This is a genomic window from uncultured Brachyspira sp. (assembly GCF_944390845.1).
Classification (GTDB): Bacteria; Spirochaetota; Brachyspiria; order Brachyspirales; family Brachyspiraceae; genus Brachyspira; species Brachyspira pulli.
The window spans coordinates 1-57,671 of the sequence record NZ_CALXRM010000002.1; the positions used below are offsets into that span (position 1 = coordinate 1).

The 57,671-nt window shown below is 27.5% G+C and carries 44 protein-coding genes and 1 pseudogene (1 of these 45 running past the window's edge); 25 read left to right on the top strand and 20 right to left on the bottom strand.

The window, feature by feature from the left end:
* The first annotated feature begins 502 nt into the window (after positions 1 to 502).
* A complete protein-coding gene (locus Q0K52_RS00475) occupies positions 503 to 1,993 on the top strand; it encodes a sulfatase-like hydrolase/transferase (RefSeq protein ID WP_297295358.1) in 1,491 nt (496 codons plus the stop codon).
* A 770-nt stretch (positions 1,994 to 2,763) separates the two neighbouring features.
* Here the strand turns inward: Q0K52_RS00475 and Q0K52_RS00480 are convergent.
* Together Q0K52_RS00480 and Q0K52_RS00485 are read right to left on the bottom strand one after the other, a co-directional pair.
* Complete coding sequence (locus tag Q0K52_RS00480; protein ID WP_297295360.1) at positions 2,764 to 4,230, bottom strand: peptidylprolyl isomerase; 1,467 nt, start codon at positions 4,228 to 4,230, stop codon at positions 2,764 to 2,766.
* Positions 4,231 to 4,440: 210 nt separating this feature from the next.
* Positions 4,441 to 4,872, bottom strand: a complete 432-nt coding sequence (locus Q0K52_RS00485) for a PepSY-like domain-containing protein (protein ID WP_297295362.1) — start codon at positions 4,870 to 4,872, stop codon at positions 4,441 to 4,443.
* Between the two features lie 304 nt (positions 4,873 to 5,176).
* Between Q0K52_RS00485 and Q0K52_RS00490 the strand changes: the two genes are divergently transcribed.
* Positions 5,177 to 5,716, top strand: a complete 540-nt coding sequence (locus Q0K52_RS00490) for a GNAT family N-acetyltransferase (protein ID WP_297295364.1) — start codon at positions 5,177 to 5,179, stop codon at positions 5,714 to 5,716.
* A gap of 64 nt (positions 5,717 to 5,780) precedes the next feature.
* Here Q0K52_RS00490 and Q0K52_RS00495 read toward each other — a convergent pair whose 3' ends face one another.
* The 4 genes from Q0K52_RS00495 to Q0K52_RS00510 all read right to left on the bottom strand — a co-directional run bounded on the left by Q0K52_RS00495 (position 5,781) and on the right by Q0K52_RS00510 (position 13,948).
* Positions 5,781 to 7,586: a methyl-accepting chemotaxis protein gene (locus Q0K52_RS00495; RefSeq protein WP_297295366.1), complete on the bottom strand. Its 1,806-nt coding sequence runs from the start codon at positions 7,584 to 7,586 to the stop codon at positions 5,781 to 5,783.
* 197 nt (positions 7,587 to 7,783) lie between these two features.
* Positions 7,784 to 9,949, bottom strand: a complete 2,166-nt coding sequence (locus tag Q0K52_RS00500; protein WP_297295368.1) for a PTS transporter subunit IIABC — start codon at positions 9,947 to 9,949, stop codon at positions 7,784 to 7,786.
* A gap of 308 nt (positions 9,950 to 10,257) precedes the next feature.
* Complete coding sequence (locus Q0K52_RS00505) at positions 10,258 to 12,711, bottom strand: hypothetical protein (RefSeq protein ID WP_297295370.1); 2,454 nt, start codon at positions 12,709 to 12,711, stop codon at positions 10,258 to 10,260.
* 328 nt (positions 12,712 to 13,039) lie between these two features.
* A complete protein-coding gene (locus tag Q0K52_RS00510; RefSeq protein ID WP_297295372.1) occupies positions 13,040 to 13,948 on the bottom strand; it encodes a radical SAM protein in 909 nt (302 codons plus the stop codon).
* Between the two features lie 206 nt (positions 13,949 to 14,154).
* Here Q0K52_RS00510 and Q0K52_RS00515 point away from each other — a divergent pair, with 206 nt between their 5' ends.
* From Q0K52_RS00515 to Q0K52_RS00530, 4 genes are all read left to right on the top strand, one after another.
* Entirely contained in the window at positions 14,155 to 15,111 is a 957-nt protein-coding gene (locus Q0K52_RS00515) for a glycosyltransferase family 8 protein (RefSeq protein ID WP_297295374.1), read from the top strand.
* A gap of 144 nt (positions 15,112 to 15,255) precedes the next feature.
* On the top strand, positions 15,256 to 16,434 hold the full coding sequence (locus Q0K52_RS00520) for an RtcB family protein (RefSeq protein ID WP_297295376.1): 1,179 nt from the start codon (positions 15,256 to 15,258) through the stop codon (positions 16,432 to 16,434).
* A 261-nt stretch (positions 16,435 to 16,695) separates the two neighbouring features.
* Positions 16,696 to 17,991 carry an O-acetylhomoserine aminocarboxypropyltransferase/cysteine synthase family protein gene (locus Q0K52_RS00525; RefSeq protein WP_297295378.1) on the top strand — a complete coding sequence of 432 codons (1,296 nt, stop codon included), beginning with the start codon at positions 16,696 to 16,698 and terminating at the stop codon, positions 17,989 to 17,991.
* A gap of 49 nt (positions 17,992 to 18,040) precedes the next feature.
* The gene (locus Q0K52_RS00530) at positions 18,041 to 19,147 is read left to right on the top strand and encodes a homoserine O-acetyltransferase (RefSeq protein ID WP_297295380.1); all 1,107 of its coding nucleotides are present in this window, start codon (positions 18,041 to 18,043) and stop codon (positions 19,145 to 19,147) included.
* A gap of 679 nt (positions 19,148 to 19,826) precedes the next feature.
* Here Q0K52_RS00530 and Q0K52_RS00535 read toward each other — a convergent pair.
* Positions 19,827 to 22,505: a YidC/Oxa1 family membrane protein insertase gene (locus Q0K52_RS00535; RefSeq protein ID WP_297295382.1), complete on the bottom strand. Its 2,679-nt coding sequence runs from the start codon at positions 22,503 to 22,505 to the stop codon at positions 19,827 to 19,829.
* Positions 22,506 to 22,672: 167 nt separating this feature from the next.
* Here Q0K52_RS00535 and Q0K52_RS00540 point away from each other — a divergent pair, with 167 nt between their 5' ends.
* The gene (locus Q0K52_RS00540) at positions 22,673 to 23,347 is read left to right on the top strand and encodes a hypothetical protein (protein ID WP_297295384.1); all 675 of its coding nucleotides are present in this window, start codon (positions 22,673 to 22,675) and stop codon (positions 23,345 to 23,347) included.
* Positions 23,348 to 23,386: 39 nt separating this feature from the next.
* Positions 23,387 to 23,950 (top strand): 16S rRNA (guanine(966)-N(2))-methyltransferase RsmD, encoded by a 564-nt coding sequence (gene rsmD / locus Q0K52_RS00545; RefSeq protein ID WP_297295386.1) that lies wholly within the window; start codon positions 23,387 to 23,389, stop codon positions 23,948 to 23,950.
* A gap of 368 nt (positions 23,951 to 24,318) precedes the next feature.
* Here the strand turns inward: rsmD and Q0K52_RS00550 are convergent, their stop codons facing one another.
* Positions 24,319 to 25,320: an FAD:protein FMN transferase gene (locus tag Q0K52_RS00550; RefSeq protein ID WP_297295388.1), complete on the bottom strand. Its 1,002-nt coding sequence runs from the start codon at positions 25,318 to 25,320 to the stop codon at positions 24,319 to 24,321.
* Between the two features lie 279 nt (positions 25,321 to 25,599).
* Here Q0K52_RS00550 and Q0K52_RS00555 point away from each other — a divergent pair, with 279 nt between their 5' ends.
* On the top strand, positions 25,600 to 26,031 hold the full coding sequence (locus tag Q0K52_RS00555) for a PepSY-like domain-containing protein (protein ID WP_297295390.1): 432 nt from the start codon (positions 25,600 to 25,602) through the stop codon (positions 26,029 to 26,031).
* A 924-nt stretch (positions 26,032 to 26,955) separates the two neighbouring features.
* Here the strand turns inward: Q0K52_RS00555 and Q0K52_RS00560 are convergent.
* Together Q0K52_RS00560 and Q0K52_RS00565 are read right to left on the bottom strand one after the other, a co-directional pair.
* Positions 26,956 to 28,545, bottom strand: a complete 1,590-nt coding sequence (locus Q0K52_RS00560; RefSeq protein ID WP_297295392.1) for a peptide ABC transporter substrate-binding protein — start codon at positions 28,543 to 28,545, stop codon at positions 26,956 to 26,958.
* Positions 28,546 to 28,835: 290 nt separating this feature from the next.
* On the bottom strand, positions 28,836 to 30,461 hold the full coding sequence (locus Q0K52_RS00565) for a peptide ABC transporter substrate-binding protein (RefSeq protein ID WP_297295394.1): 1,626 nt from the start codon (positions 30,459 to 30,461) through the stop codon (positions 28,836 to 28,838).
* A gap of 363 nt (positions 30,462 to 30,824) precedes the next feature.
* On the opposite strand from Q0K52_RS00565, the gene Q0K52_RS00570 reads away from it, so the two are divergent.
* The 9 genes and pseudogenes from Q0K52_RS00570 (at position 30,825) to Q0K52_RS00610 (ending at position 40,939) form a co-directional block, all read left to right on the top strand.
* Complete coding sequence (locus tag Q0K52_RS00570; RefSeq protein WP_297295396.1) at positions 30,825 to 32,171, top strand: butyryl-CoA:acetate CoA-transferase; 1,347 nt, start codon at positions 30,825 to 30,827, stop codon at positions 32,169 to 32,171.
* Positions 32,172 to 32,232: 61 nt separating this feature from the next.
* A pseudogene (locus Q0K52_RS00575) lies at positions 32,233 to 33,360 on the top strand (acyl-CoA dehydrogenase); the annotation flags it as partial.
* A 54-nt stretch (positions 33,361 to 33,414) separates the two neighbouring features.
* On the top strand, positions 33,415 to 34,155 hold the full coding sequence (locus Q0K52_RS14740) for an FAD-binding protein (protein WP_367270947.1): 741 nt from the start codon (positions 33,415 to 33,417) through the stop codon (positions 34,153 to 34,155).
* 42 nt (positions 34,156 to 34,197) lie between these two features.
* Positions 34,198 to 35,412 (top strand): FprA family A-type flavoprotein, encoded by a 1,215-nt coding sequence (locus Q0K52_RS00585; RefSeq protein WP_297295397.1) that lies wholly within the window; start codon positions 34,198 to 34,200, stop codon positions 35,410 to 35,412.
* A gap of 165 nt (positions 35,413 to 35,577) precedes the next feature.
* Entirely contained in the window at positions 35,578 to 37,197 is a 1,620-nt protein-coding gene (locus Q0K52_RS00590) for a hypothetical protein (RefSeq protein WP_297295399.1), read from the top strand.
* 74 nt (positions 37,198 to 37,271) lie between these two features.
* Entirely contained in the window at positions 37,272 to 38,348 is a 1,077-nt protein-coding gene (gene prfA, locus Q0K52_RS00595) for a peptide chain release factor 1 (protein ID WP_297295402.1), read from the top strand.
* A gap of 11 nt (positions 38,349 to 38,359) precedes the next feature.
* Positions 38,360 to 39,043 carry a hypothetical protein gene (locus Q0K52_RS00600; protein WP_297295404.1) on the top strand — a complete coding sequence of 228 codons (684 nt, stop codon included), beginning with the start codon at positions 38,360 to 38,362 and terminating at the stop codon, positions 39,041 to 39,043.
* Between the two features lie 22 nt (positions 39,044 to 39,065).
* Positions 39,066 to 40,505 carry a spiro-SPASM protein gene (locus tag Q0K52_RS00605; RefSeq protein WP_297295406.1) on the top strand — a complete coding sequence of 480 codons (1,440 nt, stop codon included), beginning with the start codon at positions 39,066 to 39,068 and terminating at the stop codon, positions 40,503 to 40,505.
* A gap of 2 nt (positions 40,506 to 40,507) precedes the next feature.
* Complete coding sequence (locus tag Q0K52_RS00610) at positions 40,508 to 40,939, top strand: hypothetical protein (protein WP_297295408.1); 432 nt, start codon at positions 40,508 to 40,510, stop codon at positions 40,937 to 40,939.
* Positions 40,940 to 40,992: 53 nt separating this feature from the next.
* Here Q0K52_RS00610 and Q0K52_RS00615 read toward each other — a convergent pair whose 3' ends face one another.
* The 7 genes from Q0K52_RS00615 to Q0K52_RS00645 form a co-directional block, all read right to left on the bottom strand.
* Positions 40,993 to 41,979 (bottom strand): sugar phosphate nucleotidyltransferase, encoded by a 987-nt coding sequence (locus tag Q0K52_RS00615; RefSeq protein WP_297295410.1) that lies wholly within the window; start codon positions 41,977 to 41,979, stop codon positions 40,993 to 40,995.
* Between the two features lie 79 nt (positions 41,980 to 42,058).
* Positions 42,059 to 42,613, bottom strand: coding sequence for a DJ-1 family glyoxalase III (locus Q0K52_RS00620; protein WP_297295412.1), 555 nt, complete (start codon positions 42,611 to 42,613; stop codon positions 42,059 to 42,061).
* Positions 42,614 to 42,697: 84 nt separating this feature from the next.
* Positions 42,698 to 43,297, bottom strand: coding sequence for a tetratricopeptide repeat protein (locus tag Q0K52_RS00625; RefSeq protein WP_297295414.1), 600 nt, complete (start codon positions 43,295 to 43,297; stop codon positions 42,698 to 42,700).
* Between the two features lie 208 nt (positions 43,298 to 43,505).
* The gene (gene sec1 / locus Q0K52_RS00630; RefSeq protein WP_297295416.1) at positions 43,506 to 43,817 is read right to left on the bottom strand and encodes a thioredoxin-like selenoprotein Sec.1; all 312 of its coding nucleotides are present in this window, start codon (positions 43,815 to 43,817) and stop codon (positions 43,506 to 43,508) included.
* A 198-nt stretch (positions 43,818 to 44,015) separates the two neighbouring features.
* Entirely contained in the window at positions 44,016 to 44,336 is a 321-nt protein-coding gene (locus Q0K52_RS00635; RefSeq protein ID WP_340638815.1) for an MTH895/ArsE family thioredoxin-like protein, read from the bottom strand.
* Between the two features lie 39 nt (positions 44,337 to 44,375).
* Positions 44,376 to 45,386 (bottom strand): permease, encoded by a 1,011-nt coding sequence (locus Q0K52_RS00640; protein WP_297295501.1) that lies wholly within the window; start codon positions 45,384 to 45,386, stop codon positions 44,376 to 44,378.
* Positions 45,387 to 45,400: 14 nt separating this feature from the next.
* Positions 45,401 to 45,721, bottom strand: a complete 321-nt coding sequence (locus tag Q0K52_RS00645) for a helix-turn-helix transcriptional regulator (RefSeq protein WP_297295418.1) — start codon at positions 45,719 to 45,721, stop codon at positions 45,401 to 45,403.
* 162 nt (positions 45,722 to 45,883) lie between these two features.
* Between Q0K52_RS00645 and Q0K52_RS00650 the strand changes: the two genes are divergently transcribed.
* From Q0K52_RS00650 to Q0K52_RS00660, 3 genes are all read left to right on the top strand, one after another.
* Positions 45,884 to 46,909: an aldose epimerase family protein gene (locus tag Q0K52_RS00650; RefSeq protein ID WP_297295420.1), complete on the top strand. Its 1,026-nt coding sequence runs from the start codon at positions 45,884 to 45,886 to the stop codon at positions 46,907 to 46,909.
* 42 nt (positions 46,910 to 46,951) lie between these two features.
* Positions 46,952 to 47,587: a bifunctional 2-polyprenyl-6-hydroxyphenol methylase/3-demethylubiquinol 3-O-methyltransferase UbiG gene (locus Q0K52_RS00655; RefSeq protein ID WP_297295422.1), complete on the top strand. Its 636-nt coding sequence runs from the start codon at positions 46,952 to 46,954 to the stop codon at positions 47,585 to 47,587.
* Between the two features lie 195 nt (positions 47,588 to 47,782).
* The gene (locus Q0K52_RS00660; protein ID WP_297295424.1) at positions 47,783 to 48,388 is read left to right on the top strand and encodes a ferritin family protein; all 606 of its coding nucleotides are present in this window, start codon (positions 47,783 to 47,785) and stop codon (positions 48,386 to 48,388) included.
* Positions 48,389 to 48,475: 87 nt separating this feature from the next.
* On the opposite strand, the gene Q0K52_RS00665 is transcribed toward Q0K52_RS00660, so the two are convergent.
* The gene (locus Q0K52_RS00665; RefSeq protein WP_297295426.1) at positions 48,476 to 49,726 is read right to left on the bottom strand and encodes an NAD(P)-dependent alcohol dehydrogenase; all 1,251 of its coding nucleotides are present in this window, start codon (positions 49,724 to 49,726) and stop codon (positions 48,476 to 48,478) included.
* A 696-nt stretch (positions 49,727 to 50,422) separates the two neighbouring features.
* On the opposite strand from Q0K52_RS00665, the gene leuS reads away from it, so the two are divergent.
* Positions 50,423 to 52,984: a leucine--tRNA ligase gene (leuS, locus tag Q0K52_RS00670; RefSeq protein ID WP_297295428.1), complete on the top strand. Its 2,562-nt coding sequence runs from the start codon at positions 50,423 to 50,425 to the stop codon at positions 52,982 to 52,984.
* A gap of 85 nt (positions 52,985 to 53,069) precedes the next feature.
* Here the strand turns inward: leuS and Q0K52_RS00675 are convergent, their stop codons facing one another.
* Positions 53,070 to 53,711 (bottom strand): SGNH/GDSL hydrolase family protein, encoded by a 642-nt coding sequence (locus tag Q0K52_RS00675; protein ID WP_297295430.1) that lies wholly within the window; start codon positions 53,709 to 53,711, stop codon positions 53,070 to 53,072.
* A gap of 969 nt (positions 53,712 to 54,680) precedes the next feature.
* Positions 54,681 to 55,700, bottom strand: a complete 1,020-nt coding sequence (locus Q0K52_RS00680; RefSeq protein ID WP_297295432.1) for an ATP/GTP-binding protein — start codon at positions 55,698 to 55,700, stop codon at positions 54,681 to 54,683.
* Between the two features lie 152 nt (positions 55,701 to 55,852).
* Between Q0K52_RS00680 and hisA the strand changes: the two genes are divergently transcribed.
* The 3 genes from hisA to Q0K52_RS00695 all read left to right on the top strand — a co-directional run.
* Positions 55,853 to 56,566 carry a 1-(5-phosphoribosyl)-5-[(5-phosphoribosylamino)methylideneamino]imidazole-4-carboxamide isomerase gene (gene hisA, locus Q0K52_RS00685; RefSeq protein WP_297295434.1) on the top strand — a complete coding sequence of 238 codons (714 nt, stop codon included), beginning with the start codon at positions 55,853 to 55,855 and terminating at the stop codon, positions 56,564 to 56,566.
* A 15-nt stretch (positions 56,567 to 56,581) separates the two neighbouring features.
* Complete coding sequence (locus Q0K52_RS00690) at positions 56,582 to 57,529, top strand: FkbM family methyltransferase (protein ID WP_297295436.1); 948 nt, start codon at positions 56,582 to 56,584, stop codon at positions 57,527 to 57,529.
* A 97-nt stretch (positions 57,530 to 57,626) separates the two neighbouring features.
* Positions 57,627 to 57,671, top strand: partial view of a polymer-forming cytoskeletal protein gene (locus Q0K52_RS00695; protein ID WP_297295438.1) — the 5' end (the start) only. Its footprint extends 600 nt past the window's final position; the window shows 45 of its 645 coding nt (coding positions 1-45); its start codon is at positions 57,627 to 57,629; the stop codon falls past the right edge of the window.

The window sequence follows — 57,671 nt, forward strand, 5'->3', positions numbered from 1 at the left end:
CAAAAATATAACTTTACTTTTGACAAAGTATAGTTGTTTAGGTATATACTAAAAATTTTTAACTTTGTCAATTTTTTGTTGTTCTTTTTCCCGCCGCATACGCTCTGCGGACTTCGTCAAAGAACCAAAAAGTGCAAATATAAAATTAGTATTAAATCATACTAATTATGTTTTACATGTAAGATAAATTACTAAATTTAAGTCGAAATGCAGTCTTTCGCAAAGCGTATCCGAGCCTGTCGAGGATATAGGTTCTTTGTGCCACGCCAAAGGCACTCCATTCGGTCGCAAAAGAAGTGGGGTGTTGCGTAAGCACGCAGAGCGGTGGGCAAAGCCCCCAGATATAAAAACAAAAATATAAATTTAGTTTTGACAAAATATAGTTGTTTAGGTATATAATAAATACTATAAGTTGAAAAATAATTATTGATTAGAGACATCATTAAAAATAGGCATTAAAAAAAATTGTATATTAATCTTATTTAATAAGAGGTAAAATATTATGAAAAAGCAAGTAGTTTTTATTATGACAGATTCTACCAGAAAAGACATGCTTGGCTGTTATGGTAATGAAAAAATGATTACTCCTAATTTGGATAAATTAGCAGAAAATGGCATTAAATATGAGAATGCTTATACTTGTCAGCCAGTATGCGGACCAGCAAGAGCATCTATATTTACAGGTACTTCTCCTCATACAAACGGAATGGTTGCAAGCTGTGTTTCTATGAGAGAGGGCGTTAAAAATATAGGACAAATATTAACCTCTAATAATGTACATTGCGGATATATAGGTAAATGGCATCTTGACGGAGGAGACTATTTCGGATATGGTGTATGTCCTGACGGCTGGGATAAAAAGTACTGGTATGATATGAGGACATATCTTGAAGAATTAAGCGATGAAGATAGAGTAAAATCAAGAAAGTCGGAAACTTCTTATGATCCTGATATGAAAGAAGATTTTACTTATGCACATAAATGTTCAAATAGAGCTATTAATTTTTTAGATGAATATAAAAATGATGATTTTCTTTTAGTTGTTTCTTATGATGAACCTCATGGGCCTTGTTTATGTCCTAGTCCTTATAATACTATGTATGATGGTTTTAAATTTGATGATGATACTGCATTTAATGATGATTTAAGCAATAAGCCCTTTATGCAAAGATTATGGGCAGGAGATAATTTAAATAAAAAAGCTGATGAAATAAATAAACCATCAAAGCAATTATCTTTATTTTTAGGATGCAATTCTTTTGTTGATTATGAAATAGGAAGGGTACTTAATAAAGTAAATGATATAGCTCCTAATGCTATGATAATATTTACTTCAGATCATGGTGAAATGTTGGGTGCTCATAAATTAAATGGCAAAAATGCAAGTGCTTATAAAGAAGTTGCTAATATTCCTCTTATTATAAAATATAAAGAAAAAGGAAAAATAATATCGTATCCGGCTTCTCATATAGATTTAGCTCCTACTATATTGGATTATATGAATATAAAAATCCCTGTTGCTTTTGAAGGTAAAAGTATGATGAAGCAAATAGAGGATACTTCTGTAAGAATAAATGATGAAGTATTTGTTGAATTTACAAGGTATGAAATAGATCATGACGGATTCGGAGGACTTCAAATGATGAGGGCTATTGTTAATGACAGATATAAGCTTGTTATTAATTTGCTTGATACAGATGAATTCTATGATTTGGAAAAAGATCCTCATGAAATGATTAATCTTATAAATGATGAAAATTATAAAGATATTAGAAACAGCATGCATGATAAGCTTTTGGATAACATGAATAAAACTAGGGATTTATACAGAGGCTATCAATGGGCATCAAGGCCTTGGAGAAAAGATAGAATACCTTCTTGGAATAATGATGGATATACTAGACAGCGTGAAAATGAAGAGGGTGAAATTAGACAGCTTGATTATGAAACAGGTCTTACTATGATTGATTCTGTTAGAAAGAAGAAATTGTAATTTTAATATATACTGAAAATTTTTAAGTTTGTCGTTTTTTTATTCAACTTTTTCCCGCCGCAAAAAGTTGCAAAAAGTGCAAGGTATAAAATTAGTACTAAATCATACTAAAATTGTTTTACATGTAATATAAACTATTAATTTAAGCTAAAATATAGCCCTTTTGCTTCTTTGGGGCACCAAAAGAAGTGGGGTGCGGGGCAAAGCCCTGCAGATATTTAAAATTTAAAAAAATTATTTTTGACAAAATATAATTGTTTAGGTATATACTAAAAATTTTTAACTTTGTCAACTTATGCACTTTATATAAATGTTATCTACTTTTTTGTCGCACACGCTCTGCGGGCTTTGCCAAAGTAGCTATATCCTCAACAAGCTCGGATACGCTTTGCGAAAGTGCAAGGTATAAAATTGGTACTAAATCATACTAAAGTTGTCTTACATGTAATATAATTTATTAAATTAAAGCCCAATATAGCCTTTCGCCAAAGGCGGGCTGTGCCTGATTCTTTGTGGCAATACCACCCTAAAGGACTTCCTATGGTCGCAGGCACTTCCTTCGGTCGCAAAAGAAGTGGGGGTTGCGTAAGCACGCAGAGCTGCACTCTGTGTGCTTCACAGTAGGCAAAGCCCCATATATTAAAAAGAAAATATAATTTTAATTTTGACAAAATATAGTTGTTTAGGTATATATTAAAAAATAGAAAATAAAAAAAGAGGATAATTAAATATTATCCTCTTTTTTAATCTATATAATTATTAAATGAATTTTATCTTATTTCGTGTTTTCTTACTCTAGCTTTTTCTATATGAGAATTTTCCCATTCTATTTGTATATTGTTTATTCTTTGAGCTGATAATTCTCTTTTTACAGCATTTCTAGTAGCAGCATCTAATGTTGTTAAAGTAGCCATATTTGGTTTTTCTTCAGATATTAATTTTATAACAGCAACACCATTATCAAATTTTAAAACATCACTGGTAGTATTAGTTTGCATAGCAAATACATGATTATAGAAACTTTCTGTAGATGAATCTGGTATGAGAGTTCCATCAGCAGTATTTAATCTTCCTTGATTATAAGAGAATGGATTAGCTGGTTTATAGTATTTTATATTACCATTGCCGTTTAATCTTTGTAAATTATTGATATTAGCGACTGCAGCTTTTAATACTTCTGCTTGTTTTGTTTTTTCAGCTTCTAAAAGAGTGTTTATATTAGCATTTAAATATTCTCTTTTTAATGTATCCTGATCAACATCAGTATATTTTTCAGGCATTCTTATGTCATTAACTAATACAACATAGTAATATCCATTAGCATATATTGGCTTTAATAATTTTTCGCCTTTATTGTCACCGAATATTGTGTTAGCAAAATCTTCAGAAGGCATTTGCATTCTAGTGATATAGCCTAATTTATAATTATTTGTATTAATTCCTTTTTCTAAAGCATTTTTCTCAAATAAAGTTATATCATCTTTTAAAGTTTTATATAAATTATCAGCAACTCCGCCGCTTTCTAACATTATCCAAGATATATCAGCCTGAACAAAATTAGTTTTATTATCAGTGAAATATTTTTCCAAATCAGCAGAAGCTATTTCATTTGTCTGAACTATTGCAGCAGCATCTATATAAACCATTTCTATATTTTTTCTTGTAAGATTCTTTTTATACTCTCTTTGCATATCAAGAGAATTTATTTTTACAGTGCTGAATAATTCAGAAGATAATGTTTGAGATAAAATATTTTCTCTTAAATCTTTTTCTATTCTAAGTTTTTCAGCCTGAGTACTGTTTTTAATGAATGATTCATAAGCCATTTCATTATAAACACCATTAGTATCTATAAATTCGCTTTTCATAGCTTCAACTATAAAGTTATCGCTGACATTGATATTTTTTCTAGCTACTTCATTTAAAAGTATAGTAGAAACAGCACGTCTGAAAGCTAAATCTTCTATATATTTATACATTTCATTATTGATTTGTATTCCGAGACTCTGATAATATGATTCTATTTGTCTGAAAGCAGCTCCGTAAGGGCTTGTACTTGTATAATATATAGGAGTTCCATTAACAGAACCTATTGTAGGAGTTTTTTGACTTCCTCTAGTATCTACTACTAAGAAATAAATAATTAAAAGTATAGAAACAGCAGATACTCCTATCCATTGTAGTGTTTTTACTACAGGACTTTTCTTTTTTGGTACAATTTTCTTGCTAGATGACATTATTCATTATCCTTCAATTTTATATTATATTTTTATTTTATTCAAAAATTATATTATAATTTATTCATTATATAAGAAGAGTTTAAAAAATTCAAGTTTTTATGAAATTAAATTTAAATATATTATGGTATATAAAATTCATAAAAAATAGGCATTATCATAAAAAATGATAATGCCTAAGAAGCGTATATATATGTTATAATTTATTAATTAATCGTCCCAGTTTTGTCCCATTAACTGACCATTAGCTGATATATATAATTCCATCATATTGTTTAATTTTACTTTATAATTTCCCCATTCTTTTTCAACATCAATAACTCTGGCTTGTGGATAAGCACGTTTTATAGTGCCTGATATAGCTTGAGGTAAAGCACTGAAAGGAACACCATTATATTCACCGTCTATACTGTGCCAGTTGCCATTAGCTAAAAAGTCTATAGAAGCACCATTTGATAATTTAACTTCATATTTACCATCATCTCTTTCAACTTTCCATATTTTTACACCAGGATAAATTCTTTGTATGAATGCTCTTGATTTTTGTGGTAATGAAGAAGCTGGTACTACCCAATCAGCAAAAAGACTTGAAGTTGAAACTACTGTTAATGTTATTAATAAAGCAAATAATTTTTTAGTCATATTTAATCTCCTTTTATTTAATTAATTAGGCTCTGTAAATTATCTTTACAATTATAAGTATAGCAGAAAACAGTTTAATGTCAATATATTTTACATTATTTTTACTAAAATTTTACTAAATTTTGTATTTTTAATAGAAATAAAATTACATTTACAACATTATGTATAAATAGCGTGTTAAAAGTAAATATATTTTACTAAATTAGTGCTTTAGTATAATTACATTTACAATAAAATAATATTTTTTTACAATTATATAATTATGTACTTTTTATTAAAACAAATATATGAGGTTATATAGTTTATGAAAAAGATATTAGAAACTGAAAGACTTATATTAAGAGAATTTGATAAAAACTCTATAGAAGATTATAAAGGATTAAGTGCCATACTTCAAGATAAAGAAACAATGTATGCTTATGAACATGCTTTTTCCGATGAGGAAGTACAGGAATGGTTTGAAAGGCAGTTAAATAGGTATAAAAATTATGGTTTTGGCTTATGGGCTGTAATATTAAAAGAGAATAATGAGTTTATAGGACAATGCGGACTCACCATGCAAAATGTTGATAAGAAGATACATGATTCAAATGAACTTCTTGAGATAGGGTATTTATTTAATAAAAATTATTGGCATAATGGTTTTGCTGCTGAAGCTGCAATTGCATGTAAAAATTATGCCTTCAATACTTTAAATGCTGATAGAGTTTACTCTATTATAAGGGATAATAATATATCATCTCAAAATGTTGCAATAAGAAATGGAATGAAAATAGTAGACAGCATAGTAAAGCATTATTATAATATTGATATGCCTCATTATATATTTTGTGTAGAAAAATAGTAGAAAAAATAAAGGGGCTATTAATAATATTATATATAATAACCCCTAATTTTTTATGTTTTAATTAAAATTTGAAATTGTTAATCTGATCAACCATATCTTCTATTTTAGTTCTTACTTCTTTAGTAGAACTAGCATTAGATTCAGCCAATGTACTATTTTCTCCTGTTATAGAATTAAGCTGTCTTACTGAAATATTTATTTGGTTAATACTATCAGCTTCTATAACAGCACGTTCTGATATAGAAGTTAATTTAGTGAGCATATCCTGAGCTAAGTTTTCAATATCAGCAAGTATTTTAGAAGAATTTTCTACAGCTTTATTTCCTATATCTACTTTAACTAAAGCATCATTAATAGTATCAGTAATATTTTTAGCTGTTTCATCAACATTTTGAGCAAGAGAACGTATTTCTGAAGCTACTACGGCAAATCCTTTACCTTGATCTCCAGCACGTGCTGCTTCAACTGCCGCATTCAAAGCTAATATATTTGTTTGAAATGCTATTGATTGAATAAGTTTAGTCATTTCGGATATTTTCTTACTAGATTCTAATATCTCATTCATACTGCTTATAATTTCAGAAGAAGATTCTACACCTGACTTAGTAGCATCAGCAACTTTAGCACTCATATTTTTAGCATCTTCAGAATGAACATTTGTTTCATCAAGAGATGTTGATAATGATTCTATAAGACTTGATAATTCTTCTAAAGAGCTGGCCTGAGTATTTGTTCTGTCTGATAAATTAAGGCTTCCATCTGAAACACTATCTATTTCTTTATTAATAAAATTTAATGACTCTTGTAAGAAATGTATGGAATCACCTAAAGACTTTTGCATATCTTTAATTGAATTAACCAATACACCCGTTTGATCTGATTTATTTAATAATCTTTCATCAAAAATAGCATCAAAATGATGATTAGTCATATTTTTTATAACTTCTATAGCTCTATCTAAACTTTGAGATAAAGGATTAACATTCAATAAAACAAGTGCAAATTGAATGCCTAAAAAACCAAAAGCAACTATTATCATTATTATGGATAATGTAATTGTTCTCTTTGTAAGATTTTCTGTACTTCCATTTCCTACTAAAATCCAAGGAGTATTAGGTATACGGTAAACAGCTGTCCATTGTTTTTTATAAAATTTAACATCATAAACTTTATCACCAAGAGTTGGAGCATTCAATTCAGTATAAATATTTTTTTGCTCATTAAATAATAAATTTTGATCTGTATGTGTAATAAATCTTCCATCATCTAATGCTATAAAAAATTGACTATTCTTATCAGACGCTAAAGCCTTAGATATTTTATTAAAAGATATATCTAATCCAACTACTCCCTTTAGCTCATTATTTTGGAAAATAGATTTAGATATAGTTATAACAGAATTTTTAGTCTCAGCATCTATATACGGCATACTCAAATAAGGTGATGAAGGATTTTTTACAGCTTCTATATACCATTCTCTTGTAGTTTGGTCAAATCCTTCTATATTATCTCCGTATACTATAATTAACAGTCCTCCATATCTATATCCTACTGTACCGCTGAAGTGTATATTACCAATTTCATCTTTTGTTTTCTCTAATTCCTTAAAAGAATCAAGCATTTGACCATAATCTGTTTCATACTTACAATATGAAGATAAAACATCTATCTCTGAATAAAAGTAACTAAGCCAAGAAGAAACAGAAGATTCTTTTTTATACATATTAGATTCTATTTCTAATAAGAATTCTTTCTTATATCTAGGAATAAAGTATAACATTAAACCTATAACGACTACTACTATAAATACAGCAAAAGGAATTAAAAATTTTAACATTAAAACATATTTCTTTTTTTTATCTTTCATACAATAATTTCTCCAAATAAAACTTTAATAAATATTTATGAAAGTATAATTACTTATTTTTCAATGTCAAGTAATTTTTTTTTGATTTTTTTACAAAATATTTTGTATGATTTGTAAAGAATATAAATAATATAAAAAAAAGGAGACTTAAATTAATAAGTCCCCTTCCCATATATTAATTAAAAAATATCAATATATTAATTTTTAACGTCTATTAAACTATCTCCAACATTTACAGAAGAAGCATCAGTACAAGCAACATCTTTATAATCATCAGAATTTGTAACTATTACTGGAGTAACAACAGGATATCCAGCTTTCTTAATAGCATCAACATCAAATTCTAATAATAAGTCACCTTTTTTAACTTTTTGTCCTTCTTCTATATGTGAAGTAAAATGTTCGCCGTTTAATTTTACTGTATCCATACCAACATGTATAAGTAATTCAACACCTTTATCAGAAGTTAATCCTATAGCATGTTTTGTTGGGAAAGCAGTTTCTATTATACCATCATAAGGAGCATAAACTTTACCTTCAGCAGGATTAATAGCTATACCTTTACCCATAGCACCGCTTGAGAAAGCCTCATCTTCAACATTTTCTAATTTTACTATATTTCCTTTTATAGGAGCATATACTTTATCTACTAAAGAAAGAGAATCTGATTTTTTTACTTCCTCTTTAACTTCTTCTTTTTTTTCTTCTGTTTTTACTAGTTCAGCAGATGCATCTTCTGGTTCATTATCGCTTATAGGATCATGTAAATAATCCTCTAATCTTGATTTGATTACAGTAACTTTAGGTCCGTATATAACCTGTATACCATTACCTTTCTTAATTATACCAGCAGCACCGCTAGCTTTTAATGTAGCATCAACAACTTTAGATGGATCGAATACTGTAACACGAAGTCTTGTAGCACAGCAGTCAACATCGCTTATGTTTTTCTTTCCGCCAAGTCCTGAAGTTATTAATGGAGCTTCTTCATATTTGAATAAAGGATTAGCATCAACATTTTCTCCGCTTGCAGCAGCTTTTGCAGCAACAACGTCTGCTCTTCTATATAATTTTGGTTCTTCACTGTCTGGTTCTCTGCCAGGAGTTTTCCAGTCGAATTTCTGTATCAAAATTGAGAATAAGAAATAATAAATGAAGAAATAAGGTATACCAACTATTACTATCCATATCCAATTAGTTTTAGCATTTCCTTGTAATACACCGAATAATAACAAGTCTATTAAACCGCCTGAGAATGTCATACCTACTGTAACATGGAATATATGCATAAGCATGAAAGATACACCAGCAAGTACACAGTGAATAGCATAGAATATTGGAGCAACGAATATAAATGTAAACTCTATAGGCTCAGTAATACCTGTAATCATTGCAGTTAATGCTGCTGAGAAAAGCAAAGCACCTACCACTTGTTTTTTCTCTTTTCTTGAAGTTTTGTACATAGCTAAAGCAGCACCTGGAAGACCGAATATCATGAATGGGAATTTACCAGTCATAAATCTTGTAGCTTCAACACTGAATGATGTTGTATTAGGAGAACCTAATTGAGCAAAGAATATATTCTGAGCACCTTCTACTAATGTTCCGTCTATCATCATAGTACCGCCAAGAGAAGTTTGCCATAATGGAGTATAGAATACATGGTGCAAACCGAAAGGTATTAATGCCCTTTCTATAATACCATAGAATAAAGTACCAACATAACCAGAACCAGCTATTAAATCACCTAATTTATTCATAAGAAGCTGTATAGGCGGCCATACATAATACATTAATATACCAACAATTAAAAATACTATTGAAGATATTATAGGTATAAATCTTGTACCGCCGAAGAATGATAATACTTGAGGAAGCTCTATAGTATAATATCTGTTATGTAATGCAGCTACACCAAGTCCTACTATAATACCGCCGAATACACCCATTTGAAGTGATAATATACCTACAACATTTGCAGTAGAACCAGCTAATAATTTGTCAGCTCCGCCCATAACTGTTATCATTTTACCTATAGATGCATGCATTACGAAAAATGCTATAGCTCCTGATAAAGCAGCAACTTCTTTTTCTTTCTTAGCCATACCTATAGCAACACTCATAGCAAATATAATAGGCAAATTACCAAATATAATATTACCAGCCTCACTCAATACTGATAATATATCATAAGCAATAGTACCAGGACCCAAAATGCCCATTAAATTATATGTTTCAAGCATTGTAGTATTAGTGAAAGAACTACCAATACCTAAGAACAAACCAGCTACAGGAAGTACTGCTATAGGCAGCATGAATGATCTACCTACTCTCTGTAGCACACCAAAAATTTTATCCTTCATATAAAGAACTCCAGATTGTAAAGATATTTTTTTGATATTATAATTAATATTATGTATACTAATATCACATATATAACATCTAGCCTTATATTAAGTATAATAAATTTTTTACTAATTGTATATATTTTTTGATATTAATTTCCATATTGTAATCAATTCCAATATAAAGTTAGGTATAAATATAGTAAATTTATTAATAAAATAGATAATAATGAACATCTTTATCAAATTTAAAAATATATTTTTCATAAAAATAAAGCTGCCCGCTAAAAAAGCAGACAGCCTAATTATGAAAAATATGATTGAAATTAATCAAGCCAAGTTTGAGAAGAAGTAGTCAATTCTATAGTTATACCAGCTGAAGGATCAAACACAGTGCCATTATCACTGAATATATAACCATCTAATTTTGATAAACTATCAATAAAAGCAGTGGCAGTAGTGTCATCTCCTGATTTTTTAGCAAAAGTTAATGATGCCATTGTGCAGTTAAGTCCGACTTTAGCAAGGGCATTTTTAATATTATCAAGTCTAATATTATTATTAATATAAGTTATGCTTCCCTGTCCTGATACATTATAATCAGTTGCAGTAAAATTATTGCCGTAATAATAAGGTGAAGTTATATTCATAGCTGCATTATCATTAATATTTATACTTACGCTAGATACTCCGTCATACGGCTGACCTGAAATACCTTCTAATAATATTTTAATCATAGCCATGCCGTCAATAACAGCATAATCTTTAACCAATTTCACATATAAATCAATATCTTCTTCAGCTGATGAACTTGATGAATTATTACCTGTACTAACACTATATCTCACAGTTAAAGTAACTTTATAAACTTGAGATGAATCTTTTGCTATGTTCTGATCATTTATTATATTTTGAACTTGATAAGACCATATTTCCAATACTGCAGAATAATTAGGAGAATTAAAAAATTGATTTCCAACTAAATTCCAGCTGTCAGCTATTGAAGAATCAGCCTGTTTTAATTCAGATATTACTATATACCCTGAATCTGAAGCTCCGTTAATGAATTTTATTTTATAAGGAACTTGTACATCTGTACTTCCGTCTCCTAAATTAACAGTTAAAGGATTTGAAGAACTTGAACCTGCACCTTCTATAGATATATTTGAAGGCCAGCTTGATGCAGCTTTAACTGTTATTGTAAAACGAGCAGAGCCATTAGCTGTTAAAATAGTATATAACTCATCACTGAATGCATATCCTTCTGCTGCCTCTATGTATACACCTATAAAACCGTCATTATTTCCTGTAGGGAATGTACTCCAGCTTAAATAATCTATATTATAATCATCAATAATTATTTTATCTTTAGAAAGTTTTTTCAAAGCATCTTTGATTGTTTTTAAAGCTGTATCTGGAGTAGTATCTGATGATGCTGTAAGAGTAACAGCTGCAGAACCTACTTGTTTAGTAAATCCGCTTACTTCAATAGTATTAAGCCAAGTATTAAACTCATCTAATGTTATATCAGGTAAGTCATCTCCTTTTCTAATTTTAAGAGTAACTTTTACATCTGTTTTATCATTATATCCCTCAGCTCTTGCTGTGAAAGTTATTTCAAATTCAGCAGTTTGTCCTGCTGTTAAAATTTTATGTGCATTTAATATATCATCGCCTGATACTCCAATAGTTGCTGATCCATCTTTTTTGCTATAATGAGCAGAAACATAATCAATTTTTATTCCTGTTGAAGTTTTTTCTACTATTGATGTAGATTGAAAAGATATATTTTCTGCATCTGTAGAAATATTAAAATCAGCAGATTTATATTCACCTCTGTTGTCTGTAACTATTTCAGGTGTGCTGTTAATAGTTATAGTCAAGTCTCTTTTAGCAAAGCTTAAATTTCCATTAATAAAGTTTACTTTGAGAGTAATATTGTTAGGATAACTTAATACTTTATTTGCAGATACTGCATTAAAATTAATTGAGAAACTATTATCAGAACTAATATATACATCAGATATTTCTATATACTCTGTTTTTGATTTTGATATTTGCCCCTTTATAGCTTCTATAAAGTTAAGCAAATCAATAGTATCAGTTTTTCCGTTAGCATCTATAGTCAATTCAGTGGTATATTGATACTGATCTTTAGTTACATTTAAACCTGCAAAATCCATAGCAAAAGTATTTCCGCTTTTACCATTTACATTTATAGTTCCTAATTGATTTATAGATTTTTTATAATCTTCTTCTGTTACTTCAGGTGTAGGTATCCAATTCGCATTAGCTTCTACTTTTAATATAAAACCGTCTTTAAACTCTGCATCTGTTATAGGACTTCCTGTTTTTTTATCTTCAAAAGTTATTTTTGCTTCTAAAGCTTCGCTATTAGCAGGAGAATTATGTTCAGATCCGTCTGAAGATGTACTGTCAGCAGTTAAAAATTCTATCTCATATTTAAAAACTTCTGTAATTTCATCTATTTTTATTCTTAGATATCTATCAAGTCCTTCTAAAGTACCAGACTTAGCATTATTCATAGGCCTTACTGTTAAAACATTTCCTGATTGACTAAGAGTTCTAAAGTCCCATTCCTGTTCACCTGCTTTTACTATTCCTATAGATTTTAATTTATCTACAAATTCATTTGGTGTGGGATTTGCTCCGCCCCCTCCGTTGCCTCCATTTGATGGATTTGTAGGGCTGTTTCCGCAGCTTACAGCAAATAAAGTTATCAATGCTGTTATAAAAATTTTGTTAATAAACTTTTTCATAGTTTTACTCCTAAATATATTTTTATAAAAGTCAAAAGATATGACTTTGTTATCATAATAATTTTTTTGATGTAAAATGATGAGATATGATAAAGAAAATAATATTATTATATGATGCTTGATGCTTGATGCTTGATGCTTGATGCTTGATGCTTGATGCTTGATGCTTGATGCTTCATAATTTTCTCTTTAATACTCTAATTGTGTAAAAAATTATATATACAATTTTAGTTATGTCAATATAAAACTATATTAATTTTTTATTTTTAAATAAATTATTTAAAAATAAAAGCAATAAAATTAGTAGGCAGGTAAATATAAATAAAAATTAAAATAAGCTTGGTTCTTCTTCTAAAGATTTATTATTATATCTATTATAAACCGTATTTTCTGTATTGAGTTCTTCTTTGGTTTTGTAGGTTATATTATATTTTTCTTCTAATAGTTTTATTTTTGAATATAGCTTTTCCCTATACTCATCTTTAAGAATGCCGTCAGAACCATAAATATATAGATACTTTTTATAATGCTGTGGAAAATTCTTTCTAACAAAATTAAGATATATTTTTCTGCATTCACCTCTTAATTTCAAAGCATCAGCAGCACAATAATCTATGCCATACGATTTTGCAGTTTTAAAAATATCTTCAACACTATCTTCTGTAATAAAAGGCATAACAGGCATTGTATGAACTGCAACTATTGCTTTTGTCTTTTTAAACTCTCTAAGCATATCAAATCTCTTTTGAGGACTTATTACATTTGGTTCTATTAATGAAGATAATTTTTCATCTAATGTTGTTATAGTAGATGCTATTCTTACTGGTACTATGTTTGAAAGCTCATCTATCAAATCAAAATCTCTTAATATTAAATCGCTTTTTGTGGATATGCACATCGGAGTTTTGTATCTTATAAGAAGTTTTAAAACGTCTCTCATAAGTTTATAATCTTTTTCAGCTTCCTGATAATTGTCAGTAACGCTTCCAAGGTTGATCATATCTCTATTCCAATTCCTTGAAGATAGCTCTTTTTCTAATACTTCAGCAATATTTTTCTTTACAAATATCTCTCCGAAAAAATCTCTTGAATTAATATATTTATGAGAATATACAGCAAAACAATAATAGCATTTATGCAAACAGCCTCTATAAATATTTAAATCATAACAAAACCCGTATTCATTATCTATTTTATTTAAAGCCGATTTGCAGTTGATTTCTCTATATTTAAGCATTTATTTTTTATCTCTTTTGTTTAACTATTTATCAAAACATTGTATTTATATATAATACTGTATATTAATATTTTTATCAAGTAATTTACAGAAAATTAAATAACTATTTTATAAAAAATAAATATATTTCATTAATTTAAAACAGTTTGACAAAAAAAATTAATAAGTTATGATGATATAAAATCTGTATTTTGGACAATAACAAAATGAAAAAATTTAATATATGTCTTGCAGCAAATGATAGTTATACACCTTTTATGTCAGCATTAATAGTTTCTATACTAAAAAATTCAAAAGAAGATGAGACTTTTTATTTTCATGTTATCACTAATGATATTTCAGATGAAAATAAAAATATGATAGAGAAATTAAAAGAAATAAAAACATTTGATATTAAATATTATACTCCAAATGTAGAAAAATATAATAAATGGTTTGATAAAATCCTATATAAAAGACATTATGCTCCTTCTATTTTTTATCGTTTAGATATTCCAGATTTGATACAAAATGTTGATAAAATTTTATATTTAGACTGTGATATTATAGTAAATTCTAGTCTTTCCGAGCTATTTGATATGGATATATCGGAATATTTTGCTTTTGCTGTTGAAGACAGAGGAGATTTAAATTTTTTAAATAAATATAAAATAAAAATAGGTCTTGAAGATAAACATAAATATTTTAATTCAGGTGTACTGTTATTAAATAATAAATTATATTCTGAAAAAGGTCTTAATATAAAATGTGAATCATATTTTGATAAATACTGCAATATTATAGAATGTCCAGATCAAGATATATTAAATTATTTATTTAAAGATGACATCAAATTTATAGATAATAAATGGAATGACTTTACTTCTAAAAATGTAAATACTTCATCTATAATACATTATGTAGGAAAAATTAAACCTTGGAATAGAAATTGTCCTTCAAATGAATCAGTTGAATTGTTTTGGAATTATTTTTATTACACCCCATACTATCAGCAAAATCCTATGAAATATATGCAAATGATTATGGATCAAAAAATAAAAGGATTAGGTATTTATAGTAATGACTATTTAAATAATAAAATAGATAAATTAATAAATAAAATATCTTGGTTTATACCATTTAAAAGTATGAGGGAAGATTTTAGAAATTCATTTTTAGAATAAAAATATGAAAAAATAATTAAGCTAAACTTTAATAAATAATATTTTTATATAAAAATTTAATTTCAATTTTTTGACAAATTCTGACATTTCAGTTATTTATAATAAATGGTAGAATATAATTGAATACGATTAAAAGAGGTATTTATGATAGAGCTTAAAGGAAAATACAATAAAGACTGCAAAATTTTCACGGATAATATTGACGAAGAATCTTATTCTATATTGTACAAAATATTAAATGAAAAAGCCAGTGAAGATGTAAAGATAAGAATAATGCCTGATACTCATTTAGGAAAAGGAATAGTTGTAGGCTTTACAATGCCATTAACTGACAGAGTGAATCCTTTTCATATAGGTGTTGATATAGGCTGCGGAATGCTTACTTCAAAATTAAGCGATGAAATAAAAGATATACCATTGGAAAAAATTGATAAAACTATAAAGCAAAATATACCTATGGGGCAAAGTACTCATAAAAAAAGTTTTAATACTCTTTTTAATTTTAAAGAACTTAATGAACTTATAAGAAATTTTATAATTAATTATAATAAAAAATTTAATACTAAATTTGAAGTTTTTGAAATAGATAATGAATATATAGAAAATCTATGCAGAAAAGTTGATATAGATTTAGAGAAATTCCATAACTCTATAGGAACGCTTGGAGGTGGAAATCATTTTATAGAGATAGGTAAATCTTCAAATAATGATTATTATATCACTATACATTCAGGCTCTAGGAATTTCGGTAATCAAGTTTGCAGATATCATGCAAGAATAGCTAAAAATAATGAAGACTGTTATTTGCAGGATAAAGAAATGTTTGATTATTTAATTGATATGGTAATAGCACAGTACTATGCAAAAATAAACAGAGAAACAATGCTTCAAATTATAAAAGATTTACTAAATATAAAAATAGAAGATACATTTTCATCAGTGCATAATTTTATTGATTTTGAAGATTTTATTATAAGAAAAGGTGCCATAAGAAGTTATAAAAATGAAAAAATGATAATACCTTTTAACATGCGTGATGGTATATTAGTATGCGAAGGAAAAAGTAATGAAGACTGGAACTGTTCTGCACCTCATGGAGCTGGAAGGGTTTTATCAAGGGCACAGGCAAGAAATCAATTAGATATGAAGGAGTTTGTAGACTCTATGAAAGGAATTTATTCTAGCAGTGTATGCAAAAATACTTTAGATGAATCTCCTATGGCTTATAAAAATCCAAACAAAATAGAAGAATTAATAGAACCTACTGTAAAAGTTATAGATAGATTAAAGCCTGTATTGAATATAAAATCTACTTCAAAATAAAGTTTATAAAAACAAAAAATTACTATTGAAAATAATTTTATATAATATATAATACTTGAAAATATATTTTAGGAAATTATAAAGAATGAAATCAATCATCGTTATGAACAACAGAATGCTTTGTCTCATGCAAATGCGTATGTTAAATAATGATGGCTGTATATTATAATTTATTTTTTTATTTTGTACTTAAAAGCCGTCAAAATTTTTTGGCGGCTTTTTTATTTTTTAAATATTAACAATAAAAAGGAGAATGCAACTATGTCAAGAGAATTGAAGTTTGAAACATTAGCAGCACATGCAGGACAGGATTTTGAAGATACATTTGGAAGCAGGGGAGTTCCAATATACAGAACTACTTCATATCTATTTAAAAATTCAAAACATGCAGCAGACTTATTTGATTTAAAAGAAATGGGATATATTTATTCTAGAATGGGAGATCCTACAACTGAAGTATTAGAAAAAAGAATAACTGCTATGGAAGGAGGAAAGGCATCAGTTGCAGTTTCTTCAGGAACTAATGCAATATTCTATACTATAATTACTATATGTGAAGCAGGTGACGAAATAGTTTCTGCATTCAATGTTTATGGAGGAACTTATTCTCAATTTGGAGCAATACTTCCTAAATTTGGAATAAATACAAAATTTGTTGATGCTAAAGATCCTAATAATTTTGCAAAAGCGATTACAGATAAAACTAAATTAATATTCATTGAAACAATTTCAAATCCTTCATTGGATTTTACTGATATTGAAGCAGTTGCTAAAATAGCACATGATGCTGGAATACCATTGGTAATAGACGGCACTTTCACAACTCCATATCTTCTTCAAACTATTAAACATGGCGCTGATATAGTTATAAATTCACTTACTAAATGGATAGGCGGACATGGAAATGCTATAGGCGGAATAATAACAGATGCTGGTAATTTTAATTGGCAAAGCGATAAATTTCCTCTATTTTCAAAACCTGATGCAAATTATCATGGTCTTCGCTGGGCTTATGATTTACCTGATGAACTTAAAAATATAGCATTTACTTTAAGAGTAAGAACTGTACCTCTTAGAAATTTAGGAGCTTGTTTATCTGCAGACAATTCTTGGATATTCATTCAAGGCACTGAATCATTGGCTGTAAGAATGGACAGACATTCATCTAATGCTTTAAAAGTTGCTGAGTTCTTAGAAAAAGATGATAGAGTTGAATGGGTAAGATATCCGGGACTTAAAAATGACCCTTCATACAATATTGCAAGCAAATATTTAAAAGATAAATTCGGCGGAATGGTTGTATTCGGCATAAAAGGCGGATATGATGCTGCTGTTAAATTTATAGATAATATAAAATTATTCTCACACTTAGTTAATGTAGGCGATGTAAAAAGTTTAGTTGCTCACCCTGCTTCTACAACACATTCTCAATTATCAGAAGAAGAATTGAAAAAGGGAGGAATAAGCAAAAACTTTATAAGACTTTCTATAGGAATAGAACATATTGATGATATACTTTACTATTTAGATGAGGCATTAACTATAGCAAATAAATAATGAATAAATAATTAAGATAAAAAAATATTTTATTTAGGGAAATTATATTATGAAGAAGATTAAAAATAATAAAAAAGAAGAAGAACAAATCGAAGAACAGGAAAAAAGCGAAACTCAATTTTACACTTATGATAAATCATTCAAATTTGAAAATGGTGCTTCAATAGAGGAATTGACCATAGCATATACAACTGCTGGTAATTTGAATGTTCATAAGGATAATGCCATTTTAATATGTCATGCTTTTACAGGTGATGCTGATGTGCTTACTTGGTGGAGTAATTTTGTAGGGAAGAATAAAGCAATAGATACTAATAAATATTTTGTAATATGTTCTAATGTTTTAGGAGGATGCTCCGGAACTACAGGACCTTCATCAAAGAAGCCTAACAGCAATTTATATTATGGTACAGATTTTCCTACTTTCACTATTAAAGATATAGTAAAAGTACAAAAAATATTAGTTGATTATTTGGGAATAAAAAAATTATATTGTGTTGTAGGAGGTTCTATGGGAGGAATGCAGGCTTTACAATGGACTGCTACTTATCCTTCTATGATGGAAAAAGCTATAATAATAGCAAGCTCTATGTGTCACTCACCTATGCAAATAGCGTTTAATGAAATAGCAAGACAAGCTATAACTGAAGATAATGAATGGTACGGCGGAAAATATTACGGCATGTCATCTCCGGACAGAGGTCTTGCTTTGGCTAGAATGCTTGGACATATTACTTATATGAGTGAAGAATATATGAGAAAAAAATTCGGAAGAAAGAGAAAAGAATCTTTAAAATATTTTACTCCTTCTTTTGAAGTAGAAAATTATCTTCATTATAACGGAGAAAAATTTACTGCCAGATTTGATGCTAATAGTTTTTTATATCTTACTAAAGCTATGGATTTTTTTGATGTTAAAGATGATATTAAAAAAATAAAAAATAAGAAAAATATTTCTCTTAATAATGTATTGGTAATATCTTTTATATCTGATTGGCTCTATCCAAGTACTCAGTCTGTTGAGATAGTAGGTGCATATCAGCATTCTAATATTAATACTGAATTTTGTGAAATAGAATCCAATTACGGACATGATGCATTTTTGATAAAGAATGCAGAACAAACTAAATATATAAAAAAATTCTTGAATAATTAATTTATCTTTTGAAAATAGGCTGTGATATTTTATTTCAGCCTATTTTTATACCTAAAACAACTATATTTTGTCAATTTCTATATTTTTGTAAATCTATTATCAACTTTTTTGTTGCGACTTCGTCAAAGTTTTTATCCTTTGGATACACTACTCGAAAAACGCAATTGCTAGAACTTTATATTTTAAGAATATGTATTAAATATAGTGTAATACCATAGTTTTATGTCAAAAATGCAGTTGTTTTGGTTCTTTTATACCAATACCGAAAGGTACCTTGCCTACGGCACGCAGAGCGTCGGTAAAAGAACTGGGGTGTTACGAAGTACGCAGAGCGGTGGGCAAAGCCCCATATATTAAAAAGAAAATATAATTTTATTTTTGACAAAATATAGTTGTTTAGGTATATACTAAAAATTTTTAAGTTTGTCAACCGATGCACTTTATATAGAATTAGCAACTTTTTTGCCGCACACGCTCTGCGGACTTCGTCAAAGTTGCAAAAAACGCATATGCTACAGCTTAATATAAAAAATATCTACTAAATATAGTGTAATACCATAATTTTAGTTTACACCTTTCCGCAGGCAGGGCAAACACCACAAACAATAAAATTGAAAAAATATAGTTGTTTGGGTATATATTAATACTTTATTCATTTTTATTTATGTTTCTTATTTCATTATATTTCTTCATTAAAGCCTAGTGACAAATCTATTTCTTTACTGTAATTGTTTTCATAATTCCATTTATATAGTTTCCAATTATTAGTGTTTAATATATTATTTTTTACATGATAATAAGTATTAAAATCATAAGTATTTGAATTTTGTTTCTCAGGCTTCCAGCTTCTGATTCTTATTATATTAGCACCATTTGTTTTATAATCATTAGTTATTATTTTATTATTGAATCTGTTTTTTATTCCTTTTATATGCTTAGTTGCTAAATATGGCATGTCTGCTACCGTCATAAAGTTAGTATTTATAATTAATCTTCCTTTTGAATTAAAATCTTTATACATCAGTAAAGCATTATATAAGGCAATGAATTTCATATTAGGCTTATCAAAATATTTAGAATTTACTCTATAACCATGATCTGAAATTATTATTATTTTAGTATTATTATAAATATTATTTTGTTTTAAAAAATCTATTATTTTAGCAACTGATTTCATAGAAGCAGCATTAGCATAAAAATGTTTAACGCTGTTAGTATCTTTATATATTTTCAAATCATTTGTATCTATATAATTTGAATTAACTGTAGGTATTAAACTAGGCAAAAAATAATGAGGTTCATGGGTTGTATTATTATGAAGTATATTATAATTATTGCCTTTTTCTTCTATATTAATCAAATCTTTTATAGAATCCAATATAGCATAATTTTCTATGCTTGTATTCATAGTATTATTTTTATTTATAAACCATCTGCTTCCGCTGTATAATGTTTGTCTGAACCATACCGGAATCATTCTAAAAAATGAAAATCTAATCAATTTATCATTATCCAAATTATCTGTATAAATATTATTTTCATTTGTATATTTGTTTATACTATAATCATAAATATAATCTTTATTATAGGCTTTTATATTGGTAAAATTATTAAATATACTTAAATCACCTTCAAAAGACATGTTGGCATAAACTGGTTCAAATATGTATGATTTATAATTGTATCTCTCTAAAGTGAAAGGAAGCATTAATAGTGCTTTATTATGAACATTTGTAAGATTATATTTTTTATTCGTACTAATTTCATAAGGCAAATAATCATAACCTCCATAAAGAGAAGCTATTGTTATTGTATTATAGTTATAAGAAACTGTATTAGGATAAAGTACAAAACCATCAAATATATCTTTATAATTATCGAATCTATTAAATGCATCTAACCAATATGTTGATACGGCTCTGTCTAGTATTATTACAAATATATTATTTCCTTTCTTTGAAATATTGAATATTTTTTCATTATCAGAAATCTTTTTAGTAATTTTATTGTCATTATAATTTAATATTCCATAAGTATAAAAAATAGAAGATAAAATTAATACTAAAGATATTATAGAATAAATGTTTATTAAAATACTGCATTTATATTTTATTATCATTATAGAAATAAATACCAATGAAACAGATATAATTAAAATATTTATTATTATATCTTTAAAAGAAGGAATAAGAGAATTAACATTATCAAATATAAAATCAGAATTAATATTTGAATAATTTCCGCTTAAAACAAATGTATCAAGTACGAATAATATTGCTAAGAAAGAAAAAATTAAAGTTAAATAGTTTTTTATTTTACTGGAAAATAATGCATATAAAAAAATTGGATAAAATAAAAATATTCCAATACTTATAGAAAAATTATTAATAATCAAAATTAAATGATTTTTAAAATCGGATATGGAACTATTAATCAATGAACTTGGTATAAATAATCCTGATAATATTGCAATAATTAAACATGATGCTATAAGAAGTTTTTTTCTATTTTTTATAAAAACTTTATTTTGAATAAGTAATTTATCTATATAATCAAAATTTAATGTCGCTAGTACTGCTATGAATAAAGTTAAAATAATATCTATTTTTTTATTTGAAAAAAACAATAATATTACAAAAATTAATACCGCTGCTGTATTGTATAATAATTTATTTTTATCGAATAATTTATATATTTTGTATTCTATAACTATATTTTTAACTAATGAAAACAAACAATTCAAATTCCAATAAAACAATAATCCGGAAGGAGAATTATAGAGTAAAACCAAAAATATTATTGATGTAATATAAAGAGGCATACTTTCTTTAAAACTTAATTTTTTACTGTAAACAAATCCTGCAAGAATACTAAAAATTGTCATAGTAAAAGGCAGTAAATTAATACCATTAATCAAATTATCAGGCTTTGAAAAGTCTTTTATAAATAAAAAAGAACCTTGAGATAAATCATTCAAACTATATATAAAATTATAAGCTGCAATAAAAAAAGGTATTTGTATAAGCAACCCTAAAACACCTCTGAAAGCATAAATCATTTTATATCCGTTAATTCTTTGGCAGGTTCTTATAAGCAAATAACGCTGATCGCCTTTATATACGGATTTTATATTATCTATCATCTGCTTCATTTTGTTTTGAATATCACGTTCTTTGCTTTGCCATATTTCTGCTATATTGTAAAGAGGCAGTGATAATAAATTTACAGATAAACTTAATAAAAATATACTCATGCTGTATGAACAATTCAATATATTATTAAATAGAAAAAATAATATTTCTATAATGAATTCTATTGGGTAAATAATAATATTATATAATATATTCAATATGAGCATATATACATTTCCAAGGTATTATATAAGTGAAAAAATAAGTTTATATATAATAACATAAAATTTATTTAATAAAAGTTTATTTTATAATATTAATTATTTTTATAAAATACTTGTTTTTTTGTTAATATTAGTTAGTATATAAAAAATAGGTTTTAAGGTTTTAAAGTATGAAATTTATATTTTCAAGATTTTTAATAGGTACAATTGTAATAGTGATAGGTGCTTATATACTGCTTCAATATGTTTTTCATATTTATATTCCGGCATTGGCATACACCCCAGTATTTACAATAGTAGTAGCTCTTTTGATAATAGCTTGGGGTTCATCTATGATTTTCGGCAGAGGCTTTTACGCTTCAAAAATAATTTTAGGATTATTTGTAATAGGTACGGGAATATATGTTCTTGTAAGATACTGTTTCAATATTAATATGCCTTTTATATTATACACTCCTATATTTAGAATGATTATAGGAATGATTATTATTTTTCTTGGCGTATATATACTTCTAGGGGCACATTATGTAGGAGATAATATACCAAAGAATAAAAAATCAAAATATAATGTATATTTCAAAACAAGAACTATAGATTTATCAGATTTAGAAATAGATAGAAATAGATGTATAGATGTAAATACTGTATTTGCTGACACAGTGATTTTAATTAGCGATAAAGTACAGGTTCATATAAAGGCTTCAAGTGCTTTCGGAAGTATTTCGCTTCCAACAGGCGACAGTATAAGTTTTGGAGAAACTAATTTTGTAATGGGTACTTATGACAATATACTTTATTTGAACACAAATGCAGCATTTGCTCAAATTAGGATTTTATATAAATAAAAATATAAAAATCATTTATATAATATCAGGAAAGACAACATGTATATAATATCAGGAAATAAAAAAGGAAGAAAAATTATAACTCCTAAAAGAGATTTTAGACCTACTCAGGGTAAAGTCAGAGAGGCTTTTTTTAATATAGTTGATATAGAAAATAAAACTTTTTTGGATCTTTGTTCTGGAAGCGGTGTTATGGGATTTGAGGCTCTAAGCAGAAATGCCAAGCATGCCGCTTTGATAGAAATAGACAGAGAAGCTGTTAAAACTATATTTATAAATGCCAAAGAAATATTTGGAAATGATGAAAATCTTTATAAGATAAAAAGAGTTTCAGCTGATGATTATGTAAAAAAAACTAATGATAAATTTGATATAATATATCTAGATCCGCCTTATCATTCAAAAATATATTTTGATGTTATAAAAAATATAATAGAGAGAAGAATATTAAATGATAATGGACTTTTTGCTGCAGAGTTCGGTGCTGATTATTATAAAAAATTCTTGGAAGATGAAGCCTTTCAAAATATAGTTAAAGATGTAATGAACTATGAAGTAAAATGCTATGGAGAAAGCATATTAGTAATTTTTAAATATATTTAGTGTATACCTAAACAATTATATTTTGTCAACTACTAGCCGTAGCGGCAACCCGCACAGTATAGCTTATTCTTACAGAATGTCCTCTATAAGTGCGGCTAATTACTTATTATTGTGTAAAAATTAATAATTTATCTTATAGCAAGACATTTTTAGTATGATTTAGTAGTAATTTTGCACTTGCACTTTCGCGGAGCGTATCCGAGCCTGTCGAGGATATAAGGTTCTTTGACGAAGTCCGCAGAGCGTATGCGGCGGGAAAAAGTTGACTAAAAAAATGATAAACTTAAAAATTTTTAGTATATACTGTGTCAATTCTATATTATTTTATTGATAATGCATAAATAAAAATTGACACAATATATATTTAATTAAAAATTCTCATTAGTTACTATGAACAATTCCCCTTGAGGTGTTACTATATAGGCTTCTTTGTATTTAAAAGCCTCATTAGTAAAAAAGTTAGTACCCATCAAAAATGCTGTTGTTGATAAAGCATCTGCTTCTTCAGCATTGGTATGAACTATAGTGGCTGATATACTGTTGTATGTAGGATATCCAATTGAAGCATCTATTATATGATGATAATTGGTTCCGTCCTGTGTAAAATATCTCTCATAATCACCGCTCGTAACTATAGTATAATTTGTAGATTCCAATAATCCCAAATAACCGTCAGCATCATTTCTCGGATTTCTTATTGCTACCACCCAAGCTTTTCCTTTATTATTAACTCCATTGGCATAAGTATCTCCGCCGTAATCTATTAAATAATTTTTTATATTGTTTTTTTCAAATATTGTTTTTAACTTCTCTATAATATAGCCTTTACCATAAGAGCCAAAATCAAAAGTTAATGGCTTTGATAACTGCAATATTTTTTTATTATCTTCATTTGTTATTATAGATGCCGCTGAATAATCTATATTATTTAAAGCATTATCTATTTCAGATTGTTTTGGTACCGTTTGATTTTCTTTAACACCAAATCCCCAAAGCTCTATTAAAGGTCTTACGCTTATATCAAATGAGGGATTTAATTTTGAATATCTCAAACCTGTAGACATTATATGTGCCATTTCATCAGATATTGGTATTTCTTTTTTTCCTGATAAACTCTCTTTATTAATCTTTGCTATTTCAGATGATTCATTATATGGATTTAGTATATAATCTATTCTGTTTATTTCATTAGTAATGCTGTCTACTAATTTTTCCATTCCTTTTGCTGAAGTTTGAGCTGTTATATTAAGTATAGTATCGCTTATAATAACTGTTGCTCTTACATATTTTTCCTTGCTTCTATAAAATGAAACTGCTAATATCAATGCCACTGCTATTATAGGTATAGCAAAATAAATCTTTTTTTTCATGATTATAATTCCTAATTTTTTTAATAAAACATTAATAAAAAATGATTGTAAAAATATATATAATATTCAATAAAAATCAATAATATTAAATAAATAGAATTAATAAATTATACAATGTTGTATATGTAGTAATAAATTAAACGTTAATTAAAGATTTTGTAAAAAAATCGTAAAATAAAAGTAAAATATATTGACATTAATTAGTTTTCTGCTATACTTATAATTGTAAAGATAATTTACAAGGTACCTGCTTATAAAATAATAATAAGGAGATTAACTATGATAAAAAGATTATTTGTTTTATTAATATCATTAACTATTTTTTCAGCATCAAGCTTATTTGCAGATTGGGTAGTTCCAGCTTCTTCACTTCCGCAGAAAGCTAGATCATTTATACAGCAAGTATATCCTGGTGTTCAAATATGGAAAGTAGAAAGAGATGACGGAAAATTTGAAGTTAGTTTATCAAATGGTTCTAAAATAGATTTTATGCCTAATGGAGAATGGGTAAACATAGACGGAGAATATAATCCTGTACCTATGAATGTATTACCTCCAGCAGTTGCAAACACAATAAAAAAGACTTATCCTCAAGCTATGGTTGTAGATGTAGAAAAAGAGTGGGGCAATTTCAAAATAAAACTTAATAATATGATGGAATTATACGTATCATCTAATGGACAGTTAATGGGACAGCAATTTGATGATTAATTGGGTTTGATAGGTTTATGAAAACATATGGTTTATGAAAATGTAGTAAGAGATGCTGTATTTATTATATAGCATCTCTTCTTTTTATTATAGTATTAATAAAATTTATTTTGTTAAATTATTTTTATTTTTTTATTTATTGCTCATCAAAGTGTTCATTATCATTTATATAAATGAAACTCTGTTTATATCTTATTCATTAATTATATTTATATCAATTCATAAAGTATTAACTAAATATAATATTTTTATATTAAAGATTGATATATACCTAAACAACTATATTTTGTCAAAATAAATTTATATTTTATTTTGTATATATAGGCTTTGCCCACAGCTCTGCGTACCTGCGAAAAGGTGTGAACTAAAATTATGGTATTACACTATATTTGATAGATATTTTTTTAATATTAAGCTGTAGCATATGCGTTTTTTGCTACTTTGACGCTGTCCGCCTGTGGCGTGTGGCGGGAAAAAGAACAACAAAAAATTGACAAACTCAAAAATTTTCAGTATATACCAAAAATTTTATAGTTTGTCAAAAAATACAATTTTAAATTTAGGTTATTTGTGGGGACTAGCCCACCGCTCTGCGTACTTCGTAACACCCCCAGTTCTTTTGCGACTGAAAGGAGTGCCTGTGGTATTGACACAAAGAACCTATATCCTCGATAAACTCGGATACGCTTCGCGAAAGACTGCATTTTTGACACAAATCTTGTTTTTACTTCACATTTCAAACAAAACTTAATAATATTTTATACTATTAATAAACAAAAATTACATTTACAAAAAAGTAAAAATTGACAAAATATAGTTGTTTAGGTATATACTAAAAATTGATTTTTATACAAAAAAGGAGATCAGATTTTTCCAATCTCCTTTGATTTTTAATCAATAAATCTTTTTATAATAAATAAAAAATTATTTTTCTAAATAAGAATAATGGAATCTGTATTTTCCAAGAGGATCTAATTTATAATCTTTAAGTTTTTTAGATACCATTAAAACATTAGATCTGTAATGTATAGGTATTATAGGCATATCATACATAAGTATAGATTCAGCATTATGAAGAACAGTCATTCTATCTTTAGGATTAACTATATGTTTAGAAGATTCAATAAGTTTATCATATTCAGGATTATTGTATCCCGGATTGCTAGGAGCATAACTTAAATATAATTCTAACATAGTCATAGGGTCATTATAATCACCAGTCCAACCGCTTAAAACCATTTGATAACTTAAATCTCTAAAGCTTTGAAGTATAACAGACCATTCTCTAGGCACAATAACGGCATCAACTCCGATATTTTTCCACATTTGCTGTATAGCTTCAACCATTACGACATTACCGTCATTTGCAACTAATACCTCTATAACAGGATAATTTTCTCCGTTAGGGTATCCTGCTTCAGCCATAAGTTTTTTAGCTTCTTCAATATTCTTTTGATAATCATCGCTTTGTACGCTTATATAATCTCCTCCATTGGCTCTGAACTCTCCTTCATAATCGCTTATTAGAGGAGGAACAAAAGCTCCGGCAGGTATTTGACCGGATCTGTTTACTGATTCTACTATGTAATTTCTGTCGATGGCAAGAGCTAATGCCCTTCTTACTCTTGAATCTTTAAATGCTTCATTAGTTAAGTTCATCTCAAAATATACAGTACCATAAGCCGGATTCATTACTATTAAATCTTCTTTTTTTAAGTTATCTATTTCTTGAGCCGGTACTAAATTAGAAAAATGTACTTGTCCGTTTCTTAAAGCAGCTAATGCAGTATTCTTATCTGATATCATAGAAACAGTTATTTGTTTAGCTACTAATTGATCTTTGTCATAATAGTTGGTATTAATTTCCATTACTATTTTATCATCTCTGATTCTCTCAACCATTTTATAAGGACCATTTCCTATATAAGTTTCTGGTTTTTCTACCCAAGTATCACCATATTTTTCTATAATATCTTTTCTTACCGGTACAAACATATCAGCAAGTTCTAAAAAATATGCAGTAGGATTTTCTAAAGTTATTTCTAATGTGTAATCATCTATTTTTTTTATTCCTAATTCTTCTACCGGCATTTCACCATGAAAAATTTTTAAAGCATTTTTTATAGGTGCCATAAGTGCAGCATAAGGAGCAGCAGTATTAGGATCAACAAATCTTCTGTAACTATATACAAAATCATCAGCAGTTACTGGCTGTCCGTCAGACCATTTTGCATTAGTTCTTAAATAAAATAAATAAGAGAGTCCATCTTCACTCATGCTATAATTTTCAGCAATTCCTCCTGTAAGTTTTCCGTCTTTATCTTTTTTCATAAGTCCTTCAAAAAAATGTCTTATATAAACAGTTCCTGCACTTGCAGTATTAAGATGAGGATCTATAGTTGCTACTTCTCCTCCAAGCGATACAACTATTTCATCTTTTGATACTTCTTTTTTTGATGAACAAGATAATATTAAAGCTGATAATAAAATGGCTGTATATATAATCCTTTTCATTATAAATAATCTCCTTTTTTGATGTGTTATATATTTTAGTATAAAATAGTAAAAATACAATATGTTAACTTTTGTGTATGTTTATAATAAAATGTTATTTTTAATGAATTATATTTATATAGCAAGTAATATATGGTTTATATTTTAATAAAGTTAAGTATTTTTTATGTTTTTGAAGTTATTGAAAATATTAAGACTTTTATAATAATAGGGCAGAGTAAAAAATTAGATATATTAATTTGATTGATAGTTTATAAATATATTCTATCAATCAAATTAAATAGCTAAAATTATTTTGCGGTAGTATTAGTAACTATATCAACAGAGCAGTAATTAAATCTATGTCTTCCAAGCGGATTTAAAACTAAGCCTTTAAGATTTGGATTAACTATTAATGAATCAGTTTTATAATATAAAGGTATTATAGGCATTTCATCTAATAATATAGATTCAGCTTTTATCATATTTTGCATTCTTAAATTATTATCATGTGATTTTTTTGCTTCTAATATTAAATTGTCATATTGAGCATTTGAAAATCCTGAGTGATTAACACCCCCGTAACTTACCATAATATCAAGCATTGTCATAGGATCATAATAATCGCCAGTCCAGCCCATTCTAGCTATTTGATATTTTTTTCTTGTTAGAGCTAATAATGTAGCAAGGAATTCTTCTTCTTCCAATTTAATATCTATATTTAATGCCTCTTTCCACATTTGCTGTATAGTTTTTCCAACTTCATAGAATATACCTGGGGATACTTTCAATGTTAATACAGGATAATTTTGTCCGTTACTGTATCCTGCTTCAGCCATTAATGCTTTAGCTTTTTCTATATTTGCTTGATAATTATTTAATTCTATAAAGTTGCTTGATTCATCTCTAAAAGAATGTTTTATTCCTTTTACAGCAGGCGGTACAAAAGCTCCGGCAGAAGTTTGAGCACCTCTTACTATATTGTTTACTATATATCTTCTATCTATAGCTAGTGATAATGCTTGTCTTACTCTTTTATCGTTTAATCCTTCATTTGTTATATTTAATTCAAGATAAATAGTACCTATAGCATCATTGGGTTTTATATAACCTTTTCTAGTAAGATATTCTAATTCATTAGCAGGAGGTTCCAATGCTGAAAAATGAACTTTATTTTGGAATATTTGATCTATTATATTTGCTACATTATTATCAGATACGAAAGTTATTCTTTTAGCTACTATTTCTTCTTTATTATAGTAATTGGGATTTTCTTCATATACTATTTTTTCTCCAGGTACTCTTTCTTTTAATACATATTGACCATTACAAATATATGTTTTAGGGCTTAAAGTCCATTCATCTCCATATTCTTTAATAATATCTTCTCTTAAAGGTACAAATATACCTGTTGAAGCTACAAAATCTAAAAAGAATAGGGAAGGATTTTCAAGTTCTACTTTTAATGTATAATCATCTATAACCTTTACGCCTAGATTTGTTATATCCATAGTGCCAAGTCTTATATTTGTTGCATTTTTAATAATTTCCATCATATAAGCAAAAGAAGCATCTGTTTGCGGATTTACAGCTCTTCTCCAGCTATATTGAAAATCATAAGCAGTTACCGGCTTTCCGTCAGACCATTTGGCATTAGTTCTTAAATGGAATGTATAAGTTAATCCATCTTCGGATATGTCCCATTTTTCAGCTATACCCGGTATAATGTCATTATTTTTATCTGTTTTAGTTAATCCTTCAAAAGCATGTAATATATATGTACTCACCACCCCTATATCATTTAGTGTTGGATCTATAGTTGTAGGGTCGCTTCCCATATTAACTACTATATCTTCAGATGGTGCTATTTCTTCTTTTTTTGATGAACAAGATATGATTATAATTAAGATTGAGATGTATAATATTATTTTTTTCATATTTTATAAATCTCCAAAATTAAAGTTTTTTAAGTAAAAAGTCCGTTTGCAGTAATTATTATATTTTATATTGATATAAAGTCAATACAAAAGTTTTAATTCATGTTTTATTATGGTTTTATTTTGCTTTTTAAATTTTAATGTACATGTTTAATATTATTTTTTTTTCACAATAAGATTAAGTAAAATATTTGAAACATGAATACTCGGTGAACCAAAAAAAATGAAATTTATGGTTATAAAAACACAAAAAAAATTATTGTAAGTAAAAATTCATTGACAATCGAATTTAAATTTACTATACTAGAGTTTATTAAAAAAAGAAAATTTTATTCAAAAATATGAAACCGGGAGGTTTTTTTCATGGATTATAAAAAGATTTATCAAGAAAAATTGACTACAGCAGAAGAAGCTGTTAAAGTTGTAAAATCTGGAGATTGGGTTGATTATGGTTGGGTAGTAGCTACACCTATAGAATTAGATAAAGCATTAGCTAAAAGACTCCCAGAATTAACAGACATCAATTTCAGAGGCGGTATATTATTCTGGGAACCAGAAATATTTAAGATTCCAGATGCTGCTAATCATATGACTTGGAACTCATGGCATATGTCTGGCTTAGAAAGAAAGGCTGTAGATAAAGGTTTTTGTTTCTATGATCCTATTCGTTATTCAGAAATGCCTAGATATTATAGAGATTTGCCTCGCGGAATAGATGTGGCAATGTTCCAAGTATCAGAAATGGACGAAAATGGATATTTTAACTTTGGACCTAATGCTTCACATATGCAGGCTATGATAGAAAGATGTAAATGCGTTATTGTAGAAGTTAATAAAAATATGCCTAGATGTTTAGGTTCAAGTGCTTTAGGCGGAGAAGCAGTTCATATTAATCAAGTTGATATGATAGTAGAAGGACAGAATCCTCCTATAAAAGAAATGCCATCAGGCGGTGCTACAGAAGTAGATAAAACAGTAGCTAAACTCATAGTAGAAGAAATTCCTAATGGTGCTTGTTTGCAATTAGGTATAGGTGGTATGCCTAATGCAGTAGGTTCTTTAATAGCAGAATCAGATTTAAAAGATTTGGGTGTACATACAGAAATGTATGTTGATGCATTTGTAGATATATCTTTATCTGGAAAAATAACAGGTTCTAAAAAGAATATAGACAGAGGCAGACAAACCTATGCATTTGGTGCTGGTACTAAGAAATTATATGATTATTTACATAATAATCCTGAATGTTTATCAGCTCCTGTAGATTATACTAATGATATAAGAGTAATATCTTCTATAGATAATTTCATGTCAATAAACAATGCAGTAGAAATAGATTTATTCGGACAAGTAAGTGCAGAATCAACTGGATTTAAACATATAAGCGGTGCTGGCGGACAATTAGACTTCGTATTAGGAGCTTATTTATCTAAAGGCGGTAAGAGCTTTATCTGTTTATCTTCTACAGTAATGGGTAAAGACGGACAATTAAAATCAAGAATAGTTCCTAGCTTTGCTAATGGTACTGTTGTAACAGATACAAGAGCTAATACTCATTATGTTGTAACAGAGTATGGTAAAGTTAATTTGAAAGGTTTATCTACTTGGCAAAGAGCAGAGGCTTTAATATCAATAGCTCATCCAGATTTAAGAGACGGATTAGTAAAAGAAGCTGAAAAAGCTAAAATTTGGAGAAAGAGCAATAAATAATTGAATTTTGAGATTTATTCCAATTTCGTATACAAAAATAATAATGTTAAAGGAGAAGCAAATGTTTAAAACAACTGAACAACACGAAGCGTTCCGTGCTAAAGTCAGAGCTTGGGCAGAAGAGGTTGTAAAACCTATAGCAGTAGAGCTTGACTTAGATAACAAATTCCCTGATGCAGCTGTAGCTGAAATGGGCGAGAAAAAATTAAATATCATGGGTTTACCTTATGATAAGAAATATGGCGGTGCAGGACTTGATGTATTAAGTTATGCAATAGCAGTAGAAGAACTTTCAAGAGTAGATGGCGGTGTAGGTGTAATTTTATCAGCACATACTTCTTTAGGTTCTTATCCAATCGATGCTTTTGGTACTGAAGAACAAAAGAAAAAATATTTGGTTCCTCTTGCTAAAGGTGAAAAAATAGGTGCTTTCGGTTTAACTGAACCTGAAGCTGGTTCTGATGCTGGCGGTACAGAAACTACTGCTGTATTAAATGGTGATCATTATATATTAAATGGTGAAAAAATATTTATTACTAATGCTCCTAAAGCAGACACTTATGTAGTATTTGCTGTTACTACTCCTGGTATTGGTACTAGAGGTATTAGTGCTTTCATCGTAGAAAAAGGCTGGGAAGGCTTTGAATTTGGCGAACACTATAATAAATTAGGTATTCGTTCATCTACTACAGCTCAATTAATTTTCAATGATGTTAAAGTTCCTAAAGAAAACTTACTTGGTAAAGAAGGTCAAGGATTCAAAATTGCTATGCAAACTCTTGACGGCGGACGTATAGGTATTGCTGCTCAAGCTTTAGGTATAGCTCAAGGTGCTTACGAAGCTGCTTTAGAATATGCTAAAGAAAGAATACAGTTTGGCCGTCCTATTGCTCAGCAACAAGCTGTAGCTTTCAAACTTTCTGATATGGCTACTAAATTACGTGCTGCTAGACTTTTAGTTTACAGTGCTGCTGAATTAAAACAAGCTCATGAACCTTATGGTATGGAAGCTGCTATGGCTAAACAATATGCTTCTGATATAGGTTTAGAAGTAGTTAATGATGCACTTCAAATCCATGGCGGTAACGGTTATATTAAAGGTGCTTACATGGTTGAAAGAGCTTACCGTGATGCTAAGATTTGTACTATTTATGAAGGTACTAACGAAATTCAAAGAGTTGTTATTTCTGCTGCTATACTTGGTAAAATGCCAAAAGCTCCTGCTGGTGCTGTTGCTGGTCCTATGGCTAAAAAAGGACCTATCACTGGTGAAAGAAGAAATATCATCTTTAAAGATGGTTCAGCAGAAGACAAAGTTAATGCTTTAGTAGCTGCTCTTAAAAAAGACGGTATTGATTTCTCAGTTGGTATCGATATAAATACTCCTATACTTGAGGCTGAAAGAGTAGTAAGTGCTGGTAAAGGTATTGGTGCTAAAGAAAACATGAAACTTGTTGAAGATTTAGCTAAAGCTGCTGGTGCTGCTATAGGATGTTCACGCCCTGTTGCCGAAGAATTAAGATATCTTCCTATAAATAGATATGTTGGTATGTCTGGTCAAAAATTCAATGGTAACTTATATATAGCTTGCGGTATTTCTGGTGCTAACCAACACTTAAAAGGTATTAAAAATGCTGCTATTATAGTTGCTATCAATACTAGAGGTAATGCTAAAATCTTCAAAAATGCTGACTATGGTATTGTTGGTGATGTTAAAGAAATTTTACCTTTATTAGCTAAAGCTTTAGATACAGGTGCTAAAAAACCTGCAGAAGTTCCATTCAAAAAAATGAAGAGAATAGCTCCTAAGAAAACTGTACAAATACAAAAATGCTATGTATGTACTGGTTGTGGTTATGAATATAATCCTGCATTAGGTGATCCTGAATCTGAAATCGCTCCAGGTACTGAGTTTAAATCTCTACCAGAAGAATGGGTATGTCCAGAATGTAGTGAAGAAAAAGCTAACTTCATAGAAGCTTAATCACTAAAAATGAAATCTATGCAATAATTAAGGAGGAAAATAATGCATTGTGTTAGAAAAGTTACTGAAGATTTATATTGGGTTGGAGCGAATGAACATCGCTTAGCTTTATTTGAAAATGTACACCCTTTAACTAGAGGTGTTTCTTATAACTCTTATGTTCTTGTAGAAGAAAAAGAAACTGTTCTTTTTGATACAGTAGACTGGGCTGTTTGCAGACAATTCTTAGATAACTTAGAATATGTTTTAAATGGCAGAAAACTTGACTATATGATTATTAACCATATGGAACCAGATCATGCTGCTTCTATAGAAGAAGTTTTAATACGTCACCCAGAAACTAAAGTTATATCTACAGAAAAAGCATTTATGTTTATGGATCAATTTGGTTTCGCTATTCCTGAAGATAAAAAAGATGTTGTAAAAGAAGGCGATACAAGAAAATTCGGAAAACATGAAATTGCTTTCGTTGGTGCTCAAATGGTACACTGGCCTGAAGCTATGGTTAGCTTTGATACTTATAATGGTGTATTATTCTCTGCTGACGCTTTCGGTTCTTTCATAGCTTTAGATGGTAGATTATTCAATGATGAAGTTAACTTCGACAGAGATTGGTTAGATGAGGCTAGAAGATATTATACTAATATCGTTGGTAAATATGGCCCTCATGTACAAAACTTACTTAAAAAAGCTGGCGGAATTATTGATAAAATTAAAATGTTCTGTCCTTTACATGGACCTATTTGGAGAAACAATTTAGGCTATATACTTGACAAATACAACAAATGGAGCACTTATGAACCTGAAGAAAAAGGTGTATTAATCGTATATGCTTCTATGTACGGCAACACTGAAGATATGGTTGGTGTTTTAGCTTGCAAATTAGCTGAAAAAGGAATAACTAATATCACTATGTGCGATGTTTCTAGCACTGATGTTTCTTATTTGATCGCTCATACTTTCAAACTAAGCCACATTGTATTAGCTTCTGTTACTTATAACCTAAATATTTATCCACCTATGCATAACTATTTAGATGATATGAGAGCTCTTAATGTTCAAAAACGTAAATTTGCTCTTATCGAAAATGGTTCTTGGGCTCCTAAATCTGGTGCTTTGATGCAGGAATTCATAGAAAATAACTTGAAACAATGTGAAATTTTAGATACTCAAATTTCTGTTTCTTCTTCTATGAAAGAAGCTAACGTTGGTGAAATGGATGCTTTAGTTGATGCTATAGTTGAATCTATGAAATAATAAATATATTATTCATATAAGTAAGGCCGGTTCAGGTTTTTATGCTTGAATCGGCTTTTTTTGTATAAATGATTTTTAAATTTTTACGAAAATACTAATAATATAAATAAGAAAAAGTTAATATTATGTAATAATAGATAATTAAATTTAAGGAAATAATTTTGTATGGTAAGTATTAAAAGACAAAGACAGATTAAATTATTTTTGATATTATCTATTATATTAACTGTGATAATAGTAATATTTGCTATATTTGGTTATTTTCCTTATGGCTTGCATAAAAAAGATATGTCTGATGTGAAAATACCAAAAGACAGTATTGCTTATGTTAGTGTTAAAAGTCTTGAAAAAAGTGTTTTAAAATTATCTGATTCCATATATGCATATAGAATATCTCATGATGAATCTATGTATGATTTTTCTATATTGCTTAGAAGTGTTGAAGCTTTTTCTCATAAATTACAAACAAATGATAATTTTTTTGTGAAATTTGCTTCAAAGCCTATATTAAAAAGAAATGCAGCTTTGCTTTTATGGGGATATAATGGAAGTTTAGAAAATTCAGAGCTTTTTTATCTTTTTGATATTGGAAAATTAAATGCTTTTCTATTAAAATCATTTTTTAATTCTGAAAGTTTAACTATAGATAATAAATCTTATAATATAAAAAAAGTAAATTATGGCGGAAAAAAAATATATACTTTAGATAATGGAAGTCCATATTTATTTTTTAGCTTTCATAAAGGTGTTTTGATAGCAACAAAGCATTATAATAATATAAAAAAATTAATAGATTTCTTTAACTCTAAACCAGATAATTTGGAAGATATAGCATTGCTTAATAATGTAAAAAACAGCTATGATTCTGATGTGTCTTTTTATATAAACAAACAGTTATATGATTATAATAATTGCGAAGGTTCTCTTTTATTTACTCCTTTAAAATATTTTAATAATGTTTATTCAATGTATGGTAATATTAAATTGAATGATGACAATGGACTTGCTGATATTTATGTTGATTATGAATACGGCGGTTCTGACAGATATTCACTTTATGGATTAGACGGTAATATAGATATACAGAATTATTTATCTAAAGAAAGAACTATTATGTATTTGGGAGTTAAATCTTATTTAGCCGGGCTTTATCCTATAGTATATAATGATTTAAGATATAAACATGATAATAAATTATCTTCTGAAATATATAATTTATTCACAAAAATGAATGATATTTATTCTTTTGGAAGTATTATAAATGATTTATATGGAGAAATGGCTATAGCTTATATAGAAGCAAAAAGATCAGAGATTATTTATCCTGTTGTTATATTTAATATAGAAAATGATAATTCTTTACTTCCAAAATTGGAAATAGCTTTATTAGAAAAATATCCTGATCTCAATAAAGGCGAAAGAAGTTATAATAATAATTTTATATATTCTTATGATTTGAATAATGGACATTCACTTTATTATACTTTTATAGGTACTATATATTTTGCTAGTGAAGATGAGAAGGCTATTGAGACTGTAATAGATAATAGTTATGATCAGGAAAATTTAGCATCTTATATAAAAAGTCAAATTTCTAAAGATATGGATGCTGATTATATATTTACTATACAGCTTTCAAAATCACAGAATATATTGAGAGATTTTGATATACCTCTTAGAACTTGGAGTTATCCTAACAGTATAATAGTAGGTTCTACTATTACTTCTAATTATACTCATATTAATATAGATTTTAAAGCTAATTTTAATAGTGTAACTAAATAGTCATTTTTATAATAGTTGATAAATATTATTATTTGTATATAATTGCATATTATTTTTGGAGAGAAATTTATTTTATGTCAATAATTGATAAACTGTCACTTGTAGAAAATACTTATGAAGATATAGTAAAAAAGCTTAATGATGCTAATATAAAAGATAATAGAGTAATTCAAGATTTGATGAAAAAGAAATCTGAAATAGAAGATATTGTTGAAGGATACAGAAAGTTAAAAGTTGTATTAAAACAGATAGATGAATCAAATGAAATGATTAATAATGCCGATACGGATAAAGAACTTAAAGAAATGGCATTGATGGAAATAGATGAGCTTAATCAGAAAAAAGAAGATATAATAAATGATCTTAGACTTCTATTACTTCCAAAAGATAAAAATGACGGAAAAAATATTATAGTTGAGATTAGAGTAGGTACTGGAGGAGATGAATCTGCTTTATTTGTAGGCGATTTATTTAGAATGTATTCAAGATTTATAGAAAGAGCCAATTTAAAAATGGAAATAATAGATATAAGTCCTACAGAGCTTGGCGGGTATAAAGAAGTAATATTTTCTGTGTCTGGAAAAAATGCGTATAGAACATTAAAATTTGAAAGTGGAACACATAGGGTTCAAAGAATACCTGCTACCGAATCAGGCGGAAGAATTCATACATCTGCTTCTACAGTTGCAGTTATGCCGGAAGCTATGGAAAGTGAAGTTATTATTAAAGATGAAGATATAAGAGTTGATATATTCCGTTCAAGCGGTCCTGGAGGTCAATCTGTTAATACTACTGATAGTGCTGTAAGGATTACACATTTACCTACAGGTTTAGTGGTTCAATGTCAAGATGAAAAAAGTCAGCATAAAAATAAGGCTAAGGCTTTAAAAGTATTGCGTGCTAGGATATATGAAAAAGAGGAAGCTGAAAGAAAGGCTAAAGAAGCTAAAGAAAGAAGGGATCAAATAGGTTCAGGTGATAGAAGTGAAAGGATAAGAACTTATAATTTCCCTCAGAACAGAGTCACTGATCATAGAATAAATGTTACGCTTTATAAACTTGACAGATTTATGGACGGAGAGATAACTGAAATAACTGATGCTCTATTTAAAAAAGAACAGGAAGATATGTTGGCTTCTTACTCTGACTAATAGGATTATTTATGAAAGATGTAAATAATATTTTAGGCGAAGAAAAAATTATTCATAATATATATAAATCTGATCCTGCAATAGAATATATAAAAAGTTTTGATAATGTTTTATATTGTGATTATTCTTATGAGAGCGGTGCCGATTGTCTTATGGGATTATTTGCATATCATGAAGATAATAAATATCTTTTCGGAGAATTTGGAGTATTTAAAGAAAATAGAGATGAATCAAGACTTGTTGTAAGCGATTATCCTGAGCATATAACAGCAGACAATTATAAACTTACAAATGATAAATTTCTTGATTTGCTTAATTTGCATAATATTTCTATGGAGCAGTTTCATTCTCTTATTGGAGAAAATAAAATAAAAACTATAAAATCTAATCCTTTCAAAAAAATTGCTTTAAATGAATATATAGAAATTTTTCCTCATAGATATATAAATAACAGAATTAAAATGTATGGAAAAAATAAATATGAGAGAATTAATGTTGAAAATATACTTGAAGGTTTAATATATAGATGTCCTTATTGCGGAGCAAGCAGTTTTTTAAAAATATTAGATAATGATATAAATAATTTAGAAGCAGTATATAATATTGATGATGATAATATAGAAAATAATTTATATGTATGCGGAGTTTGTAATCTTATAATAAGGACTCCTGATAGCATTATGGATTTTATTTAATTAATTAAAAAGAGGTAGTATAATGAGTTTTTTAGTATTGGTTGATAAATCTTTTAGCAATGAATTTTCTAAAGAGTTTGATGGTATTTTTAATGAAAAAATTAATCTTTTAAAAGATGCTTTAACTTGTGATGTTAAATATATAGAAAATAATGATCTTGAAAATATAGATAATTATTTGAATAATATTTTTAATGAAAGTGAAAATTATGATAATATCATTTACATACCATCTAATATGCCTTTATTCAATATAGATGAAACTGTAAAACTTACAAAAATTCATGAAGAAAATATTGCCTATTTTAGTTATGGTGAAAATTATCCTCTTGGAATTGTACCTATAATAATAAGAAGAACTGCTTTTGAGAAATTATTTAATATTATAAAAACAAAAAATATAAAACCTTCTGAAAATGCTATAAATAATATTGTTTTTGTTGATCCTAACTTCTTTGAAATAGAAATACTTATATCTAATCATGATATGAGATATTACAGACTTTCATTTTTTGCAGACAGTAAAAGAAACAATATTCTTATTAAAAAACTTATAAATAATAAAAGTTATGATGAAATTGTTAATTTGATAGAAAAAGATCCTAGCATAAGAAGAACATTGCCTTCATATATAGAAATAGATATCACTAATAGACAAAATTCAGTAAATAAATATTTATTAAAAAGCGAGGCATTTAAAGCAGAACTTTCTAAAGAAGAAAAAAATATTACTTTGGAAGAGTTTAAAACTATTTATGATAAATTATATGATTTTTGTAATGATTTTCATATGTCTATAGGAAGTCATTATGAACCATTATTTAATAAAGATATTTTTGAAATATTAGATTATGCTACATCAAACAAAAGTGTTAATATATATTTAGAAACAAATGCATCGCTTCTTGACAGCGAGAAAGCTAAAAGACTAATTGGTTTACAGGCTGAAAGAAATAATTTGCATGTGATTATTCATTTAGATACTGTAGATGAAAATGTTTATAATAAAATATATGAGGGTTCTGATATAAAAAATATAATTTCTAATATAGATTATTATTTGTTGAGAGAACCTAAAAATACTTATTTACAGATAGTAAAACAGAAGGATAATTTTGATTATTTAGCTTCATACTATAAATATTTTGATAAATACAAAATAGAAATTATAATGCAGAAATATTATACTTATAGAGGAATTGTAGATGATAATAGAGTAGGGGATATGGCCCCTCTTATAAATGTAGGCTGCTGGCATTTAGCTAGAGATTTATTTATAGATTCTTACGGCGATGTGTATATTTGCAGATTTGATATAAATAAAGAAAAGAAGATAGATTCAATATATAATTCTAGTTTAGAAAATATATGGAGTATATTAGATAAATATTATAATGATAATGTATCTAAGAATATAGATTTTTGTAAGAATTGTGATGAATGGTATTTATATAATTTTTAATTATGGAAAATGTAGTAGTAAAATATTTGGAATTTGTTGTAGCTTGTTATATTGTTAAATTTTTAGCTACAAGATTTATATTAGAATTTCAATTTATAAAGAAATTTAATTATACAAGAGAAATTCTTCCGGGTGTGCGTAATTGGAATAATAGACTTAAAATGATTTATTATTTTGAATTATTCTCTTTTATTCAAAGTTTATTAGTAGCATTATATTTTATGACATTTTCGTATTTTATACCTTTGGGAAGTCATATAAAATTGATAATAAGTTTCTTATTTTATGCTTTTTTAGTGATAGCTGATAAGGTGAGATTTTCTGTTATACTTACAAATTATCCGTATTCACTTTTAATAATGGATACAGCTATATTTTTAGCAGTAAGTCTTTTGCAGTTTATAGTGATGGCATTTATGAATGCTACATTATAAATAAAAAAGTGAAATTATATAAAGATATATAATCTCACTTTTTATAATAATTTTTAATTTTGTTCTATTGTTATAGAAGCACCTATATCCATAGAATGCGTTTTTCCTTTATAGCTGGCTTTTTCTGATATTATAGAGTTATCCATAAATGCATTTGTTATGCTTGTTTCTTCAAATATTATGCAGTTTTTTAATATAGAATTTTCTATTTTTGAATTTCTTCCAATATGTACATAAGGTCCGATAACAGAACTTTCTATTTTTACATCTTTATCTATAAATACAGGAGGTATTATAGCTGTGTCTTTTATTCCTTTGCTCAATATTTCATGTTTTATTATAGTTCTGTTAGTTTCTATCATAGTAGATTTTTCACCGCAGTCGTACCAGCCATCTAATTTGAATGTTTTAAATACTATTCCGTTTTCTATCATATGTTCCAATGCATCTGTAAGCTGATATTCATTTTTGGTTTTTATATCATTGTCAATAATGTATTTTATAGAATCAAATAATTCTTTTGAATTGACAATATTATACATACCAGTAAGAGCTAAATTACTTATAGGTTCTTGTGGTTTTTCTACTAATTTTGTTATGACACCATTTTCATTTAAAATGGCAACTCCAAATCTGCTTGGATTATCTACTTCGCATACACCAAGAGCATTTTCATTCTTACTTACTATATGAGATAAATTCAATTTAAATATAGTATCTCCAAGAATAATAAATATTTTATCATCATCTTTTATATATTCTTTTGTAAGATAAATGGCATGAGCTAATCCCTTAAACTCTTTTTGTTCTACAAATGTTAATTTGATATCTTTATATTTATTTTGTAAATATTCAATCATTTGGTCTTTTAAATAACCAACAATAAATATAACTTCTTCTAAATCTTGTATAGAAGAAATTTCTGTCATTATGAAATCTATAATTGTAGAACCTGCTATAGGAAGTATTGGTTTAGGTTTTGTAATTGTATGTGGTCTTAATCTTGTGCCTTCTCCGGCAGCTGGTATAATAACTTTCAATTTTTTATCCTTAAAAAAATCTTTTATATATATTATATAATATATATAAAAGATTTGTAAAATCAATATTATTTGTAATTTATTTTATAAAAGGTATTAATAATGAATTAGATAATTCTTCATTAGAACAATTTAAATATTTTACTAACTCTAAAGCAAAAAATACTGTAGTAGCAGGACCTTTAGAAGTGATTACATTGTCATTGCAAACAACTATATCTTTTTCTACATATTCTCCGCCTTTAACAGAACTTTCACAGCTAGGATAACAAGTATATTTTCCTGTTATAACTCCAGCTTCACCTAATACTATAGGAGAGGCACAAATTGCTGATACTAATTTTTTATCTTCAAACATAGTTCTTATTTTATCTATTATTCTGATATCTGATTTCAAATTATTCATTCCGCCATATCCGCCTGGTAGTGCTATTGCATCAAAATCATAGTTCATAATTTTTTCTAAAGTAGCATCTGCTTTTATTGTGATATTATGTGCACCTTTTACTTCCAAATTGTCAGTTAAAGAAGCAGTAACAACTTCAATATTTGCTCTTCTTAAAACATCGATAATTGTTACAGCCTCAATTTCTTCAACACCTTCAGCTAATGGTACTAAAACTTTTTTTGACATATATTTGTCTCCTTTTATTTAATATATATATAATATTTCATATTTACACATATTGCAAGTTAATGTTTATATGTTATATATTTATTATTGATTATTTGTATTATTATTTAATTCTTCTATAGCTTTTTCGTAACCTAAATCAGCAGATTTTTTTAAACATTTATTGGCTTTTAGTAAATATTTATTTTTTATTTCTTCATTTTCTTCTTTGCTATGATTGTAAAGGAAGGTATATAATTTGTATAAATCATAATAAGCTATATAGTCTTCTGAATTGAACTCTAATGTTTTCTTTAAGTATTTTATTGCTTTTTTGTATTTTTTATTTTTTCTATATGCTACTGACATTAAATAGTAAGCATCAGAATAAGCTTCATTTTTTGAAATAGATTTTTCTAAATCTTCAATAGCTTTATCATAATTTTTCTGCTGAATATAAACTTCTGCTCTATAGTAATATGCATCGCTGTCATGCGGATATATTTCAATTGATTTATTATAAGTTTCTATTGCTTTGTCAAAATTTTGCATTTCATAATATACTCTTGCTAAATTATGATATGCATCTAAATTATCATTGTCTATTTCTATTACTTTAAGTAAATCGTTAATAGCTTCTTCATATTTTAAGTTTTGTATATTGTTTAAAGCACTGTAAAAATATTTATTTTCTTCACTAATCATATAATATCCTAATTTTATATATTAGGATATTATATATTAAAAATATTTTTTATCAAAATTATTTTTTATTTGTATATATGTACATTATTATGAATAAAATTTGTTCAATTTTCTTCTATAATATAGTAGATAAAAGGAATATATATAATAAAATCACTTATATAATTATAACTATAGAATAAGCAGTGCTTTATACCAATTTTCACTTTTATAAATTTTCTTTTAAAATATTTACTATTGTTTCTGTATTAAGAACTTTTCCGTATGATATCAGTTTATCGTTTACTATAAATGCAGGTAAAGTCATTACACCATAATATGACATAAGTGCCTTGTTGTCAGTGTATTTTATAGATGAATCTGAATCTAATTCCAATATTGCTTTTCTTAAATTATCAAGCATATTTAGAGAATTATCATCATCTCCTCCTAAAAGAATTATTTGTTCTGTTTCTCTTTCCTCATCACCGTAAGGATCAGGAGAACAGCCTCAGCCAAATTCGATAATATCTTTGCTCATAATATTAATACTTCCTTAATTTACTTGTTCATACATAATATAGGTATATCGAAAAAAAAGCAAATTTATATTGAAATTAATATGAGATTTATTAGTATATATATGATATATAAAAATACAGCTCTCTTATAATATATAAAAGAACTGTATTTATAAAGAGGATAACCCCAATAGAAAAATTTATTATGAAGTGAATTATTATTTTATATTTTCTTTTAATAGATTAATGATTTCTTCTTTAGTAAGAACTTTTCCATAAGATAATACTTTCTCATCTAATACGAAACCAGGTGTAGACATAACTCCATAAGAAGCTATTTGAGCCATATCCTGAACATGTCCTACTGTTAGATCAAGTCCCATTTCTTTTACAGCTTCCAAAGTATTTTCTTCTAATTTTTTGCAGTTAGCACAGCCTGTTCCTAATATTTTTATTCTAGCATTGTTTGAATTTCCTTCAACTGAAGGTGCTGCTTTAGGTGCTCAGCCGCAGCTTGATTGTTTCTTTTTGAAAAACATAATTTTCTCCTTAAAATTTTATATATTATTAATATTATATCATACAAATAGAAAATAAAAATTATTAAATAAATAACCAATAATTATTATTCCTAAAGTTACTATACATACAAAGAAAATAAGAAGCGGTAATTTTACAACTTTTTTAAGCATAATCATAGATGGAAGCGATAATGCAGTAACTGACATCATAAATGCTAAAATAGTACCTATTCCTGCTCCTTTATAAAATAAACTTTCAGCTATAGGAAGTGTTCCGAATATATCGGCATACATTGGAATACCAACTAAAGAAGCTAAAGGCACAGAGTACCAATTATTTTTACCTAGTATAGTGTCTATCCATTCGGCCGGTATAACATTATGTATAAATGCTCCTATTCCTACGCCTATAAATATATAAAGATAAACCTTTTTAATAGTTTGAAGCACTTGATTTTTTGAATATATCAATCTTTCTTTTTTTGTCATTTTAGCTATTTCTATATCAGCATTAGATTGAATATTTTTAACAAAGTCTTCCAAATATTTTTCCATTTTTAATTTGCCTATTACAGTACCGCCTACAACAGCCAGTATTAAACCTACAACAACATAGGCTATAGCTATTTTCATTCCAAACACGCTTGATAAAAGTATTAAAGAAGCCAAATCAACAAGAGGTGAAGATATTAAAAAAGAGAAAGTCATTGATATTGGTATTCCAGCCGATGTAAAACCTATAAAAAGAGGTATTGAAGAACATGAACAAAAAGGCGTAACAGTTCCGAAAAGTGCCGCTAATATATTTGCTGATATTCCATTAAATCTGCTTAATATTTTTTTAGTTCTCTCTGGAGGAAAGTAACTTTGAATATATGATATACAGAATATAAGTACTGATAGAAGTACAAATATTTTTATAACATCATAAATAAAAAATTGTATTACTCCTTTCATAGTGTCTGATAATGAAAAATTACTTAATATATTTCCTATTAATGTATTAAGCCATTTCATTGATATAATTTGATCTTGTATAAAAATAAATATTGATTTTATCATTTTTATTTATCCTTAAATAATTATTCTTCTTGGCATTTTCTTCTGCTTTCAGCATTTTTATCTGATACTATAGTTGTATAGTAATTTAATAATTTTTCAGCATTCTTTATTCCGTCAGGATTAAAACTATAGTATGTCCATTTACCTTCTTTTCTTCCTATTACTATATTGGAATCACAAAGTATTTTCATATGATGAGATAATGTAGATTGTACTATTTGCAATTCTTCTAAAAGTTTGCATGCACATATCTCCCCATCTTTAATCATTTCAAGTATTTTTAATCTATTTTCATCGCATAATGCTTTAAAAACAATTGCATCATTTTTGTAATCCTGCATTTAAGCTCCTAATTTTTTATAAATCGAAATATATCGATGTTTAGTATAATAGATATATCGATAATTGTCAATGTGTTTTTTATGATTTTTATTATTTTATTGAAATAAAGCCGTATAATGATATAATTGATGCAATTAATTAAACGGGGGATTTTATTAAAAATGCAAGTTAAAAATTTTGGACATGGTTATCTTTTATATGAATTAAGAAATAAAAATGATATGGTATTAAAGCTTACAGATATTGGGGCATCAATAGCTGGAGTATTTTTTAAAGATAAAAACGGAAAAGAAATTCAAGTATCATTTGGAAGTGATGATTATTCATTTTATTTAGAGCCTCATGATTATATAGGTGCTTCTGTTGGAAGAGTTGCAAACAGAACAATAAATGCTGAGTTTACATTAGATGGAAAAACTTATAAATTGCCTAAAAATGACGGAGGAAAACATCATTTGCATGGAGGAGTTGAAGGAATATCTTTTAAAAAATTTGATTCTAAAGTTTTAGATGATCATTCTGTATTATTTTCTTATAGCTCAAATGACGGAGATGAGGGATATCCTGGAAATGCTGATATAGATATAACATATACTTTAACAGATGATAATGAAATAGTAATGGAATATTTTGTAGCTGTTAATGCTCCTACACCTATAAACCTAACAAATCATGCTTATTGGAATCTTGATGGGGAAGGTGTCATATATGATCATGATTTATTTATAGATTCTTCATTCTATTTGCCTGTAACAGAAGAATGTGTTTCTACTGGAGAAATTTTGAAAACAGAGAATACTCCTTTTGATTTTACTAAAACAAAAAAAATAGGTTCTGATATTGAAAAAGCAAATGGATATGATAATTGCTTTATTTTCAATGAAAAAAATATATTGTCAAATATTTGTGAGGAAGATAATTTAAATAAATTAAGAGCTTCTTGTCATAGTGATAAAACAGGTATAACTTTAGAACTATATACTACAAAACCTGCTATGCATTTTTATTCAGGAAATATGTTAAATGATAGAAAGGTTAGAAATACAGTTTTGAATAAGCATAATGCTTTTTGTTTTGAAACAGAATTTTTACCTGGTGCTATGAATTTTCCTCATTTTCCAAGTATAATATTTGATGCTGATAAAGATTATAATGAAAAAACAATATATAAATTGTCATTAAAATAATGATAAAGATAAAAAGAAAAAATATTTTCGGAAATGGTGTTTATGAACGATAAAAAATCAATAATAATAGAGCATTATATAGAAAGAGTTAAAGATTTTAATATACCAGAATATAAGGTTTTAGACTGGGAATCTCAAGAGGCTCAGGAGATGAGGTTTAAAACCTTATTAGAACATTTTGATATAAGAAAATCTGTTTTACTTGATGTGGGATCTGGTCTTGGTCACTTAGCTGAATATATAGATAAAAGAAATATAGATGTGTATTATATTGGAATAGATATAATGCCGGAAATGATTGAAAGGGCAAAGCAAAAAGCTTTTAAAAATATTAATCCTCAGTTTATGACTTTAGATTTCTTTAAAAATTCTGATATAGAAGATGATTTTGATTATATATATTCTTCCGGAATATTTAATCTTAATCTTGGAAACAATGATGAATTTTTAAAAAACGCTATTAAAGATTTTTTAATTGCAGCAAGAAAAGGTGTATGTTTTAATTTGCTTGATATTTCTTGCAAAGAAAAATATGGCGATAAATATTATTATTATCAAAAAGACGAGGTATTGAAAATTGTGAATGATATAATAAATCAGTTAAATATAAAATGCAGCATTCGTATATCTGATGAATATTTGAGTAATGATTTTTCTGTATTTATAGATATATTATGATTTATTAATTATTTTTGATAAATAAAAATATTTTACAATTATGAGTTTTTGTAGTGTTAAATTACAATAAATCGTAAATTTTGTAATTTAATACTACTATATTATGTGTTTTTATCATGTTATTGTATAATAATTTTACTTTTCTTCGTTTTTTTTAGTTATAATTTATAACTAGATAATTATGGAGGAAATTACATGGTTAAAAAAATATTAATTATTGCACTTTTTTCAATATTTGCTTCGTTTTTAAATGCTCAAACAGTTCAAAATACTTTGGAAGCTGTGTCTTTTGCTTATAGTAATGAAATTAATTCTTCTTTTGGCTATGCTCAATATTCTATGTTTTCAAAGAATCCTAGTGTATCTGCTTTATTTAAAGTAATTTCTGATTCTAAATCTATACATGCAAATATGTTATATAATACAGCTTTTCAATTAAAAATAACTGATAAGATTTTGAAATCAAAAGTTCAGGAACCTTCAAAAAGTTCTGATTTAGATAATTTGAAAAATGCAGTTTCAATAAGTTCTTATGAATATGGTAAAATGTATCCGGCTTTATTAAAAGTTGTTAATAGAGAAAAGCAAAAAGAAATGGCAAGTGTAATGAGCCAAATAGCAAAAATGGAAAAGTCTAATTATTCTTTACTTAATAAAGCTATGAACAATTTAAAAAATGATAAACCATTAACAGAAAAATATTATTTATGTGAGAATTGCGGTTATGTTGTTGCTGGTAAAGCACCAAGTAAATGTTCTATATGCGGAAAAAGTCAAAATGCATTTAATGAATATAAATAATTAAATAAATAAAAATTAAGTGTAAAAAATAAAGGCCCGCAATTTATTTGTGAGTCTTTATTTTTATTAATATACAATTATAACAAATTATTTATTTATAGTACGCATATCTATTACATATCTGAATTTTACTTTTCCGTCTATAACTTTTCTGTAAGCATCAGATATAGTCTGAGCATCTGCTTTTATTATTTCTACAGTAGGATAAATATTATTTTCTATAGAATAGTTAAGCATTTCCTGAGTTTCTTTTATGCCTCCTATCAATGAGCCGAATAATTTTTTACTGCCATGCTGACCTATCATAGCTATAAGAGTAGGCATTTTTGAAGTACGTGGAAGACCTAATAAACACATAGTACCTCCTCTTTTAAGCATACGCATATACATATTAACATCATAATAAGCTGGAATTGTACTTATTATATAATTAAGAGTATTGTTAACATTTTTTAAATCTTCTGCATTATTAACATTAACATATTTTACTGCTCCCATATTTAAAGCGTCCTGTCTTTTATCTTCTGTTATATCAAATACTGTTACTTCTGCACCTAATTTAACAGCATATTTTACAGCCATAGAACCAAGTCCTCCAAATCCTGCAATACCTATTTTATCGCCTTTTTGTACATTCATAACTTGTATAGGCGAATAAGTTGTAATTCCGGCACAAAGAAGCGGAGCAACTTTATCAAGTTCTGCATTATCTGGTATAAGTATTGCAAAATCTTCAGACACTACTATATTATCAGAGTACCCTCCTTGAGTGATTTCATTATTATGGAATCTATCCCTTGATCCGTAAGTATAAACGGCTCTATTCAAACAGTATTGTTCTAAATTATCTAAACAGCTTTCGCATTGTCCGCATGAGTTTACCATACAGCCTACGCCTGCAAAATCTCCTACTTTGAATTTTGTTACTGCATTTCCAACCTGTACAACTCTGCCTGCTATTTCATGTCCCACTACAAGCGGAGTATTGCTAGATTTTCCTTCAACCATGTGTATGTCGCTATGGCATATTCCTGCATAAAGTATTTCTATCAAAACATCATTGCTTCCTACTGCATGCCTTGTAAACTCATAATATTTAAAATCCATATTAGCTGAAACTGCAGCAAATCCTCTTGTTTTTACTCTGCCGTTTGCATTGGTTTGTATGTTAATAGGAGCTTTTTTTAATTCCTGGTTATAGATTGCGTTTGAAGAATTATTTTGATTAATAACAGCATTATTGTTTTGATTATTTACGCTTGTTTGTGCATTTGATGAATTATTACAGGACAGCACATATAATATAACTAGTATTATAATTAGTATAGCTTTTTTCATTTTATAATTTCCTTCATAATTTTTTATAATTATATTATATCATTGAAGTAAACTCCAGAGTCAAGCAATTTTTTAAATTTCTTCATAATTTAATTTTATTTTAAATGCCCGCCCATTTTGTTTTATAGTTTTCTTTGTTATGATTGTTATATTATTCTTTTTAGTTTTCACTGTTACCATAACGCCCGCCCTAGATTTATTTAGATTTTGAATTTCCACACCGCACGCAGAACGGCATTATAAATATAAATTGATTTTGAATGTTAATTTTAATTATATTGAAAATTTAGTTAACCGTGCGTTGAATGCATTTTTTATTTAATAAAAACTTGGGTGGGGGCTTTAATTTCTAATTTAGTTATAAAGTTAATAAAAATTAGAATTTCTAAATAAAGCTATAATGAATAAAGGGTGGGGTGTGTAATAATATTAGTTTGTAATAGTTTTTTCTCTTTTATAAAAATAACAATATAGAAATAGATCAAATATTAAAAAACTGTAATTAAAAATTATATAATATATAGTAGAAATTTAATACTAAAAACTAGGCAAAAATTTAAAATACTATTTACAATTATCACTTGAAAAATATATGAATTTGCAATATAATTTTTGACATTAAAAATATGTAAACTAAATTTTAATATTTTAATAAAAATTAATAGTATCTATCAAACAAACTACGGAGTGTTAATCATGGAATATAATTTTACTACCATTGAAAAGAAATGGCAGAAATTTTGGAAAGATAATCAGTCTTTCAAAACAGTATCTAAACCTACAGACAAAAAATATTACGTACTAGAAATGTTTCCATATCCATCTGGAAAAATGCATATGGGCCACGTTTCTAATTATACTATAGCTGACTCTATAGCTAGATACTATAAACTGTTAGGATATGATATTTTACACCCAATGGGCTGGGACGCTTTCGGTATGCCTGCAGAAAATGCTGCTATAGAACATAAAACTCACCCTGCTGAATGGACTTTGAAAAATATTGCTAATATGAAAGAGCAGTTAAACTTGCTTGGATATTCCTATGATTGGGATAGAGAAGTTACTACTTGTTTGCCTGATTATTATAAATGGGGCCAATGGTTCATATTAAAAATGTATGAGAAAGGTCTTTTATATAGAAAAGGCGGAGATGTTAACTGGTGCGATCATTGTAATACAGTACTTGCTAATGAACAGGTTACTCCTGAAGGTACTTGCTGGAGATGTGACGGAGAAGTTACTAAAAAGAAACTTGAACAATGGTATATAAAAGTTACTGATTATGCAGAACAATTAGATGCAGATTTAAAATTATTAGAAGGTTATTGGCCTGATAATGTTATAGCTATGCAGAAAAACTGGATTGGTAAAAGTGTAGGTGCTTATATCAATTTCAATTTAGATGACGGTAAAGAGTTCCCTATATTTACAACTCGCCCAGACACTATTTATGGTGTTACTTATATGGCTATAGCTTGGAACTATGAAGGTCTTTTGGATATGTGTACTCCTGAACAAAGAAGTGCTGTAGAGGAGTTCATTAAAAAGTCTGCTAAGATTGACCAAAAAACAGATTATGAGAAAGAAGGTGTATTTACTGGAAGATATGTAGTTAATCCATTTAATGGAGAGAAAGCTCCTTTATATGCTGCTAATTTCGTTTTAGCTGAGTATGGTAGCGGTGCTGTAATGGCTGTTCCTGCTCATGACCAAAGGGACTTTGAATTTGCTAAAAAATACAATATTCCTGTAAAAGTTGTTATACAAAATGCTGATAATTCTTTAAAAGCTGAAAATATGACTGAGGCTTATACTGAAGATGGCACAGTTGTTAATTCAGATATTTTAAATGGACTTTCTTCAAGAGATGCTATAAAAAGAGCTATAGAGTATGCTACAGAAAAAGGTTTTGGTAAGCAGCAGATACAGTATAAATTAAGAGACTGGCTTATATCAAGACAAAGATATTGGGGCAATCCTTTACCATTTGTACATTGTGAGAAATGCGGTGTTGTTCCAGTACCTGAAAGCGAATTACCTATAACACTTCCTATGGATATAGAATTTACCGTAGGAGATAACCCTCTTAAAAAATCAGAATCATTCGTTAATACTACTTGTCCTAAATGCGGCGGCAAAGCTAGAAGAGAAACTGATACTATGGATACATTTACATGCAGTTCTTGGTATTATGCTAGATATACTGATGCTCATAACACTCAAATGCCTTTCGATTCTGATATTGCAAATGCTTGGCTTGGAGTTGATCAGTATATAGGCGGTATTGAACATGCTTGTATGCACCTTTTATATTCGAGATTCTGGTACAAGTTTATGAGAGATATAGGACTTGTTAAAGGAGATGAACCTTTCAATAAACTTTTAACTCAAGGTATGGTTTTAGCAAATAGCTATGAATCAAGAGAGTTAAAGAAATTCTATACTCAGGAACAAATGAACAATAAAGAGTATGAGAAAGACGGTATTAAAAAAGAAGATATAATAGTAAAAATGGAAAAGATGTCTAAATCAAAAGCTAATGGTGTTGATCCTGCTGAGATTATAGAGCTTTTCGGTGCTGATGCTGTTAGAATATTCGTTATGTTTGTTGCTCCTCCTGAGAAAGATAAAGAATGGTCTGATGAAGGTGTTAAAGGTTCTGCGAGATTCTTAAATAGAATTTGGAACTTATTCCTTAAATACAAAGATGAAGAAGCATTCAAAAATGGCAAATCATTTGACTATAACAATCTTTCAAAAGAAGGACAAAAATTATTTAGAAAATACAATAAAACTATTAAGAAAGTTACAATAGACATTAAAGATAGATTCCATTTCAATACTGCAATTGCTGCTTTAATGGAGCTTTTGAATGATATGTCTACTATAAAATTAGCTAACAATGATGATTATGCTATGTTCAAAGAAGTTATAAGAGGATATTTAATACTTCTTAATCCTATAGCTCCTCATATTACAGAAGAACTTTATCAGATATTGAACTTTGGTAAGATGATACTTGAAGAAAGCTGGGTTGAACATGATGAGCAGTATTGCAAAGATGATACTTTTGAGTTAGTATTCCAAGTTAATGGTAAGATAAGAGATAGGGTAGAAGCTGATGTTAATATAAGTGAAGATGATGCAAAAACTCAGGCGTTATCAAGCGAAAAAGTTAAAGCATTCACAGACGGCAAAAACATTGTTAAAGTAGTTTATGTTAAAGGTAAGCTTGTAAACATAGTTGTAAAATAAAATTTAATTAAAAATAATAAAAAAAGAGTATGGATTAAAAAGTCCGTACTCTTTTTTATTACAATTTTTTATAAATCAAATATTATTATTTATTAAAAATATTTTTTATTTCTCTAGCTAAATTTTCAGCTATTATTTTATGTGATTCTTTATCAAGATGTATTTGATCCTTTTCACTGGCTTTTACTATACTTCCTAAATCAAAAAAATGAACTTTTTCTTGTTCTGCAAGCAATTTATATTTGGAAGCTAATTCTTTAGATATTTGTACAGAATTTTGAGTAAACCCTGAAAAATCATTAACAATATCAACTTTCTCTCCAACTGGAGGAGGGGCAAGCAATAGAATTTCCGGTTTTTTATATCCCATTGGATCATCACTATTTCTTATTTTGAATATAAGTCTTTTCATTCCTTTAGCAATTAAGTTAGAAGTAGCAGAAAAATGTGCCTTTACATCATTCGTACCTAAAGATAGTATAACTAAATCTAATGGTTTATGTGTTTCTAATGATATTTCTATATATGCCATTCCATTTCTGCCAGGTTCAAATGGATCATCAAATACAGTTGTTCTTCCTCCTAAACCTTCCTCAATAATTCTGTAATCATTACCTAAAATATTCTGTAATATTCCTGTCCATCTTTCATCTATAGAATATCTCTTATTTGCCATTGGTATAGAACCGAATGTGTTGCTGTCGCCATAACATAATATATTTATCATAATTTTATCTCCTATTATTGTTATGCTCGTCGACGAAATCCACCTACGGGTAGGTGTCGTCTACAATAACCTACTTGGTGGCTACGACTCGCTTTTTATTTTTTATTATTGTTAATATAACTAACATAAGTTTATATATTAATTATACTATTAATTTTTTAAAGCGATAAACGAGCAGCTGATAACTTTAGTTGTCAGCTACATTTAATCGAGTTTATCGCTAGCAATAATACTAATAAAAATATATTTGTCAATATTTAATTATTAATAAATATATTTTTATATACTTATATATTAAAAATTATTTTATATTTAGCTTTAATTACATACCCGCCCTTTATTCTTTATTGTTTTATTTTGAAATTCTAATTTTTATTGTCTTTATAACTTAATCAGAAATTACAGCCCCCACCCAAGTTTTTATTAGATTTAAAATTTTTAAGTTTGTCAATTTTTTTATTCAACTTTTTCCCGCCGCATACGCTCTGCGGACTTCGTCAAAGAACCTTATATCCTCGACAGGCTCGGATACGCTTCGCGAAAGTGCAAGTATAAAATTAGTACTAAATAATACTAAAATTGTTTTACATGTATATAAATTATCAATTTAAGCTAAAATATAGCCATTCGCCGAAGGCAGGCCGTGCCTACTTTTTTGTGGCAATACCACCCTAAAGGACTTCCTATGGTCGCAGACACTTCCTTCCGTCGCAAAAGAAGTGGGGGTGCTACACGCTGTGTACTTCGTAAGGGCAAAGCCCTGCAGATATTTGAAATTTGAAAAAATTATTTCTGACAAAATATAGTTGTTTAGGTATATAATTTATAGTATTATTATGGATATGGAGTGTATATGATAAATTTATATTTTTATAGATGTATTATGATTTTTAGAAGATTTGTTTTTTATATATTTGCGGAAGTATTATATAATAATGTTTGATAAATACCCCCGCAAATAAAAATTTCTTATTGATTAGAATTATTTTCTATAAATTCTCTTGTACTATCAACATCATAATTATAAGTTTTAAAGCCTTCATTTTCAGTATTATATATATTAATAATGTTTATAATGTCTTTTAAATCTTTGAAATAGTCTTCATTAGTTACTATATCAGATATAATTCTTAATACATTATAATTATGAGTTGTGAAAAACATTTGCATATCATTATTTCTGCTTAGAGTTAATATGCTTCTTAATAAATGTCTTATAGCTTTGTTATGAAGTCCGTTTTCTATTTCATCAATAGATATGATAGAATATTTATTTACAAATATAGGAAGAATCACTGATAAGTATTTCTTTAATCCATCACCCATTAAATTTAATAATACTAATTCATTTATTCCTTCAACATTAACATAAATATCATTATTAAGTACGCTTATTGCTTTTATATCTTTATTAAAGTAAGAAATCATTTCTAGTAATTGAGCTTCATTCTTATTTTTTAGTATTTCTATTAAATATGAAGTTAATGTGCTGTATTCTATTTTGCTTGGTATATATATTTCTTTTTTATCTTCTATATTTTCAGCTTTTCTATTCATCATATATATTGTATTATTAATATTTGGAATAGTTAAATTGTTTTCCTGAATTTCTTCATTATGAATGGCAATAATATTGTAATTTAATTCAACATTATCATTAGAAAGTTTTTTATTGTCTTTCACAATAGGGGAAATATTTATTTCATAATTAGTATCATCTTCTTGATTATAGTTAAAGCTGATATTATTATCATAATCAAAGTTATGAAATAGATTTTTTATCTCAACTTTATTTTCTATAAATCTGTTGATGCTTTTTATATTTTCAATTACTCCAATACGTGAAGATGATGAAATTAGAGTCATAGCTTCAAGCAGAGTTGTTTTTCCGCAATTATTTTCGCCGATTATAAAATTAATTTTTTTAATATTATCTATTTGTAACTTATCAAAACATCTGAAATTTTCTATGGATAGACTTTTTATCATAATAAAACCCGTTAAATTTAAATTAGTTTATTATTCAATATCGGAGTTTTTTAAAATAACATAAACATTAACTAATTTATATAAAATGATTTTTATTTTCACAATTTGTGATATAATATGATTACATAATACATAATAATAGGGGTATATTTATGGAAATACTTCCAGCAATAGATTTAAAAAACGGAGAAGTTGTAAGACTTATTGAAGGTGATTATAATAATAAAACTACATATTTTACAGATCCTTTAGAAATATTAGATTTTTTCATAGAAAGCGGAAGTAAATATTTACATGTTGTGGATTTGGACGGTGCTAGTGACGGAGAAACAGTTAATTTTAAAACTATAGAAAAAATAATAAAGAAATGCGATCTATTCGTTGAAGTTGGCGGCGGAATAAGAAATGAAGACACCATAAGAAAATATTTGGATATAGGTGTTAAAAGAACTATATTAGGTACTATTGCAGTTGAAAATACTAAATTTTTGGAAGATATGATTAATAAGTATCAAAATCATATTGCAGTTTCAATAGATTCAAGGGATAGAATGATAGCTATAAAAGGCTGGAAGGAAATAAAAAAAGAGGATTCTGTTGAGTTTTGTAAGCAAATTGATGATATGGGAATTGATACAATAATATATACAGATATTTCAAAAGACGGAAAATTATCAGGCACTAATTTGGATATTTATAAAGAATTAAGAGAAAAAATTTCATGCAATATAATAGCTTCTGGCGGAGTTACATATAAAGATGAGATAAAAAAATTAAAAGATATGGGTATTAATGGGGCTATAGTTGGAAAAGCAATATATGAGAAAAAAATTGATTTAAAACATATAATAGAAATTGCAAAATAATTTATAGGTAATATTATGAAAGAGTTATTGGAAGAATGCAGGAGCATAGTAAGAAAGAAATTTAGTAAAGATGAGATAGTAGCAACTGAAAATACGGATAATTTTATAAAAGCTATGATTGAAAGCGATAATTTTGTTCTTTTTTATAATATGCTTGAAGAAGAATATTCTAAGAGACTATTTAAAAGTTTGATAAGATATAGATATATGCTTTCATTTAATAGAGATGCTTATACTAATTTTGATAAGAAAATAAAATTAAGTATGAAATACGGTTCTATTAATATATTTTCTTGGGGCTTAAAGAGAATTTTATTTGGATTAAAGAAGTTTAAATATCCAAAAGAAATAGAGAATTTTTTACTTTTTTATATATTTGGTTTGGAACAGTATAATATCAAAGACATATTTGAAGTAAGCGATGACAGTGTAGTATTTGATGTTGGTGCTTGGAAAGGCGATACAGCCTATTTCTTTTCAAAAAAATGTTCAGATAAGGCGAAAATTTATGCTTTTGAGCCGGATAAAAAGGCTTATGATACATTAAAAATGATAAAAGAGAAATATAAGCTGAATAATGTTATTTTAGAAAATGTTCTTTTTTCAAATAAAAATGAAGTTATTGATTTTGTATCTATGACTCCTAATACTCCAACAGTACAAATGAATGCTATTACTGTAGATACATTTGTAGAAGAAAATAATATAGAAAGAATAGATTATTTAAAAATGGATGTTGAAGGTGCTGAGATGCATATATTGGAAGGAAGTATAAATACTATAAAGAAATTCAGGCCTTATCTTGCTATAGCAATATATCATGGAGGCGAACTTTTTATGGAAGACTTTTATAAAGTTCCGATATTTATTAAAGAGATAACAGAAAATTATGAGTATTATATAAGAACTTTTTCACCTTGGGGCGGAGAAACTATTCTTTTTTGTAAACCTAAAAATAGATAAAAGACTAAAAATATGTTATAATACTACAGTTGTATAAATGTTGACTTTTTATTACTATACTTATAAAATCAGACTATATATTTAGGAGTTTAGATTTATGGCAAAAAGAGATATGATAAATAGCGTTATAGGAGACGGTTCA

Excerpts from the sequence above, each read along its gene's own strand:
- Q0K52_RS00475 (WP_297295358.1), top strand. The coding sequence starts at position 503 with ATGAAAAAGCAAGTAGTTTTTATTATGACAGATTCTACCAGAAAAGAC.
- Q0K52_RS00480 (WP_297295360.1), bottom strand. The coding sequence starts at position 4,230 with ATGTCATCTAGCAAGAAAATTGTACCAAAAAAGAAAAGTCCTGTAGTA.
- Q0K52_RS00485 (WP_297295362.1), bottom strand. The coding sequence starts at position 4,872 with ATGACTAAAAAATTATTTGCTTTATTAATAACATTAACAGTAGTTTCA.
- Q0K52_RS00490 (WP_297295364.1), top strand. The coding sequence starts at position 5,177 with ATGAAAAAGATATTAGAAACTGAAAGACTTATATTAAGAGAATTTGAT.
- Q0K52_RS00495 (WP_297295366.1), bottom strand. The coding sequence starts at position 7,586 with ATGAAAGATAAAAAAAAGAAATATGTTTTAATGTTAAAATTTTTAATT.
- Q0K52_RS00500 (WP_297295368.1), bottom strand. The coding sequence starts at position 9,949 with ATGAAGGATAAAATTTTTGGTGTGCTACAGAGAGTAGGTAGATCATTC.
- Q0K52_RS00505 (WP_297295370.1), bottom strand. The coding sequence starts at position 12,711 with ATGAAAAAGTTTATTAACAAAATTTTTATAACAGCATTGATAACTTTA.
- Q0K52_RS00510 (WP_297295372.1), bottom strand. The coding sequence starts at position 13,948 with ATGCTTAAATATAGAGAAATCAACTGCAAATCGGCTTTAAATAAAATA.
- Q0K52_RS00515 (WP_297295374.1), top strand. The coding sequence starts at position 14,155 with ATGAAAAAATTTAATATATGTCTTGCAGCAAATGATAGTTATACACCT.
- Q0K52_RS00520 (WP_297295376.1), top strand. The coding sequence starts at position 15,256 with ATGATAGAGCTTAAAGGAAAATACAATAAAGACTGCAAAATTTTCACG.
- Q0K52_RS00525 (WP_297295378.1), top strand. The coding sequence starts at position 16,696 with ATGTCAAGAGAATTGAAGTTTGAAACATTAGCAGCACATGCAGGACAG.
- Q0K52_RS00530 (WP_297295380.1), top strand. The coding sequence starts at position 18,041 with ATGAAGAAGATTAAAAATAATAAAAAAGAAGAAGAACAAATCGAAGAA.
- Q0K52_RS00535 (WP_297295382.1), bottom strand. The coding sequence starts at position 22,505 with ATGCTCATATTGAATATATTATATAATATTATTATTTACCCAATAGAA.
- Q0K52_RS00540 (WP_297295384.1), top strand. The coding sequence starts at position 22,673 with ATGAAATTTATATTTTCAAGATTTTTAATAGGTACAATTGTAATAGTG.
- rsmD (WP_297295386.1), top strand. The coding sequence starts at position 23,387 with ATGTATATAATATCAGGAAATAAAAAAGGAAGAAAAATTATAACTCCT.
- Q0K52_RS00550 (WP_297295388.1), bottom strand. The coding sequence starts at position 25,320 with ATGAAAAAAAAGATTTATTTTGCTATACCTATAATAGCAGTGGCATTG.
- Q0K52_RS00555 (WP_297295390.1), top strand. The coding sequence starts at position 25,600 with ATGATAAAAAGATTATTTGTTTTATTAATATCATTAACTATTTTTTCA.
- Q0K52_RS00560 (WP_297295392.1), bottom strand. The coding sequence starts at position 28,545 with ATGAAAAGGATTATATATACAGCCATTTTATTATCAGCTTTAATATTA.
- Q0K52_RS00565 (WP_297295394.1), bottom strand. The coding sequence starts at position 30,461 with ATGAAAAAAATAATATTATACATCTCAATCTTAATTATAATCATATCT.
- Q0K52_RS00570 (WP_297295396.1), top strand. The coding sequence starts at position 30,825 with ATGGATTATAAAAAGATTTATCAAGAAAAATTGACTACAGCAGAAGAA.
- Q0K52_RS14740 (WP_367270947.1), top strand. The coding sequence starts at position 33,415 with ATGGCTAAAAAAGGACCTATCACTGGTGAAAGAAGAAATATCATCTTT.
- Q0K52_RS00585 (WP_297295397.1), top strand. The coding sequence starts at position 34,198 with ATGCATTGTGTTAGAAAAGTTACTGAAGATTTATATTGGGTTGGAGCG.
- Q0K52_RS00590 (WP_297295399.1), top strand. The coding sequence starts at position 35,578 with ATGGTAAGTATTAAAAGACAAAGACAGATTAAATTATTTTTGATATTA.
- prfA (WP_297295402.1), top strand. The coding sequence starts at position 37,272 with ATGTCAATAATTGATAAACTGTCACTTGTAGAAAATACTTATGAAGAT.
- Q0K52_RS00600 (WP_297295404.1), top strand. The coding sequence starts at position 38,360 with ATGAAAGATGTAAATAATATTTTAGGCGAAGAAAAAATTATTCATAAT.
- Q0K52_RS00605 (WP_297295406.1), top strand. The coding sequence starts at position 39,066 with ATGAGTTTTTTAGTATTGGTTGATAAATCTTTTAGCAATGAATTTTCT.
- Q0K52_RS00610 (WP_297295408.1), top strand. The coding sequence starts at position 40,508 with ATGGAAAATGTAGTAGTAAAATATTTGGAATTTGTTGTAGCTTGTTAT.
- Q0K52_RS00620 (WP_297295412.1), bottom strand. The coding sequence starts at position 42,613 with ATGTCAAAAAAAGTTTTAGTACCATTAGCTGAAGGTGTTGAAGAAATT.
- Q0K52_RS00625 (WP_297295414.1), bottom strand. The coding sequence starts at position 43,297 with ATGATTAGTGAAGAAAATAAATATTTTTACAGTGCTTTAAACAATATA.
- Q0K52_RS00645 (WP_297295418.1), bottom strand. The coding sequence starts at position 45,721 with ATGCAGGATTACAAAAATGATGCAATTGTTTTTAAAGCATTATGCGAT.
- Q0K52_RS00650 (WP_297295420.1), top strand. The coding sequence starts at position 45,884 with ATGCAAGTTAAAAATTTTGGACATGGTTATCTTTTATATGAATTAAGA.
- Q0K52_RS00655 (WP_297295422.1), top strand. The coding sequence starts at position 46,952 with ATGAACGATAAAAAATCAATAATAATAGAGCATTATATAGAAAGAGTT.
- Q0K52_RS00660 (WP_297295424.1), top strand. The coding sequence starts at position 47,783 with ATGGTTAAAAAAATATTAATTATTGCACTTTTTTCAATATTTGCTTCG.
- Q0K52_RS00665 (WP_297295426.1), bottom strand. The coding sequence starts at position 49,726 with ATGAAAAAAGCTATACTAATTATAATACTAGTTATATTATATGTGCTG.
- leuS (WP_297295428.1), top strand. The coding sequence starts at position 50,423 with ATGGAATATAATTTTACTACCATTGAAAAGAAATGGCAGAAATTTTGG.
- Q0K52_RS00675 (WP_297295430.1), bottom strand. The coding sequence starts at position 53,711 with ATGATAAATATATTATGTTATGGCGACAGCAACACATTCGGTTCTATA.
- Q0K52_RS00680 (WP_297295432.1), bottom strand. The coding sequence starts at position 55,700 with ATGATAAAAAGTCTATCCATAGAAAATTTCAGATGTTTTGATAAGTTA.
- hisA (WP_297295434.1), top strand. The coding sequence starts at position 55,853 with ATGGAAATACTTCCAGCAATAGATTTAAAAAACGGAGAAGTTGTAAGA.
- Q0K52_RS00690 (WP_297295436.1), top strand. The coding sequence starts at position 56,582 with ATGAAAGAGTTATTGGAAGAATGCAGGAGCATAGTAAGAAAGAAATTT.